This window comes from Nocardiopsis sp. NPDC007018, from assembly GCF_040635075.1.
GTDB lineage: Bacteria > Actinomycetota > Actinomycetes > Streptosporangiales > Streptosporangiaceae > Nocardiopsis.
On the sequence record NZ_JBEYHA010000004.1, the window covers coordinates 1 to 57,671 of the forward strand.

Genomic DNA, 57,671 nt, shown 5'->3' on the forward strand with positions numbered 1-57,671 from the left:
CCGGGGACCGTGTGAACGGCCCCGGGCACGGCCATCCCCGGGGCGGTTCCCCGCGCGGGGACCGAAGAACGACCGAAGGAAAGCACTGCTCATGCGACTCGTGGTGGGCCGGATCGGCCGCGCGCACGGTATCCGCGGCGACGTCGCCGTCGACGTGCGCACCGACGACCCCGAAGCCCGGTTCCGGGTCGGCTCCGTCCTCCAGACGGACCCGACCGCGACCGGCCCGCTGAAGGTGGCCGCCACGCGCCGCCACAGCGGCAGGCTGCTCGTGCGCTTCGAGGGCACCGCCGACCGCGACGCCGCCGAGACGCTGCGCGGCACGCTCCTCATGGTGGACTCCGAGGACATCGCCCCCCTGGACGACCCCGACGAGTTCCACGACCACGAACTGATCGGCCTCACCGCCGTCACCACCGAGGGCGTGACCGTGGGCGAGGTCGGGGACGTCCTCCACCACGCGCAGGACGTGCTGGTCATCACCGCCGAGACCGGCGGACACGAGATCCTGGTCCCGTTCGTCGCGCCCCTCGTTCCGGAGGTCGACGTCGCGGGCGGCCGTATCGTGCTCGATCCGCCGCCCGGCCTGCTCGACCTCCAGAACACCGACTGAACGAGTACGCAGTGCGCATCGACATCATCAGCATCTTCCCCGACTACTTCGCCCCCCTGGACCTGTCGCTGATCGGCAAGGCGCGTGAGGCGGGCCTGCTTGACGTACGCGTCCACGACCTGCGCGACTGGACCCACGACCGGCACAACACCGTCGACGACACCCCCTACGGCGGTGGCCCCGGCATGGTCATGAAGCCGGAGCCGTGGGGCGAGGCGCTCGACGCGGTCGTGGCGGAGCGGCCCGCCCGGTTGGTGCTGCCGACCCCGAGCGGACGTCCCTTCACCCAGGCCGACGCCGAACGCCTCGCGGGCGAGGAGCACCTGGTCTTCGGGTGCGGACGCTACGAGGGGATCGACTCCCGGGTCGCCGTCGACGCGGCGCGGCGGATGCCGGTCGAGGAGATCAGCATCGGCGACTACGTCCTCAACGGCGGCGAATCGGCCACGCTGGTGATGGTGGAGGCCATCACCCGTCTGCTCCCCGGGGTGCTCGGCAACCGCGAGTCCCACGTCCAGGACTCCTTCGCCTCCGGTGGTATGGAGCACCTGGTGGAGGGGCCGGTGTACACCAAGCCCGGAACCTGGCGGGACCAGGAGGTGCCCCCGGTCCTGTTGTCGGGCAACCACGGTGCCGTCGACCGCTGGCGCCGCGACCAGGCACTGCGCAAGACCGCCAGGAACCGGCCCGACCTGATCGCCGCCACCCCCGACGACGGCTTCGACCGGCGGGACCGGGAGGTCCTGGACGAGGTCCGGGGTCCGTCCGGGGGCGCCGAAGGTGGCGAACGACCGGTTCGGGACGGCCGGGATCATGTGGCAAACTAGGTGAGTTCCCCCCTGGTGATCCCCAGGCATCCGCATGCCGGCGGTACGACGTCGGCCTCTGTGTCGGTCACCGGGTGGTTCGACTGTTCAGACCCAACAGGGCCTCGCCCGCGCACCCCCTCTCCGGAACAGCCGGAGGGCAGGACGCGGCGCGCTATTGATGAGGATTCGCGAGATGCACACCGCCATTCAGGAGCTTGAGAAGGCTCAGCTTCGCACCGACGTTCCGGAGTTCCGCCCCGGTGACACCCTCAACGTGCACGTCCGCGTGACCGAGGGCAACCGCACCCGTGTCCAGGTCTTCAAGGGTGTCGTCATCCGCCGTCAGGGCTCGGGCAACCGCGAGACCTTCACCATCCGCAAGGTGAGCTACGGCGTGGGCGTGGAGCGTACGTTCCCCATCCACACCCCGGCCGTCGAGAAGTACGAGGTCGTCGCCCGCGGTCGCGTGCGTCGCGCCAAGCTGTACTACCTGCGCGACCTGCGCGGCAAGGCCGCCCGCATCCGCGAGCGCCGCGAGCCCGTCACCAAGTAGGTCCTGGCTGATCGGGCCGGAACCACGCCGCCCCAGCGGGCGGCAGGATAGGCTTTCGGCCGATGAGCAAAGACGAGAGGGACCTCGGCTCGGACGCGGTCCCGGACGAGGATTCCGCCCGGCCCGGCCCGGAGGAGCGCAGCTCCGCCACTGGCTCCCAGACGCATGAGCGCCTGGGGGCCAGTGGTGTATCCGACGCCGATGGCCAGGGGCCGGAGGAGAGAGCTGACGCCGACATGAGCCAGTCCCAGAGCAGTGCCAAGAAGGGGTCGTTCTGGAAGGAACTGCCCATCCTGATCGTGATCGCCCTCGTGCTGGCGTTCGTGATCAGGACCTGGGTGATGCAGGCGTTCTACATCCCCTCGTCGTCGATGGAGAACACCCTCCTCGTGGGTGACCGGGTCCTGGTCAACAAGGTCGTCTACCAGGTGCGCGACATCGAGCGCGGTGAGGTCATCGTGTTCAACGGCGACGGGTCGTGGGACGATCCCACCGTCGTCCAGCCCCCCGAGTCCACCAACCCGGTCAGCCGCGGCTTCACCTGGGTCCAGCAGCAGCTCGGCGCCGCCCCCACGGGCAAGGAGTACATCAAGCGGGTCATCGGCCTGCCCGGTGACACCGTGGAGTGCTGCGACGAGCAGAACCGCGTACTGGTCAACGGCGTCCCCCTGGAGGAGGGCGCGTACCTGTACCCGGGCAGCGTGGAGAGCCACACCGAGTTCGGTCCCATCGAGGTGCCGGAGGGGTACCTGTGGCTGATGGGCGATCACCGGGCCATCTCCTACGACTCCCGGATGAACCAGAACAACCCCGGTGGCGGTGCCGTTCCGATCGACCACGTCGTGGGCCGGGCCTTCGTCATCATCTGGCCCTTCGGCCAGGCCGGTTCCCTGGGCGTGCCGGAGGGCTTCGAGCGGCTGGACGGGTCCGACGGCTGAACCGGCGGACCGGGCGGTCCCGGGAGGCCCCCGGGCGCGGCGACGGGGCGCGCCGGTTCCGGCCGGGGTGACCGATCCGTCGAAGGAATTCCGCCCGACGGGGTACAGAAGTCCGTTCCGTGACGCATGATGGAACTCGGATCGTATCGGCGTCCCCCGATCGCGCGGTGCCTCCTCCGGCGGGAACGAGCCGACGGGGGTGTCCGTGTCAGGAGGACCGGCACATCGTGACCGGAGAGTGCTGACGAAAGCGAGCGCGCACATGAGTTCTGAGGACCTGGAGAAGTACGAGGCCGAGATGGAGCTCCAGCTCTATCGCGAGTACCGCGACGTCGTCGGCCTGTTCGGCTACGTGGTGGAGACCGAGCGCCGTTTCTACCTCACCAACCACGTCGACCTCCAGCCCCGCTCGACCGAGAACGGGGAGATGTACTTCGAGGTCGTGATGGAGGACGCCTGGGTCTGGGACATGTACCGCCCGGCCCGGTTCGTGCGCAACGTGCGCGTGGTGACGTTCAAGGACGTGAACGTCGAGGAGATCACCAAGTCCGACCTGGAGATGCCCCCGACGGACGGCGGCAGGGCCGCCGAGTAGCCCGGGCGGCGCCCGCCGCCGCTCCCCGCCTCCCCTCCACCCGTGGACCGGTTGTCCACAGGCGGCGCCGACCCCTGGCGCGCCCGCCCCCGATCACGCACCGTGGTGGGGGGAGGTGGTCGCCGGTGGATCGGTGGGCCGAGTACCGAAGGAACCTGGGACGCCGCGGCGAGGACCTCGCCGCGGTCTACCTCGAACGCGCCGGGATGCGGGTGGTGGCCCGCAACTGGCGGGCCCCGGGCGGTGCCGGGGAGATCGACATCGTGGCCCGTGACGGGCCCTTCCTGGTGATCGCCGAGGTCAAGACACGGGGGTCGCTGCGCCACGGTCACCCGGTGGAGGCCATCACCGCGGACAAACGGCGCCGACTGCGCGCGCTGGGGCGATCCTGGGCGCGGCTGCACCGGTGTCCGGGGCGGCCGCTGCGGGTGGACGGCGTGTGCCTGCTGGTCCGCAGCGGCCGGGTGTTCGTCTCCCACGAACGGGGGATGGGCTGATGTCACTAGCCCTCACCCACTGCGTCACCCTGCTCGGGGTCCAGGGACACATCGTCGAGGTGGAGGTGCACCTGGGTGGCGGTGAACCCGGGGTCACCCTGGTGGGGTTGCCCGACGCCGCCCTGCGGGAGGCCCGCGACCGTATCCGCGCGGCCGTGGCCAACAGCTCCGAGGCGTGGCCCAGCGGCCAGATCATCATCAGCCTCTCCCCGGCCAGCCTGCCCAAGTCCGGGAGCCTCTTCGACCTCGCGATCGCCGGTGCGGTGCTGGCCGCTGCGGGGGAGGTCCCGCCGGAGCGGCTGTCCGGGACCGTGCTCATCGCCGAACTCGGCCTGGATGGCCGGGCCCGCCCGGTACGCGGGGTGCTGCCCGCGCTGGTGGCCGCCGCCGACCAGGGGTTCACCAGGTTCGTGGTGGCAGCCGGGAACCTGGCCGAGGCGCGTCTGGTGCCCGACGTGGAGGTCACGGCCGTGGCCGACCTCGCGGAGCTGTGCGGGTGGCTGCGCGGGGAGGGCGAACCGGAGCCCCCGACGGAGGAGACCGCCGAACCGGAGCCCGTCGGCGAGGGCGGTCCCGACCTCGCCGACGTCCTGGGACAGCCGGTGGCCCGGCGGGCGGTGGAGATCGCGGCCGCGGGCGGGCACAACCTCATGATGTTGGGCAGTCCCGGAACAGGGAAGAGCCTCCTCGCCGAACGCCTGCCCACGGTCCTGCCCCGGCTCTCCGCCGCCGAGGCGCTGGAGGCCACCGCCATCCACTCGGTGGCCGGGCTGCTCCCGCCGGGCGCGCCCCTGGTCACCGTGCCGCCCTTCGCCGCACCGCACCACACCTCCAGTCGCGCGTCGATCATCGGCGGCGGACACGGCAACCCGCAGCCGGGCTGGGTGTCCAAGGCCCACCACGGCATCCTGTTCGTGGACGAGGCCCCGCAGTTCGGCCGGGGCGTGCTGGACTCGCTGCGCGAACCCCTGGAACGCGGGGAGGTGGTGATCGCCCGCTCCGCCTCGACGGTGGCCTTCCCGGCCCGCTTCCAACTGGTGCTGGCGGCCAACCCGTGCCCCTGTGCCAAACCGGGCAGCCTGTGCACCTGCCCGTCCGGTGAGAGGCGGCGCTACTTCTCCCGACTCTCAGGGCCGTTGCTGGACCGGGTCGACCTCAAGGTGGAGCTCCAGCCGGTGACACGGTCCGAGCTACTGGCCGACCGGGCCTTCGCGGAGTCCTCGGCGACCGTGGCGGAGCGGGTGGCACGGGCCCGGAACCGGGCACGGGAGCGGTTGGAGCACACCCCGTGGAGCACCAACGCGGCCATCCCCGGGGCGCGCCTGCGCCGCGACTTCCCGGTGGAGCCGGGGGCCCTGAGGGTGCTGGGCCGGGCCATGGACGCGGGGCAGATCAGTGCCCGGGGCGTGGACCGCGCCCTCCGGGTGGCCTGGACCCTGGCCGACCTCGCGGGCCGGGAGCGCCCCACCGAGGAGGAGACCGCCTACGCGTACGCGCTGTGGGCCGGAAGGGCGTGGTGAGCGTGACCGACGAGGCGCACGCGCGCGTGGGGCTCACCGCGGTGGCACCCCCCAGCCACCGCTGGCTGGGTCCCCTGGTGAACGCCCACGGGGCGGCCGGGGTGTGGGCGGCCCTGGTGTCCGGTGCGCCGCCCCCGGTGGAACCCCCGCCCTCCGACCAGGTGGCGCGGGCCTGGCGGCGGTGGTCGGAGCGGGCCCGTGGGGTGGACCCGGACCGCCTGCTGGAGGCCTCCGCGGAGGCCGGGGTGCGGTTCGTGGCTCCGGGCGATCCGGAGTGGCCGGGGCGGCTCGACGAGCTGCCGGTCTGCTACGGGCTGTGGGTGCGGGGCATGGGCGACCTGCGCAACCTGTGTCTGAGGTCGGTGTCGGTGGTGGGTGCGCGGGCCGCGACCGCCTACGGGCTCCACGTGGCGGCCGGGCTCTCCCACGAGCTGGCCGACCGCTCCTTCGCCGTGGTCTCCGGGGGTGCCTACGGCGTGGACGGAGCGGCGCACCGGGCCGCCCTCGCCGCGGGGAGCACCGTCGTGGTGCTGGCCTGCGGTCTGGACGCGGACTACCCGCGCGGGCACGCGGGGCTGTTCGCGGACGTGGCCCGCAACGGGGTCCTGGTCAGCGAGTGGCCGGTGGGCCGGACCCCGCGTACCCCCGACTTCCTGGTGCGCAACCGGCTGATCGCCGCGCTCACCCCCGGCACGGTGGTGGTCGAGGCGGGAGCCCGCAGCGGCGCGTTGAACACCGCCGCCCACGCCACCGACCTGAACCGGGTGCTGATGGCCGTACCGGGCCCGGTGACCTCCGCGCTGTCGGTGGGATGCCACCGGCTGCTGCGGGAGGGTCGGGCCAGCTGTGTGACGCGCGCGGACGACGTGGAGGAGCTGATCGTGCCCCTGGGGGAGGCCGTTCCGAGGGAGGCGGGCCCGCTGGTGGTCGAGGCCGAGCTCGACCGGGGGACCGCACGGGTGCTCGCGGCCGTCACCCGCAAGGGGGCGGGTACCGCGGTGGTGGCCTCGCGCGGCTCCGGGGACCTGGAGCACACGATTCGTTCTCTGGGGCTGCTCGCGGCGGCCGGGCTGGTGGAGCGGTGTGAGGCGGGGTGGCGCCTGCCCGACCGCCGACGGTCCCGACCGAGGGGTGAGGGGTGAGAGCCACGGAGGAGGATCGTACGCCCGTCATCGCCGAGTCGGAGTCGGGCCGGTAAAACGCCGTGTAGTCGAGGTGTAACTGCCTTCGTCCACAGTGGTATCCGTCGATGATTCGACGCGTTGTCCGCCTTTGGACGAAGAAAGGAGAGAACACATGTCTATCGATTCTGGTCACCTCTCGGCAAGTCTCGGAGACCTTCCGGTCGAGGAATTCAGTTCCAGCGGCGAGGGCGTGGTCGGCTTCGGCTCCAACCAGCCCGGTGGTATCGAGTCGCTCGGTTCCACGCTGGCCATGATGGAGATCGGCGCCTCCGGTGGTGGCGAGTGCTGCAGCTGCTGCAGCTGCTGCCCGTGCTGCTGCTGCAGCTGATCGGTTGACCTGGGAGGTCGCCCCCCGGTCCTCTGCGGGGCGGTGACCTGCTCGACGGTCTGGATGTGCGGCTGGCGGGCCGGTCGCGTCACGGTACGCGGTCGGCCCGTCGGCGTCGTCTCGGTAACCGGGACCGCCGTCCCCTCGCCTTCCCGGTGGAACGCGGTCCCCATTTCTCGGGGCGGACCCGGACGCGCTCGTATTCGGATGCAAACCCGCTGTAGGTGCGGTGTAAGCAGTGGCCGCGATGATGGTGCAGCGCCGACGCACAAGGGTTTCGGCGCTCCGTCGAATAACAGGGAGGAGGTTCCCATGTCGATGAAGGCTGACCAGATTTCCGCTGGTCTCGGAGACCTTCCGGTCGAGGAATTCAGCACCAGCAGTGAGGGTGTGCTCGGCTTCGGTTCGGACCAGCCCGGTGGTATCGAGTCGCTCGGTTCCACGCTGGCCATGATGGAGATCGGCGCGTCTGGTAGCGGCGGCGGTTGCTGCAGCTGCTGTAGCTGCTGCCCGTGCTGCTGCTGCAGCTGATCCGGTGGGGCGGGCCCGGCGCGTACCCCCGCGCCGGGGCCGTCCCCTCGCAACAGTGAGAGAGAAGAGAAGGGCGCGGATGCGACCGAAACTCCGGCCAGATGTCTACTACGTCCCGACCGCGGACGGGGCCTTCATCATCGACAGCGCGAGATCGGTGACACTGCGTGGCGCATCCATCTATCAGTGGGTGGAACTGCTCGCACCGAGTCTGGACGGTTCCGCGCCGCTCGACGAGCTGACCTCCGGGTTGTCGCCCGCCCACCAGAAGATGGCCCGTGACCTGGTGGGGCTACTCGAACGCAACGGGTTCGTGCGCGACGTCACCGACGATCTGCCGCACTCGCTCACCGAGGACGAGCTCCACCGCTACCAGGCCGAGATCGCCTACGTCGACTTCCGCTGCGACTCCGGCCCGGCCCGCTTCCAGACCTGGCGGGGCACGCGCCTGGTCATCGTGGGCGGTGCCCCGCTCGCCGACTCCGCCGCACGCGCTGCCTGGCACCTGGGCTGCGCCCGTGTGGAGGTCGTCGACCCCTCCGACGATGCCGACGCCCGCGCCGCGCGGGCCGCGGACGTCGCGGCGCTGAGGGAGGAGGACCCCGCCCTCGAACTCGTCGAGACCCCGGCGGCCGACCTCGCCGCGAGCGTCTCCTCCGCCGACTTCGTGGTGGTGCTCACCGAGGACCCGGCGTTGGTCGACACCGTCGCGGACGCCTGCACGGCCCCGCTCCTGCCGGTGCTGGTCACACGTGACACCGCCTGGGTGGGCCCGGTTCCGGGCGGCGAGGCCGGTTGGGCCGACGCGAGGGCGCGCCTGACCGACACCGGGACGCTGCCCGCCGGACCCTCCACCTGGCTGCGCGGCCCCGCCGTGGGGGTGCCCGCCAACACCGCGCTCTTCGCGGCCTTCCGCGCCGTGACCGGCGCCTACCCCGCGCCGGTCTCCGGCGAGGTGGAGCGGATCGACCTGGAGACGCTGGAGTCCCAGACCGGGCGTGTCCTGCCGGTCGGGACGGCGGCCGACGCCGCCACCGACGACCCGGGGACCGTCGTCGACAGCGAGGCCTTCTCCCTCGCCGCCGCCGAACTCTTCGACCCGCTCACCGGCCCGCTGCTCGACATCGAGGAGCACCCGGAGCAGTTGCCGCTGCGCGTGGCCGTGGCCCGCCTGGTCAAGGGCGGCCGGACCAGCGACGTCCTCGGTGTGGCCGACGCCTTCGTGGAGGCCCGGCACGACGCCACGCTGGCGGCGCTGGGCCGACTGGCCGCCGCCCACCCGGCGAGCGGTCCGGCCCGGGACCTCCTCAGCGGGGAGACCGGTCCCGAGGTCGTCCCCGTCGGCATCGCCGACGCTCGCGTCCCCGGTATCGGAGCCGCGCTGGACCGCGAGTCCGCGCTCTCCCAGGCGGTGCTGGACTACGCCGCCGAAAGAGTCGTGTCCGTTCCCGACCGGGCTCCGCTGATCGCCCGGGACGACCTCTCCGAAGCCGTCGGAGATCAGGTGCACCGTCTGGAACTGCTCACCAAGTCCGAGATCCGCCTCTTCCAACTGGACTCCGAGCTGCCCACGGTCCTGGCCGCCACCGACGAAGGGCCGCTGGCGCGGGCCTCCGGCCGGGACCTGGAATCCGCCGCCTCGCTGGCCGTGCTCCGGGCCACGACGACCGCGCAGTGCGGCGCCGACCCGGTGACGACCCCTCCGCCACCGGAACGCGTTCCCGAACCCGACGGCGCGGCCGCCGCGTTGACCGGATCGGCGCTGACGGCCCAGGACGCGGTCAAACTGCTGGCCGCACGCGGTACGCGGCTCGGCGTCGTGGAGCTGGACGGCGAGCCCGTCCTGCGCACGGCCACGCCGCACCTGGTGAGGGTGGTGGAGCTGTGACCGAGTCGATGACCCGCACGCCCACGGTGGTCGGTACCGGCGCCCTGGCCGACGCACTGCGCGCCGTCGTCCCGCCGGAGTACACGGTGGTGGTCGGGGAGGACGGGGTGCTGCCGGAGATCCCGGCCGGGAGCGGTCCGGTGCTGCCGGTGCTCGCCCGTCGCGACCGGCTCTTCGTCGGTCCGGTGGTGCGCGAGGACCTTCCCGGATGCCCCGAGTGCCTGGAGTCGCGGCTGCTGTTGGCCCGGGAGTTCCCAGAGCCGATGGCCGAGATCGACCGCCGCGACCCGGAGCGGCTCCGGCGGTGGGCGCCGCCCGCGCTCACCCGCCTGCACGCCGAGTTCGCGGCTGAGGCCGCGGGTCGGCTGGTCGAGCTCGACCGGGACCAGGACACCGCCGAACGGCGTTCGGTCATGGTGGTGCGCCTGATCGGTCTCGGTGTACGGCGGGCCGTGCTCCTACCGGACCCGCTGTGCGCCGTGTGCGGGGCCCTGCCCGAGGACAACCCGGAGGACACCGAGGACCTGCGGCCGAGCGCCTCCCTGTCGCACAAGCCCGGGTCGATGCGGACCAAGTCCCTCGTGGACGACCAGTCGTTCCTCCCGACCTACGTGGACCGGGACGTCGGTCTCGTCCGCACCCTCTTCAAGTACGGCGGCGGCGTGTTCCCGAACATGACCGCGCCCCTGGGTCTGCGGAACTCGACCGACATCGAGCAGGGCATCGGCCGCACCCCCTCCTACCGGGAGTCGGGCACGGCCGCCGTCGCGGAGGCGGTCGAGCGCTGGGGCGGGATGAGCCCGTCCGGTCACCGCAGTGTGGTGACGGGTGCCTACCGTGACCTGCCCGAGGCTCTCGACCTGCGGCGGCTCGGGCTGCACGACGAGCACCGCTACGACGAGGAGGGTTTTCCCTGGCGGCGGTGGAGCGAGGACGCCGAGCTGGACTGGGTCTGGGGTAGGTCCCTCACCCACGACCGGCCGGTCCTCGTGCCCGAGACCTACGCCTACTACCGCACACGGCTGGTGCGCCCGGACCGCCCCCGGTTCCTGTACGAGGTGTCCAACGGCTGTGCCGTGGGCGGTTCCATGCCGGAGACGATCCTGCACGGGCTGATGGAGGTCATCGAACGCGACGCGTTCCTGATGACCTGGTACTCGCGCCGTACCCCCGCCGAGATCGACCTCGGTACCGCGAGGGGCACCACGGTGCCGCTGCTGCTGGAGCGGATCGAGCGGCTGACCGGGTACACGGCGCACGCCTGGGACACCACGACCGAGCACGGGATTCCCAGCGTGTGGGTCGGGGTCGTCGACGAGCGGGAGAGGGACGGCTACGCCCGCTTCCTCTGCGCCGCGGCCTCGCACTTCGACATGGAGGACGCGGTGGCGGCGGGGCTCTTGGAACTCGCCCCGATCATCGCCCAGCACCAGGACGAGCCCGCCGACGTACAGGACCTCGCCAGGCGCATGGTCGACGACCCGGACCTGTGTACCTCGATGCTGCACCACAGCCAGCTCAACGGCAGGCCCGAGGCACAGGACCGGCTGGCGTTCCTGTTCGGCGGCCCGAAGCGGGAGATGGCCGAGCCCGACCCGAGGCTGCACACCGACGGTCCGACGGACATGGAGGCGCTGCTCAACGACACCGTCGAGCGGCTGCGCCGACACGGTCTGGAGGTGCTGGTGGTCGACCAGACCACTCCCGAGCACCGAGCGGGCGGCCTGTTCTGCGTGAAGGTGATCGTTCCAGGGATGCTGCCGATGACCTTCGGCCACCGGTTCCGTCGCGTGCGCGGTCTCGACCGGGTGTACGCGGCGGCGGCCAAGGAGGGCTTCGACGACGTGAACCCCGACCCGCACCCGTTCCCATGACCGACACCCATCCGAGCGCGGCGGCACCCGTGACCGACGGCGGGGACGCGGCCCTGGTACGGGACTACCTGTACGACGTGCACTACCGGTGGCAGGCGATCCACGCGGAGGGGCAGGGCGGACTCGACGATCCCGCCCGCCCCCCGTTGTTCACCCGCCCCGCCGAGCCGCGGCGCAGGTTCGCGCTCCCGGCCGGACCGCGTCACCGGATCGGCCCGCTCGGCGCCGCGCTCCGGGACGGGCACCGCCGTCCCGGAGCCGGTACCGGCGCGGGCTCGGATCTGGAACGGCTGGGCGAACTGCTGTTCTACGGCTACGGGTTCTCGCGCGTGGACGTCGGTCCGCAGGTGGAGTGGCCCTGGCACCGGACGGTGGCGTCGGCGCGCTGCTTCTACCCGGTCGAACTCGCGGTGTGGTCGGACGCCGCGCCCGGCGGGGTCCACCGCTACGACGCGGCCCACCACGAGCTGTCCGAGCTGCGCGACGACGTGCGACTGGCCGACCTGGCGGCGGCGACGGCGGCCGACCTCGACGGTGCTCGCACCGTGCTGATCGTCACGGCCCGGCTGGGCAAGACCGCCTTCCGGTACCGCAACTACGCCTACCGGCTGGTCACACAGGAGGCGGGGTTGGTCCTGGGCAACCTCCAGGTCGTGGCCTCCGCCCTGGGGCTGGGCGGTCACACCCGGCTGCGGTTCCTCGACGAGGCGGTGGCCCGGCTGCTCGCGCTGCCCGACGACGACTCCGAGTCGGTGCTGGCGCTGCTGCCCCTGTGGGACGGCGCGCGCACACCGAGCGAACCGGTACACCGTGCGGCCACCCCGGTCCCGCCGAGGCGGACCGTGGTTCCGGTGGCGGGCGGAAACGGCATCGAGCCGGCGCTCAGCCACCGCACCCTCGCCGTGGAGCGGGCCTCGCGGCTGCGCGACCCGGCCGATCTGGAACCGGTGAAGGCACCCGCCGGGCGACCGCTGGCCGGGGCCGAGACGGACCCGCCCACGGCCGGGGCCGACCTGCCGCTGGCTCCGCTGCGACGCGAGAGCGGCGCCGACACCGGTACCGCCGTGGTCCGGCGCGACTCCGGCCCGGACGTCTTCCTGCCCACCGCCAAGCCGGTCGCGTTGGGGGTCGTGGCCGACCTCCTGCTCGACGCGGCGCGTCCGGCCGCCGACGACCTCTGGTACGAGACCGCGCCACCCGAGGTGGGGGTGCACCTGCTCGCGGGCGCGGTCACCGACCTGCCGCAGGGCCACTACCGGCTCGTGGACGGCGCGCTGAGGACCGTGGGCCACGGCGACCCCCGCCCGCCCTTCCAGGCCATGGACGTGTGGCGCACGGAGATCAACGCGCGGACCGCGCCCCTGATGGTGGCCCTCACCGCGGACACCGAGCGCCTGCTCGAACACCACCCGAGGCGGGCCTTTCGCGCGACCCAGCTGCTCGCCGGTGTGGTGGCGCAGCGGATCTCCCTCGCCGCTGCCGCGCACGGACTGTCGGCCCGGGTGACCAACAGCTACGACGCCGACGCCTGTGCCCGACTGCTGGGTCTCGACGGCGAACGGGAGGTTCCGGTGTTCCTTCTGGTACTGGGCGAGCCCAACGCGCCCTGGCACCTGGGGACGAGGGTGCGGCCGTGATCATCGCACGCGTGGCGGGGCTGCCCAGCGGTGGAGCACGGGTCGGCGCCCTGCCCGACACCGCTCGGCGCCTCGCGGACCTCGACGCGCTCCGACACGACCTGGACCGAGGGGGCGCGGAGCTCGCGGACCTGATCCACACCGCGGTGGGCGGCTGCGAGGACCGAGCCGTCCGCCGCGCGCTGCTGGCCTGCCGCAGGGCCGTGCACAACGGTCGGCCACCGAGAGCGCTGTCGGAGGCGGCGACGGACCGCCTGTCGGCGCCCGCCCGGGAACTCCACGGGCGTCTGGTCTCGGGCCACGAGGACCTGGACCGGGGGTGGGAGGAGGCACGCGAGGCCTACCGCGCCGAGACGGCGCAAGCCGAGCGGCGACTGGCCGGGCTCGCCCGGGACGAGGACTTCCGGCGCGCCCTGGCGATGGCCAGCGACGCCCTCTTCCCCGACGTCGAGGCCTGGTTGTCCGGACCGGCGGGCGCCCCCGAACACCTCAACACCCGCCGACGGGTGGCCAACTACGTCCTGCGCACCGCTCTGAAGACCAGCCCCTTCTCCACCCTGACCACCGCCGGTCCACTCCCCGAGGGGACGACCGGCGCGGGGGCGGGGTACACGGTCCAGGTCCCGGCACCGGACGCGCTCTCCCGTCACCTCGAACTCAACGCGGAGGTCGAGTTCCAGCTGGAGCGCCTGCTGGTGACCGCGCACGGGCCCGTGGTCCTGCGGACCAACCCGACCCTGACCGTGATCGGCGAGCGCGCCGTGGTCGCCCGCGCGGACGGGCGCTGCGTCGGCGTGCCCGCCCGCCCGTGGCTGCTCGCGCTCGCCAGCAGGGCCCGGGACGGCGCCTCCCCGGGCGAGCTCGCCGTGTTCCTGACCTCCGGGTTCGGTGCGGCGGAGGCCGAGGCCGAGGCGATGCTCGGCCAGCTGGTCGGAGCCGGACTCCTCCAGGGCGACCTCGGGATTCCCGACCAGGCCCGGAACCGCCTGACAGAGGCGGCCGCACGGCTCGGGCTCGCGCAGGACACCCCCCTCAGACGGGTCGACGAGGCGGCACGCGAGGTCGAGGCCGCCGACGCTCCGGCCGAACGGTGGCTCTCCCTGGGCCGCCTGCGCTCGACCGTGGGGGAGGCGCTGACCGGGGCCGGGGGCGATCCGTCCCTCATCCCGGGCAAATACCTCTGCTACGAGGACGTCGTGCCCGGCTGGACCACGCCGCCCCGCACCCCGGACTGGCCGGGACTCGACCGCGACCTGCACCGGGTCCGGCGCCTGGTGTCGGTCTTCGACGGGGCCCTGCCCGGCCGCCTGGCCGTCGCGGAGCTGCTCGCCCGACGCTTCGGCGCCGACGCCCGGGTGGGACTGCTCGAGGCCTGGCTGGCCTGGACCGAGTCCCGTGAGACGGGGGCGCCCGGCACGGCGCGTCTCCACCGGCTGCGTGACGACCCCTTCCACCTGGAGGACTCCGGCGTGCCGCGGGTCGAGGAACTGCGCCGGTTCCAGGCCGGACTGCTCGGGCTCCTCACCCCGCCGGGCGGAGGCTCCGCCTTCGACGCCGACACCGGCGCCCTGGACCGGCTGTTGGAGGCGGCGCCCGCCTGGCTGCCCCGCGACCACCCCACCACCCTGTTCCTCCAGCCCCTGGCGGACGGGACCGTGGCCCTCAACGCGGCCTCACCGGGGTGCGGAACCGCGGGCTCCCGGGTCCGCCGCTGGTCCGGGCCGCCCGCCACCCACGAGGACGGCGACGGCGCCCTCCTGGTGGAGGTGGCGGGGCTGTTCCGCAGCTCCCTGAACCGGGTGGCGCCGTACGCCTCGCACGAGCTGACCTGGCCGGGGTGCGTTCCCTCCCTGCCGCCGGAGCGTCGGGTGCACCCGGCCGACCTGGAGATCCGGCTGGACCCGGCGGGCCGGCCGACCCTGTGGTGGCGGCCGGCCGACCGCCCGGTCGTCCTCGTCCACAGGGGAACCATGGGCCGGTACTGGTTGCCCCCAGTGCTGCGCTTCCTGCTCGACCTGACCACCCCCATGTCAGAGGCGTGGGCGCTGGTCGGGCGGGCCAGGGCGCTGTACACCGGGCCGAAGCCGACCGAGGTGTCGGTCCTGCCGCGCCTACGGGTCGGCCGGGTGCTCATGGAACGCAGGAGCTGGATCGTGCCCCGCGCCGAACTCGACCCGGGCGGCGGCGGGGACTTCGACCGGTTCGCCCGTGTGCGCCGCAGGGTCCGGGACCTCGGGCTCCCCGAGGTCGTCTTCGCGCGGGCCGCCGACGTCGTCGACTCCGACGAGCGGGTCATGGAGAAGGCCAAGGACCGTAAGCCGCGGCCGCTGGACCTGTGCTCCTGGTGGGGGGTCGAGGAACTGGCCCGGATGTCGAAGGGACGCGACCTGCTGCTGTTGCAGGAGGCCGAGCCCGACGTCTTCGGCCCCGACCGGGTCGTGGAGTACGCCGTCGAACTACCGGGGGATCGTCCATGAGCTGGATCTCGGCCCACTGCTACTACCACCAGGACCCCGCGGTGGTGGTCGGTTCCGTCGTGGCCCCGACCGTGGAGACATGGGGCGAACGGGCACCGGACTGGTTCTACGTCCGCTACTGGACGGGTGGACCCCACGTCAGGTTCCGCCTGTGGGTGCCCGACCCCGACGACCGCGCGGCCGTGCGTGAGGAGGTCCGCAGCCGGTTCGCCGACCTCGTGGATCGCGAACCGTCACTGGCCGTCGCCGACCCGGCCGACTACCAGCGGCTCGCCGACCTGATCGGGGACTCCGGGAGCGGGGCGGGCGGCGACCTGCTCCCCGACAACACCCTCGTCTGGGAGCCCTACCGGCCCGACACGGAACTGTATGGCGGACCCGCCGCCATGCCCCACGTCGAGCGGTTCTTCACCGCGTCCAGCCGCGACGCCCTGGCCTACGTCGGCACCCCGACCGACCCGGTGGCCCGCGCCGTGTGGTGCATGACCGGCGGCCTGGCGACGGTCGGCGACGCGGACTGGGTCAACCGGTTCGTGGACCACATGGTGGGCCGCTGGATCGGCGAACGGACCGGTGCCCAGTGGCAGCGGGTCGTCGAGCGGTCCTGGCAGCGCTCCGGGGAACGGGTCCGCCAGCTCGTCCGGCACGCCCTGACCGCGTCGCCCGGCGGCGGCGAGGGGGAGTGGCTCGGCGCGTGCCGTCGGCTCCAGGAGGGGCTCGCCGACGTGGAGGCCAGGGGCCTGCTGGAGCCGTCCGAGGGCACCGCGCCCGCCGACCTCCCCCACCTCGACCGGGGGATGGCGACCCTGTCCGCCCTGCACATGCACAACAACCGTCTCGGAGTCCACATGGAACGGGAGGCACTGGTGATGGAACTGCTCAGGCTGGCCCTGGCCGACACGGTGTCGGTGGGATCGTGACGGCCGCCCGGCGACTGCGCGTCGCCTACCACGACGCCGACCCCGCACCCCTGCTCAGGGCCGGGGTCCGGCCCCTGCTCGCGGAGCTGGCCGCCCGCGACCTGCCCGCCTTCTGGGCCCGTCACTGGCGCCGGGGCCCGCACCTGCGGATCGTCGTGGACGCAGACGACGCCGACTGGGAGCGGATCGTGCGCCCGGCCGCGGCTCGCCACCTCGGAGCGGCGCTGGCCGCCCACCCGTCCACCACGGTCATCGACCCGGAACCGCTCCGGCAGGCGTACCGGCAGCTCGCCGCACGCGAACGCGAGCACGGACCACTGGAGCCGCAACAGGCGGACAACACCGTCGAGGAGGAGGAGCACGACCCCCGGCTGCACGTGCTCGGGACCCCCGACGCCGTGGCCCTGTTCGAGGGGTTCCACCAGCGGACCAGTGGCGCGGCGCTCACCATGGCGGTGGGCGAGGGCCCCTCTCTGAGCACCCACGTCGTCGACCTCATGCTGCTCATGGCCCGGGAGGTGGGCGGCTACCTCGAACGCGGGTTCGTCTCCTACCGCTCGCACGCCGAGGCGCACATCATGGGCAGCCCCGACCCCGGCGGAGTCCGCGCGCTGTTCGACGAACGATCGGCCCGACTGCGCGACCCCCTCGTACGCAGGGTGCGCGCCCACGCCGAAGGGGACGCCGGGCACCTGGACGACCTCACCGCGGCCGTGGGCCGCGAACTCGTACGCTCCGCGGACGCGGCCCGCCCCCTGCTCGCCGACGGCCGACTCGACCTCGACGGGCCCATCGCCGGCGGAGGCGGGGGAGAGGGCGGCGACGCCACCGAGGAGCAGACCCGCCACAGCGCCTTCCACCGGACCCTGCGCGGCTCCGGCGACTTCGAACGGACCCTGCGCGGGGCTCCATGGTTCCTGCGCTACCGGGTGGCTCTGAACCTCCTGTACCTGCACCTGGCGCGGATCGGCGTCCGCCCGGTGGACCGATTCCTGTACTGCCACGTCGTCGCCGACGCGGTGGAACAGGCCTGTGGGGTCGACGCCGTGGCGATGGTCGCCGCGGGCGCGACCGAACTCGTAGAAGGGCACTCATGAGCACGGCCGAGCGCACCACCGCGACCGACGCCGCCCGGGACACCGTCCTGGCGTACCTGGCCGACCGCGAACTGCCCCAGGTGTCGGGGGCCTACCAGCTGTACCCGACGCGAGCGGGGCGCCCCGGCGTCGCCGAGCACGCCCTGCCCCGCCCCGGGAGCGGACCGGACGGGCCGGTCGACCGCATCTCGCGCATGCTGGCCACCGGCAACGGGCTCGCCCGCCACCGGTTCCTGACCGTCTCCGGGGCGAGGGCCTTCCTGCCCACCGGCGCGCCCGGGTGGGGGTTCGACGAACAGCACGTGATGACCACGCTGTTGCGCCTGGTCGCCAGCGGCGGCGCCGCCTACCCCGTGGACCTGTGGCTGCTCTCCGGCGGGGAGTCGGGGCTGCCGGTCGGCGCGCACCGCTACAACCCCGTCCACCACGGTCTCACCCAGGTCACCACCGAGGACCCCCGGCCGCGCCTGGCCCGGGCGCTGGGCGGCGCGGTCTCCGACCTGACCATCGTGCTCACCACCCGGCTGGAGCGCACCACCGGCCGGTACGGGAAGTTCGCGCACCGGCTGCACCTGCTCGACACCGGCCACACCCTGGCGCAGCTGCTGATCGCCGGACGCAGCCTGGACTGGGAGTGCGCGCCCCGGCTCGCCTTCGTCGACGACGAGGTCGAGCACATCCTGGAGCTGGGCGACGAGACCGAGATCGCCTTCGCCGTGGTGACGGTCGGACCGACCCGCACGGTGATCCCGGCCAGTGACCCGGCCCCGGTCCGGGTGCCCCCGGTCCCGGACCGCTACCCGCAGGACGTCCTGTGCGCGGCCCGCCGCTCCGAACCGGGTCCGGAGCTGGAGTTCGGCGAGATCACCATGCCGCGCGACCCGGAACGGGCCATGCTGCGCCGCCGCAGCCCGGTCGGCGGGTTCGTGGCGCCCCCGCCCACCGCCGACGACCTCGCACCGGTGGCCGAGGCGGTCGACTCCGTGCTGGCGCCCCTGGGCGGTCACGGAAGGCTGGTTCCGCCCAAGGACCCGAGGGTGGCCACCCGGATCGGCGCTCCGGGCCACCGGCTCAACCTCTCGTTGGCGGGTGTCGTGGTCCCGGTCCTGGAACTCCCCGAACTGGTGCGCGCGCACGGACCCGGCGCCCTGCGGGCGGGGGCCGTGGCGATCGGGGTGTCCCTCCAGGCGGCGGCCCTGGTCGCCGCTGACCGGGGCCTGGGTACCTTCCCGCTGTGCGCCTACGACGGGCCCGGGATCGAGGCCAACCTGGAACTGCCCGGCGCCTCCACGATGTGTGTCGCGCCGATCGGTGTGGCCGCACACGTCGGGGCCTCACTGGAGGTCCCGCTGTAGGCGCCGCGGGAGGGCCCGGCTCCGGTGGTGGGGGATGCTGACGGAGCCGGGCTCACCAGAGGGGCCGTCCCCGACCGGGAGTGATCCGGTCGGGGACGGCCCCTCGTCATGACGCCGCGGGTGCCGGTCAGGCGCCCTCGAAGAGGGAACGCACCTGGTCCCGGGTCCTCGGGTCGAGCGGCACCGACCACGCCCGCCAGGTCTGCTCGGTCAACTCCTCGGCGGAGGCGTCCAGGTCCAGCTCCCCGAACGTGGTGGGGAAGCCCCAGCGTCGTAGGAGGCCCTCCAACGCGTCCGCGACCTCCGCCGGTGACGGCCCGGTCAGCCCCAGTGCCCGGCCGCCCAGTTCCGCGAGCCGGTCGGCGTGTCCGGCCAGCTTGTCGCCGTCGACCACCATCCGCGCCCAGCGGGTCAGCAGCACACCGAGCGCCGGTCCCTTGCGCAGGCCGCGCGCGGTCAGGGTGTTGGTCGGGTACCAGACCCAGAACGAGTGCAGGTGGCGGCCGATCTGGTGCAGTGTGAACGTACTGACGCTGGCGGCCAGCGCCACCGTGCCGCGCGCCTCCAGGTCGTCGCCGTCGGCGAGGGCCCGGTCGGCCGCGGGGACCACCGCCCGGATCTGACCGATCGCGACCTCGTCGGGCAGCGCCGTCGTGGGCGGGTCCGACACCATCGGGACCAGCAGCCGGGCCACCGTCTCCAGCGCGCCCTCGGCGGTCAGGGCCTGCGGAAGCGACGTGTGCAGCACCGGGTCGATCACCGCGACCCGTGGGAACAGGGACCAGTGGACCAGGAAGCGGCGGTCGGCGCCCTCCGCCAGGCTCGCCTTCGCGTTGACCTCGCTGCCGGTCGCCGCCGTGGTCGGTACCGCCACCACGGGCAGACCTCCCCGCGTCACCGGCTCCGGCATGACGAACCCGCCACCGGGCCGCCAACCGGTGAGCAGGCCCGGCAGGACCACCGCGGCGGCCGCCGCCTTGGCCAGGTCCATCACCGTGCCGCCGCCGATCGCGCACACCGAGCGCGTCCCCGCCGCGCGCAGGCGGTCGGCCAGTTCGGCCGCTTCCCGCCGGGTGGGGGTGGAGGCCGCGCGGCGCACGACCAACTCGGGGGCGAGCCGTCGCAGCACCTCCGCGACGCCCGGCACCACGGCCTCGGCGTGCTCGTCGACCACCACCGCCACCGGTCGACCCGCCCGTTCCACCTCCAGCGGAACGTCGCGCAGGCGGCCCGCGCCGAAGTCGACCCTCGTGGGGACCCACCAGTGCGGGTTGATCCCGGAGTCCGTGCCGGTCATCGCGGCCTCACCGCCTTCAGCGCCCCGGTCAGCCGGGCCGCGATCTCGTCGACGTCGTCGTCGGTGACGACGAGCGGGGGGAACAGGAGCAGGCAACGGCGGCTCAGGTGCACCAGGAGTCCGTTGCGCTGGCAGAGGTGGCTGATCATCGCCATCTCCATGGGGGAGAACGGGGCCCGGCTCACCGGGTCCCGGACCAGTTCGACGGCGAGCGCCAGGCCCTCGCCGCGCACCTCGCCGACGATGTCCAGTTCCAGCAGCGCGTCGAGATGCCCGCGCAGCCGGGACCCGGCCGAGGCCGAGCGCTTGACCAGGGCCTCCTCCTCCATCACCTCCAGCGTGGCGAGAGCGGCGGCACATGCGGCGGGGTTGCCGGACTGGGTCTCCCCGTGCGTGAGGTAGGTCCCGGCGGCCTCGTAGGCCTCGTACACCTCTGCGGGGAACAGCGTGGCGGCCAGCGGCAGGTAGCCGCTGTTGATGCCCTTGGACAGGGTGAGCACGTCGGGGCGCAGGCCGGTGTGCTCGCTGGCGAACATCAGCCCCGTGCGCCCGAACCCGGTGGCCACCTCGTCCACGATCAGGTGGGCGCCCATGCGCGCGGTGGCGGCGGCGACCTCCTCCAGGAAGCCCGGGGGCGGCATGAGTACACCGCCGGAACAGAGGATCGGCTCCACGATGACCGCCGCGACCCGTTCGCCCTCGGTGTGCTCCAGCTCCGCCAGGGCCCTCAGACAGGTCCGTTCGTCCGGGCCCAGCCCGCGTTCGGCGGCGAAGGGGTCGGGGAAGGGGAGCAGCCGGTTCCAGCGGCGGTCCGCCCCGTAGGCGTCCTGGTCGAGGTCCTCACCGGTCAGGGCCATGGCACCGATCCCGGTTCCGTGCCAGGAGTGGGAGTCGAAGGAGACCACCAGGCGGCGCTCGGGCTGCCCGATCAGGCTCCGGTACCGGCGCAGCACCTTCACGGCCGCCTCGTTGGCGGAGGAGCCGGAGGAGGAGAAGTAGACGCGGCCGAAGTCGCCGGGGGCGATCTCCAGCAGCCGCGCCGCGAGGTCGCGGGCGGTGTCGTGCCCGTAACGGAACAGCGTTCCGTAGGAGAGACGGCGCAGCTGTTCGGTGACGGCGTCCACGATCCGGGGGTGGTTCCAACCGCAGGTCACGTTCCACAGGCCGGACGTGGCGGAGAGGTAGCTGTTACCGGCCTCGTCGCGGACCCGGACACCGTCGCCCGCCACGAGGGTGGTCCCGCCCCGCTCGAACATGGACATCGAGGTCATGGGCAGCCACAGGGGGGACGGCTCCGGGGAGCGGGGTGCGGCGGGGGTCCGCCCGTCAGCGTTCATGTCGCTCTTTCCGGCAGGCTTCGGTCGACGCACGACCCAGCATGAGTGAGGGCACTTACACCTCGATTACTGCCTGGTTGCGCCGAACAGGTCCTTCGACCTACTTTCATCACGTGCTGAAGGTGACCGCTGGCAATGACTGGCCACGTAAAGTAGTGATAGAGCTGGCCCGTTCCGGACGCACGGAGATGGGTACGGCACTTCCCGAACAGGAGGCGACGTGATTGAGTTCGGGATTCTGGGGCCGCTGGTCATTTATCGGGACGGAGTTCCGGTCGTGCTCAGGGCCCCCATGTTGCGCCGTCTGTTGGCCGTACTGCTCAGCCAGGGAGGGCACCGGCTCTCCCTGGACGAACTGGCTGATGCCCTCTGGGAGGGAACGCCCCCGGACGGGGCCCGCAGTACCTTGCAGGTGTACGTCCACCGGCTGCGGAAAGTGTTGGACGACGGTGGCCGCCTGGTGCGCGACGGGCCGGGTTACCGCCTGGAGTTGTGTAGCGCCGAGGTGGACGCGCGAAGATTCGAGACGACCGTTGTTCACGCCCGCCGGGCACGCGGTCGGAGAGAACTCCGGCAGGCCTCGGAAACGTACTGCCACGCCTTGGCGCTGTGGAGGGGAAGACCCTATTCGGACATTCCCAACAGCGGGGTGGTCGCGAACGAGATTCGGCGACTGGAGGAACTCAGGCTGTTGACGGACCAGGAACGCATCGAAACCGACCTGGACCGGGGACACCACGCCCGGATGGTGCCCGAACTGACCGAACTGGCCGCCGCGCACCCGTACCGGGAGCGGCTGCTCGCCCTGCTGATGCTCGCGTTGTACCGGTCGGGGCGCCAGGCCGAGGCGCTGGGCATCTACCGGGGGGCCCGGCTCCGGCTGTCCAGCGAACTGGGGGTGGAGCCCACCGTGCCGCTCAGACGGCTCCACGAGGCGATCCTGCGGGCCGACGGCCAGCTGCTCAGGATCACCTCCGAGGACCTCGACACCCAGTGGGAACCGAGCGCCGCCTAGCGGCCCACGGGGGAGAGGCGTCCACGGGCCCGCCGTACCCGACCAGCCACACGATCCCGCCACGGGGGCACGGGGCCGACTCCGCGACCGGCCCCGCGTCCCCGGGTGCGGACCGTACGGGCCCGGTCGGCTACGAGAGCCGCGACCGAACCGGTGGCCCGCGGGACCCGCGACCAGGGGTACCGGCGGTCGGGCCGGGGTACGGTTCGACCATGGCCAGAACCTACAGCGACGCCCTGGTGGCGGACGGACCGCTCCTGTTCGTCTCCGGGCAGGTCCCGGTCGCCCCCGACGGCGACGTCGCGGGCGACGCGGGCGGGCAGACCCGCCAGATCTTCCGCAACCTGGAGGCCGTTCTGGCCCGGCACGGGGCCGACCTCACCCACGTGGTCAAACTGACCTACTACCTCCGGCACATCACCGACCTCGACGAGTTCCGCATCGCGCTCCTGGACTCCCTGCCCGAGGACCACCTCCCTGCGGCCAGCCTGGTGGAGGTCAGCGGCCTGGTGGACCCGCGCTTCCTCGTGGAGATCGACGCCGTCGCCAGCCTGCCCCGGGAGGGCGCTTGACCACGCCCGCACCCGGGCCGGGCGACGAGTACGGGCCGGGTGACGAGCCCGCCCCCGCCACCGGACGCGCCGGCCCCGGCGCCGAGGTCCTCCTGGAGCGCTTCTCCGCGCACCTGTCCGGCGAACTCGGCCGCTCCCCGCACACCGTGCGCGGCTACCTCGCCGATCTCACCTCCCTCCTAGCCGATCTCGACGCACGCGGTCGGACCGCGTCCGACCTCGACGTCCCCCTGGTCCGCGCCTGGTTGGCCCGGGCACGGGCCGCCGGGGCCAGCCGGTCCACCATCGCGAGACGGGTGGCGGCGGTCCGCGCCCTCACCCGCTACCTGCACCGCGAGGGAATCCTGGCCACCGACCCGGGTCCCCGTCTGGCCACCCCCCGCCAGCGGCGGGCCCTGCCCACCGTCCTGGACGAGGACCAGGCGGCCCGCGCACTGGAGGCCGCGGACCCCACGACCCCCACGGAGCTGCGCCGTCACGCGGTGGTGGAACTCCTCTACGCCACCGGTATCCGGGTCGCCGAACTCTGCGCCCTGGACCTGAGCGACCTCGACCGCTCCCGCGACACCGTGCGGGTGCTGGGCAAGGGCGACAAGGAGCGCACGGTCCCGGTGGGCGCCCCCGCCCTGGAGGCCGTGGACGCCTGGACCGCCCGGGGGCGGCCGGAGATGGTCGCCCCGACTCCGACCCGGGCCCTCTTCCTGGGCGCCCGGGGCGGTCGCCTGGGCGTTCGTCAGGCCCGCGAGGACGTCCACGCCCACCTGGGCGCCGTCGGCGCGGACTCCGCCCCGCACGGGTTGCGGCACAGCGCCGCGACCCACCTGCTCAACGGCGGCGCGGACCTGCGCAGCGTCCAGGAGTTCCTCGGCCACTCCAGCCCCCGCAGCACGCAGATCTACACCCACGTCTCCGTGGAGCGCCTGCGCACCGCCTACCAGCAGGCGCATCCCCGGGCCTGACCCGCTCCTCGGCAGACGGGGCCCCGTGGGGGAGGAGACCGCGCAGGGGCAGGAGGCGGACCCGGCCCCGGCCCAACAGGTGCAGGGGGTCGAGGTACTCGGTGCCCCGGAGCAGGCCCCAGTGCAGGCAGTGCCGGTCGGGGCAGTGCCGGGGCTCGTCCGAGAGCCTGCCCAGCGGGGCGTCGCCCACCGGGTCGCCCCGTGCGACGGAGGCGTCCACGGGCAGGTAGGTGGTGCGCAGGTCCCCGTGCGAGACGCTCACCACCCCCACACCCGCGACCCGGCCGGCGAAGTGGACCCGCCCCGGACCCGCCGCCCGGACGTCCTGGCCCGGTACGGCGGCCAGGTCCACCCCCCGGTGCCCGGGTAGCCAGGGCCGCGCGGGCGGGTCGAAACCGCGCAGGACCTCGGCCGGGGGGTCCACCGGCCAGCGCCAGGGCGCCCCGCCCTGGGCCGCGTACGCGGTGCGGTGCGCGAGGACGGGCAGGAGCAGGAGCGAGAGCGACAACAGGAAGTGCCAGACACGGCGAGGGCTCATGTTCCCAGCGTGCGCTCCGCGCCCCGGTTCCGCCACCGGAGGGACCGGACCTGTGGACAACCGCCGCCGAGGGCCCGCCCCGGGGCGCCGTCCCCCGGAGCGATCTGCCTGGGCACGGACCTGTTCCGGGGTGTGCCGCGCGGAGGATAGAATCATCTGTGGTCCGCTGGACCAACCACAATACGCACGCCCACCCGCCTCCTCAGGGAGGGGCCGCACCCACGGTCCACACCGCTTCGGCGGCGTGGCGGTACGGCCGGGGCGTCAGGATCAACCGACGGCGGAGCACCCCTTCGCCACCGCAAGGAGGACCAGGTCATGGCCACAGTCGTGACGATTCGCCAGCTCCTGGAGAGCGGCGTCCACTTCGGGCACCAGACCCGTCGCTGGAACCCCAAGATGAAGCGCTTCATCTTCACCGAGCGCAACGGCATCTACATCATCGACCTCCAGAAGTCGCTGGCGTACATCGACCGCGCCTACGAGTTCGTCAAGCAGACGGTCGCCCACGGCGGCACCATCCTGTTCGTCGGTACCAAGAAGCAGGCGCAGGAGGCCATCGACGAGCAGGCCCGCCGCGTCGGCATGCCCTTCGTCAACCAGCGCTGGCTGGGCGGCATGCTCACCAACTTCTCCACCGTGCACAAGCGGCTCCAGCGCCTCAAGGAGCTGGAGGAGATCGACTTCGACGACGTCGCCGGCTCCGCGCTCACCAAGAAGGAGCTGCTGAACCTTCGCCGTGAGAAGGACAAGCTCGAGCGCACCCTCGGCGGTATCCGCGACATGTCCCGCGTCCCCAGCGCGGTGTGGATCGTGGACACCAAGAAGGAGCACATCGCGATCAGCGAGGCTCGCAAGCTGAACATCCCGGTCGTCGCCATCCTCGACACCAACTGCGACCCGGACGAGGTCGACTACCCGATCCCGGGTAACGACGACGCCATCCGCAGCGTCAGCCTCCTCACCCGCGTCGTCGCCGACGCCGTCGCCGACGGCCTCATGGTCCGCTCCGGTGCCTCCGGCGCGACCGAGGAGAAGGCCGCCGAGGAGCCCCTGGCCGAGTGGGAGCGCGAGCTCCTGGAGGGCAAGTCCGAGACGGCTGCCGCCGAGGCCGCCGCCGAGCAGGCCCCGGCCGAGACCGCCACCGTGGCCCCGGCCGACGAGGTCGCCGCCGAGGCTCCGGCCGAGGTCACCTCCGAGGACTCCCCGGTGGACGCCCCCGAGCAGGCCCCCGCCGAGGACAAGACCGCCGAGTAGTCAGCGGTCCCTTCCGGGGACACCGTTTCCCGTGCGCCGCCCCGCCCCTCGTGGGCGGGGCGGCCCGTGCGGTGCTCATCCCGGGGCGCTTCACTTCCAGTACAGACTTCACTCCAAGGGAATCGCGAGAACAGGCATGGCGAACTTCACCGCCGCGGACGTCAAGAAGCTGCGCGACGCCACCGGCGCCGGCATGATGGACTGCAAGAAGGCCCTGACCGAGGCCGACGGCGACTACGACAAGGCCGTCGAGGCCCTGCGCATCAAGGGCGCCAAGTCCGTCGACAAGCGCGCCGACCGCACCGCCGCCCAGGGCATGGTCGTCCTCAAGCAGGAGAGCGAGGGTAAGGCCACCCTCATCGAGCTCAACTGCGAGACCGACTTCGTCGCCAAGAACGCCGGTTTCATCGAGCTGGCCAACCAGGTCGCGGACTTCGTCGCCGCCCAGGACGGCGACGACATCGCCGCCATCGCCGCCGCCGAGATCGAGCCGGGCAAGAGCCTCCAGGCCTACATCGAGGGCAAGAGCGCGATCATCGGCGAGAAGCTCGAGTTCCGCCGCATCGCCAAGTTCGACGGTGCCTACGTCGCGAGCTACCTGCACAAGTCCGACCCGGACCTGCCCCCGAGCATGGGCGTCCTCGTCGAGCTGGACAAGAAGGACGAAGAGGTCGGCAAGGACCTCGCCCAGCAGATCGCCGCGCTGGCTCCGCAGTACGTCAGCAAGGACGAGGTCCCGGCCGAGGTCGTCGCCAACGAGCGCCGCATCGCCGAGGAGACCACCCGCGAGGAGGGCAAGCCCGAGCAGGCGATCCCGAAGATCGTGGAGGGCCGCCTCAACGGTTACTTCAAGGACGTGACGCTGCTCGGCCAGCCGTTCGTCAAGGAGAGCAAGAAGACGGTCCAGAAGGTCGTCGACGAGGCCGGTGTGACCGTCAAGCGCTTCGTTCGCTTCAAGGTCGGCCAGGCCTAGGGACGAGGTCCGGTGGCGTGTTCCGTGAGGGCACCCACCGCACACACCCTGGGGTTTTGACATGATGGAGGTGCCGGGGAGACGTCTCTCCCCGGCACCTTCTGGTGGATATGGGCGGATGCGGGGCGTCGTGCCCCCACCGCCCGCAGCAGGAGCACTCGGGGGACCCTGTGCCACTCGGGGAGAACAAGGGAGGCCGCAGGCCGTGTCGGAGAACGAAGCGATGACCACCGAACCCGCCATGCACGATTCCGGTTGGAAACGCGTGATGCTCAAGCTCTCGGGGGAGGCTTTCGCGGGCGGGGGCGGTCTCGGCATCGAACCCGACGTCGTCCAGTACGTGGCCGAGTCGATCGCCGAGGCGGTCTCCGAGGGCATCCAGGTCGCCGTCGTCGTCGGCGGCGGCAACATGTTCCGCGGCGCCCAGCTCACCGAGGGCGGCATCGAGCGCGGCCGCGCCGACTACATGGGGATGCTCGGCACCGTCATCAACTGCCTCGCCCTCCAGGACTTCCTGGAGCGCCTGGGCGTGGACACCCGCGTGCAGACCGCGATCCACATGAGCCAGGTCGCCGAGGCCTACATCCCGCGCCGCGCCATCCGCCACCTGGAGAAGGGCCGCGTGGTCATCTTCGGTGCCGGTCTGGGAGCGCCGTTCTTCTCCACCGACACCACCGCCGCCCAGCGCGCGCTGGAGATCGGCGCCCAGGCGGTTCTCAAGGGCACGCAGGTCGACGGGGTCTACGACGCCGACCCGCAGCGCAACCCGGACGCGGTCAAGTTCGACAAGCTCAACTACAACGAGGTCCTCACCCGCGGCCTCAAGGTCATGGACGCCACTGCCGTCAGCCTGTGCATGGACAACGGGCTGCCCATCGTGGTCTTCGACCTCATGAGCCAGGGCAACATCCTGCGCGCCGTCCGCGGTGAGAAGATCGGCACCATCGTCGGCCCCGTCCCCGCCTAACGGCGGACGGTCGGCCCGCGACCCCCAAGCCACGAACACCCAGCCGAGAACCCGGGAGCGCCACAATGATCGAAGAAACCCTCCTTGAGGCCGAGGAGAAGATGGAGAAGGCCGTGGTCGTCGCGAAGGAGGACTTCGCCACGATCCGCACCGGCCGGCCCACCCCGGCCACCTTCAACAAGATCACCGTCGACTACTACGGCGCCCGCACGCCCATCAACCAGCTGGCGTCCTTCTCGGTCCCGGAGCCGCGGATGGTCGTCATCTCGCCGTTCGACGTCAACTCGCGCACCGAGATCATCAACGCGATCCGCAACAGTGACCTCGGCGTCAACCCCTCCGACGACGGCCAGGTCATCCGCGTGGTGTTCCCGGACCTGTCCGAGGAGCGCCGCAAGGAGTACGTGAAGGTCGCGCGCACCAAGGCCGAGGACAGCAAGGTCTCGATCCGCAACGTGCGCCGTCGCGCCAAGGACAGCTTCGAGAAGGCCGTCAAGGCCGGTGACCTCGGTGAGGACGAGGCGCACCGCGCCCAGGCCGATCTCGACGAGCTCTCCCAGAAGTACGTCGCCTCCGTCGACGAGCTGTTGAAGCACAAGGAAGCGGAACTTCTCGAGGTTTAGCCGGTGACCACACCTTCCAAGGGCTCCGGAGGCGATGACCACTCGCCGGAGCACAGACCCGACGACACTCCCCCGTCCGGGGCGGAGACCCCCTCCCCGGACACGGCCGCCGGGCAGCGCTTCGTGCTGCACAAGCCGGGAGGTGAGCCGGTCAGGACCGGCCGCAACCTCCCGGTGGCCATCGCCAGCGGGTGCGCCCTGGGCGCGCTCGTCTTCTTCTCGATCTTCCCCTGGCCGCAGCTGTTCACCATCATCACCTCGCTGGGGGTGCTGATCGGGCTGCGCGAGCTCAACCGGGCCTTCGGAGGCAAGGGCACGACCCTCGCCGTGGTCCCGTTGGCGGTGGGCGGCGTGGCCATGCAGGCCGGAGCCTACTTCGGCGGGGCGGACTGGTTGGCGGGCATCGCCGCCCTCACGGCCGTCTCCTGCCTGGTCTGGAGGTTGAGGGGCGGGGCAGAGGGGTTCGTCGCCGACGTGTCGGCGAACCTGTTCGTCCTGATGTACCTGCCGTTCCTGCTGGCCACGTGGATGCTGCTCATCGCGCACCCCGAGGACGGCCAGTACCGGCTCGTGGTGTTCATCCTCGTGACGATCTCCAGCGACATCGGCGGGTACTTCGCCGGAATCCTGCTGGGGCGGCACAAGATGGCTCCGGTGATCAGCCCGAACAAGACCTGGGAGGGCTTCGGCGGCTCCGTGGTGGGTTGCGCGGTGGCGGGCGCGCTGTGCGTGACCCTGCTGCTGGGCGGCCCCTGGTGGGTCGGCGTGGTGCTGGGCCTGTCCGTGGTCCTGGCGGCCACGGTCGGCGACCTCATCGAGTCGCTCTTCAAGCGTGACCTCGGCGTCAAGGACATGGGCCGCTTCATGCCGGGCCACGGTGGTCTCATGGACCGCATCGACTCGCTGCTCATCGCGGGTCCCGTGGTCTGGATCGTACTGAGCCTCCTCCTGCCGTGACGGCCGGGTCGGGCCCCCGACCTCGTGGCACCCCCTGACGAACCGGGTGTGACGAGGTCGGGGGCCTTCGCCGTGCCCAAGGGTGCCGCGGAGGAACGGGGTGGATACGCTCGACGGGTGGAAGAACCTCTGATCGAACGCATGCGCCAGTACGGTGAGACCATCTTCGCCGAGATGACGCGCCTGGCCGTCGAGACCGACTCCGTCAACCTCGGGCAGGGATTCCCCGACACCGACGGACCGCGCTCCCTCCTGGAGGGCGCCTCCCGCAACATCATGGCGGGGGTGAACCAGTACCCGCCGGGGCCGGGCCGCCCGGAGCTGCGCGACGCCGTGAGCCGCTACCGTGCCCGTCACTACGGCCTGGAGTTCGACCCCGAGGCCGAGGTGTACGTGACGGTCGGCGCGACGGCCGGGATCGCCGCCTCGATGCTGGCGCTGGTGGAGGCCGGTGACGAGGTGATCGTCTTCGAGCCGATGTACGACTCCTACGCCGCGACGATCTCCCTCGCCGGAGGGGTGCGGCGCCCGGTGACGCTGCGCCGGGAACCGGAGAGCGGACGCTTCACCTTCGACCCCGCCGAGCTGCGCGCGGCGGTGACCCCGCGCACCCGGCTGATCATGGTCAACAGCCCGCACAACCCCACCGGCACGGTGTTCACCCCCGCCGAGCTGGAGGAGATCGCCGCGGTCTGCCGTGAGCACGACCTCATCGCGGTCACCGACGAGGTGTACGAGTTCCTCACCTTCGACGACCGCCGTCACGTGCCGCTGGCCACGCTGCCGGGCATGCGTGAGCGGACCCTGTCCATCTCCTCGGTGGGCAAGACGTTCGCCGTCACCGCGTGGAAGACCGGCTGGGTCACCGGCCCCGAACCGCTCGTCCGCGCCGTGCGCACGGTCAACCAGTTCCTCACCTTCTCCGCCAACGGCGCGCTCCAGCTGGCCATCGCCGATGCCCTCGACCACGAGGGGGAGTGGATCGAACGGCAGCGGCTCGCGCTCCAGGGCAAGCGGGACCGGCTCGCCGAGGGCCTGACCCGGGCCGGGTTCGAGGTGAACGTCTGCGAGGGTACCTACTTTCTGATGACGGACATCCGCCCGCTGGGGTACACGGACGGCGTGGACGTCGCCCGGGCGCTGCCCCGTCAGGCGGGGGTGGCGGCGGTCCCCGCCAAGGTGTTCTACGACCGGCAGGACGAGGGGCGGCACCTGCTGCGCTTCGCCTTCTGCAAGAAGGACGAGGTGTTGGACGAGGCGGTCCGGCGCCTGGCCTCCTGGCACGGCTGGGTGAACTGACCCCGACGCACGCCGCCCCTCCGGTCCGCGTCGACGGGGCCGGAGGGCGCGGGAAGGTCCCGGGCCGGGCGGTTCAGAGGGCGGGGGATCTCCTTCCGTCCCGGGCGTCCATGATCTCGATGAGGCGTTCCTCGGCGTCCGGGCCCGGAGTGACTCGGGGAAGCCGCCACATGAGGACGGCGCCGCCGATCCACCAGGCCAGGACCATGACCCACTCGTGGGGCCAGCCCAGGGCGGCGGGCATGCCGGGCAGGTAGAGCAGGAAGAGGCCGAAGGCCAGCACGAAGGCGGTGACGCCCACGGGGGTCCCCGCACGGACCCGGAACGGGCGCTCCATCTCCGGTTCGCGACGGCGCAGCACCAGGAAGCACACGACCACCGTCAGGTAGGCGATGACGATGTTCAGACCGCCGGCGTTGACCAGCCACACGAGCATCGGGCGGCCGAAGAGCGGGGCCAGGACCGAGAGCGCCCCGATGAACAGCACCGCGTTGGCGGGGGTGCGAAAGCGCGGGTGCAGCTCCCCGAACCAGGAGGGGAGCATCCGCGACCGGGCCATGGCGTAGATGAGGCGGCTGCCGCCGATGAGGAAGGCGTTCCAGCTGGTGAGCAGCCCGGCCACGCCGCCCAGGACCAGGAGGTTGCCCATGGCGGCGCTGTTCCACATGGCGGCCATCGCGTCGGCCGAGGCGAGCTCGGAGCCCAGGAGGTCGGCGGCGGGCATCCCGGCGCCGGCGGTCAGCATCACCATCACGTACCAGGCGGTCGCGCAGAAGACCGAGACCACCAGGAGCGAGCCCACCAGGCGGTGGGGCAGCCTGATCTCCGAGGCGGACTGGGGGATGACGTCGAAGCCCACGAACAGGAACGGGACGGCGACCAGCACCACGAACATCCCGGACACCCCGCCGGTGAAGAGGGGTTCCATGTTCGCGGTGGAGCCGCCCACGAAGGCGCCGGTGAGCATCGCCGCGCCCGCCGCGAGCAGGAACAGGACGGTGACGCCCTGGAAGACGCTGGCCGGTCTGATCCCGACGTAGTTGAGGGCCGTCATGGCCACGGCGCTCAGCACCCCGATGGCGACGAGGCTGGCGTGCACGTCGTACCCGGCGATCGTCCACAGGTACCCGGCCTCGATGTCCGGGAACAGGTAGACGAGCGTCTGCGGGACGGCGACCGCCTCGAAGGCGACCACCGAGACGTATCCCAGGACCATCGCCCAGGAGGCCACGAAGGCGCCCTTGGGGCCGATGGCGCGCATGGCGTAGTGGTGTTCTCCGCCCGCGTGCGGCATGGCGGAGACCAGTTCGGCGTAGGTGAGGCCGACGAAGGCCATCACCACGCCGCCGATGACGAAGGCCAGGGCGGCGCCGCCGCTGCCCGCGGCGTCGACGAAGTCGCCGGTGAGGACGATCCAGCCGAAGCCGATCATCGCGCCGAAGGCCAGGGCTAGGACGTCGGTCCTGCCCAGGACCCTGACGAAACCCGGACTTGTGTCGGACATGGGGGGCTCCCAACGGGTGGGACCCGTGTCGGGGACACGGGTGCGGGGGGAAGGAGACCACGTGGCTGCCCCGGGGAAGCGTCGCTCTGGCCGGTGGCGCCCGCGGGGGTCGTACGGAGTGGCCGGTGGTGGGGTGACGGGTTCTGTGTGACACGCGGGCCGGGGGAGGGCCCGCGGTTCCAGTAGACCCCGAACCCCCGGGCGCGCGAAAGCCCCGGGCCGCCGCCTGTGGACGGCGCCCCGGGGCACGTTCCCGCCTCCCCTACGGAGGGGTCAGCGCTCGGGCTCGAACCAGACCGCCCCCAGCGGGGGCAGGGTGATCTCGGCGGAGAACGGCTGACCGTGCCACTCCTGGGCGGAGGCCTCCACGGAGGCCGGTGCCGGGTGGCCGGAGCCCCCGAAGCGCGCGTCGTCGGAGTTGAGCACCGACGTCCACCGGCCCTCGGAGGGCAGCCCCACGCGCCAGTTCGGACGGGGGACGGGGGAGAAGTTCACCGCGCAGGCCAGTACCGATCCGTCCTCGCCGTGGCGCAGGTAGCTGAGCGTGTTGCCCTGCCGGTCGCCCCCGTCCAGCCAGCGGAACCCCGCCGGATCGGTGTCCAGCGACCACAGCGCCGGGCGCGGCCGGTAGGCGTGGTTCAGGGCTCGTACCAGCCTTTGCGCCCCCGCGTGGTGCTCGAACTGGAGCAGCCACCACGGCACCCCCTGCTCGTGCGACCACTCGTCCCCCTGGGCGATCTCCCCGCCCATGAACAGCAACTGCTTCCCCGGGTGCGACCACATGAACGACAGCAGCGCCCGCAGGGTCGCCGCGCGCTGCCACTCGTCACCGGGAGCCTTGTTCAACAGCGACTGCTTGCCGTGTACCACCTCGTCGTGCGACAGCGGCAGCACGTAGTTCTCGCTGTACGCGTAGACCATCGAGAAGGTGATGTCGTCGTGGTGGTACTCGCGGTGGACCGGTTCCTTCTTCACGTACTCCAGGGAGTCGTGCATCCAGCCCATGTTCCACTTCATCCCGAAGCCGAGGCCGCCCTGGTCGACCGGCCGGGTCACGCCCGTGTAGGCGGTGGACTCCTCCGCGATCATCGCGACGTTCGGGTTGCGCCGGTAGACCGTGCTGTTGAGCTCCTTGAGGAAGTCGACGGCCTCCAGGTTCTCCCGACCGCCGAACGCGTTCGGCTCCCACTGCCCGGAGTCCCGCGAGTAGTCCAGGTAGATCATCGACGCGACGGCGTCCACCCTCAGGCCGTCGATGTGGAACTCCTCCAGCCAGTACAGGGCGTTGGCCACGAGGAAGTTGCGCACCTCGGTGCGTCCGTAGTTGAAGATCAGCGTCCCCCAGTCGGGGTGTTCGCCTCGCCGGGGGTCCGGGTGCTCGTACAGGGCCGTCCCGTCGAAGCGCGCCAGCGCCCACTCGTCCTTGGGGAAGTGGGCCGGCACCCAGTCCAGGAACACCCCGATCCCGGCCCGGTGCAGGGAGTCCACCAGGTGGCGGAACTCGTCCGGGGAACCGAAGCGCGGAGTCGGGGCGTAGTACGACGTGACCTGGTATCCCCACGACCCGTCGAACGGGTGGCCCGCCACCGGCAGGAACTCGACGTGGGTGAATCCGAGGTCGACGACGTAGGCCACCAGCTGCTCGGCCAGCTCCCGGTAGTCGAGGCCGGGTCGCCAGGAGCCGAGGTGCACCTCGTACACGCTCATCGGGGCGCGGTGCGGTTCCACGCCCTTGCGCTCGGCCATCCACTGTTCGTCGGTCCACACGTGCTCGGAGGTGGTGACCACCGACGCCGTCGCCGGGGGCACCTGGGTGCGCCGCGCCATGGGGTCGGCCTTGTCCCGCCAGTGCCCGTCGGCGCCCAGGACCTGGAACTTGTAGAGGTCGCCGTCGCCCAGGCCGGGCACGAACAGCTCCCACACGCCGGTGGCGCCCAGGCTGCGCATGGGGTGCGCGGTCCCGCTCCAGTAGTTGAAGTCGCCGATCACCCGCACGCCGCGCGCGTCCGGAGCCCAGACGGCGAAGCCGGTGCCCGCGACCTCGCCCATGGGCCCGTCGACGGTGGTGGTGTGCGCGCCCAGCGCCCGCCACAGCTCCTCGTGGCGGCCCTCACCGATGAGGTGGAGGTCGAGTTCCCCCAGGGTGGGCGCCGCACGGTAGGGGTCGGCCTCGACCCGTTCCGGGCCGTCCTCCTCGTAGCGCACCGCGATCCGGTAGTCGGCGGTGCGGGCGGGGAGCTTGGCGGTGAAGACGCCACGGTGGCGGTGGGTCAGCGCGACCCGCGTGTCGTCGGGCAGGACGGCGTCCACCCCGACGGCGCCCGGGCGCAGGACCCGCAGGTCGCGGCCGTGCAGACCGAGGACGGAGTGGGGATCGTGGTGCCAGCCGTCCACGATCCGGTCGATGTCGGCGACCAGTTCGGCGGAGATCCCGGCGGTGGCGCGCGTGCGCTTGGCGGTCGGTTTCGGCGGGGTGCCTCCCGCCCTCTTCGCGGTACCGCCGGCGGCGGCTCCCTTCGGGTGCTTCTCCTTCGCCGCGACCCGCTTCGGCGCGGCCTCCTTGGCCGCTGCCGTCTTCGCCGTGCCCGCCTTCGGGGCCGCCCTCTTCGCGGCGGGTGCCTTGGCCTGCGTGCTCCTCGACTCCGTGCCCTTCGCCTGCGATCCCTTGGTGGCGGCCTTCCTCGGCGCCTTCGGCGGCTGATCGTCGGGTGTCGAGGACTTCCTGGTCGTACGCGGTGACAATGCGACTCCGTGGTGACTCGTCGTGGTCGGATGGCGTGAGGTCGTGACCGAGGGACGGCGGGAAGGGGACGGGGCGGCCGCCGCGGGTGAACGGCGGCCGCCCCGGTGGTCAGCCGGGAACGCGGGGCGCTCCGGCGGCGGTGGCGATGGACTCCAACGGAACCCGGAGCCAGTGGGGCCGGTTACGGGCCTCGTAGAGGACCTCGTAGACGGCCTTGTCGAACTCGAAGGCCCGCAGGACCGTCAGGTGCTTGTCGGGATCGGCTCCGCCCCCCTCGGCGTAGCCCCGGCAGAAGGCCTCCCGGTTGCGCCGGGCCCAGTCCCGGGCGGCCCACGCGAGCCCGGGATCGTCGTCCCGGTCGACCAGCAGGTACCCGGCCGCGTAGTCGAAGGAGCGCAGCATCCCGGCCACGTCCCGCAGCGGACTGGACAGCCGCTGGCGCTCGCGCACCGGAACGGTCGGTTCGCCCTCGAAGTCCAACAGCACCCACCCGGAGGCGGGCCGTATGACCTGCCCCAGGTGGTAGTCGCCGTGGATGCGCTGAATCGGCAGGGGCTCGTCCAGCCGGGCGAAGTCGGCGTAGGCCTCCATCACCCGTGGGGCGTGCTCGGCCAGTTCGGGGACCTCGGCGCTGGCCATGGCCAGGCGTTCCACCATGGCGTCGGCGAGCTCGCTCGCGGCGCTCGCCGACAGCACGTCGGTGGGCAGCGCCCGGGCCAGGGAGCTGTGCACCTCGGCGGTGGTCCGCCCCAGCCGGGCGGCCTCCTCGCTGAAGTCGGCCTCCACCCCGTCCAGCAGGGTGCGGACGTCGGCCGTGGCCATCACCCACCCGTCAGTGGCGTCCGGGACGAACGTCTGGAGCAGGGCGAGCGTGGTCGGGGTCGAGTGTCCGGACAGGTCCGCCTCGATCCACCCGCAGGGCCGCGCCACGAACGGAGAGCCCGACAGCGCCACGTTGAGCTCCAGGTCGGGGTTGTGCCCCGGCCAGAGCCTGCGGAAGGTCTTGAGGACGTACTCCCGGCCGTACACGAGCGAGGTGTTCGACTGCTCGCCCGTGAGCAGGCGCCCCGGACCGACGGCGTCCACGGTGGTCCCCGGCAGGGTGCGGAACCGCACCCTGCCGCGCCGTTCGGCGTCACCGCCGGAGGCGAACCTCTCCAGCAGCAGGGCCGTCAGCTGAGGGTCGTGGGCGGCGTCGTACACCACCCTGGGGCGGCTGCCCGAGACCTGGCACACGCCGATCGCCGCACGCGCCAGGTCGGGTGGCAGGGACCGGGGCGGGCGGGAACCGAGCAGCACCTGGTAACGGGAGCTGAGGCCGCGCTGCCCCGCCTGGACGACGAGGACGTTCAGGTCGGGTCCGCCCGGGCCGGCCGAGACCAGGGTGTACCGGCTCTCGACCCGCACCTGCTGGAGCGGTATCCCCTTGCCGGAGAACCACCGCTGCCGGGGGAGCCAGACCGCCAGGAGTTCTTCTAGCTGTGACATCTCAGTACCGCCCGTCTCCCTTCCCGCCGCCGTCCCCCTGCCGGGCACCGGACGCCGGGCCGGGCACGGAACGCCGGCCGGCGTCGAGGGCGTCCCGGGCACGGACCCCCGCCGAGGGCAGCCCGTAGGTGGGGGCGCCTCCGTGGTCGTCCGCCTCGGGCGCGCCGGTGCGCGCGGCGGCCGGGAGCTGGAACCAGTAGAAGCCGTGCCCGGGCAGGGTCAGCAGGTACGGCAGTTCGCCGATCTCGGGGAACGCCGTCCCGCCCACGCACTCGACCGGGCTGACCCCCGCGTAACGGGACAGGTCGAGCTCCACGGGCTGCGGGTGGCGGGACAGGTTGTTCACGCACAGCATGCGGTCGTCACCGTGCTCGCGGATGAACGCCAGCACGCTCGGGTTGGTGGCGTCGAGTTCGGTGAACGCGCCGGTGCCGAACACCGGGTGGCGCTTGCGGATCTGGATCATCCGGCGGGTCCAGTTCAGCAGCGAACCCGGGTTCTCGCGCTGGGACTCCACGTTGACCGCCTGGTACCCGTACACCGGGTCCATGATCAGGGGCAGGTACAGACGGGCCGGGTCACCCTTGGAGAAGCCCGCGTTGCGGTCGGAGCTCCACTGCATGGGGGTGCGGACCGCGTCGCGGTCGCCCAGCCAGATGTTGTCTCCCATCCCGATCTCGTCGCCGTAGTACAGGACCGGCGACCCGGGAAGGGACAGCAACAGCGCGGTGAAGAGCTGGATCTGGTTCCGGTCGTTGTCCAGGAGGGGCGCGAGCCGCCGCCTGATCCCCACGTTCGCGCGCATGCGGGGTTCCTTGGCGTACTCGGAGTACATGTAGTCGCGCTCCTCGTCGGTGACCATCTCCAGGGTCAGCTCGTCGTGGTTGCGCAGGAAGATCGCCCACTGGCAGTTGCGGGGGATCTCCGGGGTCTGGGCGAGGATCTCCGAGATCGGGAACCGCTGTTCCTGCCGCACCGCCATGAACATGCGCGGCATCAGCGGGAAGTGGAAGTTCATGTGGCACTCGTCGCCGCCGGACGCGAAGTCCCCGAAGTAGTCGACGACCTCCGACGGCCACTGGTTGGCCTCGCTCAGCAGCACCCGGTCCGGGTAGAGGCGGTCCACCTCGGCGCGCACCCGCTTGAGGAACTCGTGGGTCTCCTTGAGGTTCTCGCAGTTGGTGCCCTCGCGCTCGTACAGGTACGGCACGGCGTCCAGGCGGAACCCGTCGATGCCGAGGTCCAACCAGTAGCGCAGCACCTCCAGGATCGCCTCCTGAACCGCCGGGTTCTCGAAGTTGAGGTCCGGCTGGTGGGAGAAGAAGCGGTGCCAGTAGTACTGGCCGCGCGCCTCGTCGTAGGTCCAGTTGGAGGTCTCGGTGTCGACGAAGATGACGCGCGCCTCGTCGTAGGGCTCGTCGGTGTCCGACCACACGTAGAAGTCGCCGAAGGGGCCGTCGGGGTCCTCACGGGAGGCCTTGAACCAGGGGTGCTGGTCGCTGGTGTGGTTCATGACCAGGTCGGTGATGACCCGGATGCCCCGGCGGTGGGCCTCGTCCAGGAGCTCCACGAAGTCGGCGGTGGTGCCGAACTCGGGGAGGATCTTGAAGTAGTCGGAGATGTCGTAGCCGCCGTCGCGCAGGGGCGACTCGTACATGGGCAGCAGCCACATGCAGTCGATGCCCAGCCACTGGAGGTAGTCCAGCTTCCGTACGAGGCCCGTGAGGTCGCCGGTGCCGTCGCCGTTGGAGTCGAAGAACCCGCGCGCGAGCACCTCGTAGAAGACGGCGTGCTTGAACCAGTGGGGATCACTGGCGCCGCCCGTGGACATGAGCGGGCCGGTGGCGGCCCCGGTGGCCGGGGCGAGCGGACCGTGTTCGGTGTGCTCGTGGACGACGGGTCCGGGCTCGTCGTTGCTCATCTACTGCTCCCCACCAAGAAAGTTCGACGTCGGATCAACACGCGTTGCGCACGTGGGAGGGGAGGCCACCCGGCCCGGGTGGCGGCCCCGCCCGTCTGGGGCCGTCATCTGCCGTGGACGGTGAAGACGTGCGCGGGTCCGGTCGCCGGGTCGAGGCGGACGTAGTTGTCCGCCCGCCAGGTGTAGGCGCGTCCGGTCAGTTCGTCGGTCACCCTGAACTCCTCCTCTCGTGTGCGGCCGATCGACGGCGGGTCCAGGTGCACCGTGGCTTCGCGGGCGTGGTGCGGGTCGAGGTTGACGACGGCGATGACGACGTCGTCGGGCTCACCGGGGCCACCCGGTCGGCGCTTGGAGAAACACACCAGTTCGGGCCGGTCCACGTGGTGGAACCGCAGGTTGCGCAGTTCGCGCAGGGCGGGGTGGGCGCGGCGCAGCTCGTTCAACCGGGTGAGCAGCGGGGCGATGGTGGTTCCGGCGGCGTCGGCGGCGGCCCAGTCGCGGGGGCGGTACTGGAACTTCTCGGAGTCGAGGTACTCCTCGCTCCCGGGCGCGGCGGGGGTGTTCTCGCACAGCTCGAAGCCCGAGTAGACGCCCCAGGTGGGCGAGAGCAGCGCGGCGAGTACCGCGCGCGCCTCGAAGGCGGGGCGGCCGCCCTCCTGGAGGTAGGCGTTGAGGATGTCCGGGGTGTTGGTGAAGAGGTTGGGCCGCAGGTAGTGCGCGGTCTCCTGGCTGAGTTCGGTCAGGTACTCGGTGAGCTCGTCCTTGCCGTTGCGCCAGGTGAAGTAGGTGTACGACTGGTGGAAGCCGACCTTGGCGAGGGTGCGCATCATGGCCGGGCGGGTGAACGCCTCGGCGAGGAAGAGCACGTCCGGGTCGCTCTTGGCGACGTCGCCGAGCAGCCGCTCCCAGAAGGCGACGGGTTTGGTGTGCGGGTTGTCGACACGGAAGATCCGCACGCCGTGGCCGATCCAGTGCCGGACCACCCGGAGGCACTCCTTGTAGAGGCCCTCGAAGTCGTGGTCGAAGCAGAGCGGGTAGATGTCCTGGTACTTCTTGGGAGGGTTCTCGGCGTAGGCGATGGACCCGTCCGCGCGCGTGCTGAACCACTCGGGGTGCTCGGTCACCCAGGGGTGGTCGGGGGAGCACTGGAGGGCGAGGTCGAGGGCGATCTCCAGGCCGTGCTCGTCGGCCTCGGCGACGAAGGCGTCGAAGTCGGCGAGGGTGCCCAGGTCGGGGTGGACGGCGTCGTGGCCGCCGTCGGCGGAGCCGATCGCCCACACGGAGCCGGGGTCGCCCGGCCCGGCCTGGAGGGTGTTGTTGCGCCCCTTGCGGTGTGCGTGCCCGACCGGGTGGATCGGCGGGAGGTAGACGACGTCGAAGCCCATGTCGGCGATGGCGGGCAGCCGCTTGGCCGCGGTGGCCAGCGTGCCGGAGGCCTCCTGGCCGGGGGCGGTGTCGACCTGCGCGCCCTCGGAGCGGGGGAAGAACTCGTACCAGGAGCCGAAGAGCGCGCGCTCGCGGTGGACGACCACCCTGGTGCGCGGGGACCGGGTGACGAGTTCGCGCAGGGGGCGGCGTTCCATCTCCTCGACGACCTCGTCGGTGACGGCCGTCCCGAAGCGTTCCATCGGAGGGAGGGAGGTGTCGCGCAGCACCTTGGCGGCAGCGTTCAGCGCGGGTGTACGGGGGGTGCGGCGCGCGGCCCGAGCGAGGAGGAGCGCGCCCTCCTCCAGGACCAGGGCGGTGTCGGTGTCCAGGGGGAGCTTCACGCGCGCGACGTGCAGCCATGTGGTGAAGGGGTCGGTCCACGACTCCACCGAGAACGACCAGTCGCCCTCGCCGGGGAGGCTGATCTGCGCCTCGTACCGGTCGGTTCCCGGGGCGCGTTCCCGCATGGGGACCAGCGCCTCGCGGCGGCCCCGGGGCGAGTGGACGACGACACCGGCCGCGAGGGAGTCGTGTCCCTCTCGGATCACGGTGGCTCCCACGGTGAAGCGTTCTCCGGGAACGGCTTTCACCGGGCCGAGGTCGTTGTCGGGAGTGATGTCGAGGATGGGCAGGCGTCCGATCACTGGCTACACCGTAATTGTCGTGGTTCGGGCGTTGTGGCACAGCGCGGAAAGGGCCCGCGCCGGGAAAGAGGAAAGCAGGAGTGTGTTTCAAGGAATGGCGGGATCAACGAAGGTCCGGATCGAGAACTGTCCGGATTGCGGCTTGGGTGCCCGCCGCTGTCCATCGTCCGTCCTCACGTGGGGTTTGTCTGAGTGCCAGGGCCGCAGGCCAACAGTGATCCTCGTCACATCTCGCGCCGGGGGCAAGGTCCGGTAATTGCCGCGTTTCCCCTCGTGGGTATCGGCATTGCGGACAAAATATGGCAAGCGATTCCGGCGTCTCTGTGGTTGTTTTCGTATTCCCCATCACGAAAATTCGTAGCATTCGGGGCTCATGTTGGAGGTGTGTTCGGCCCGGGTAGGGATGTTGGAATGCGCCGACCAGTCGTGGGGCGGTGTTCCGGTCGTCCGGGTGTCGTGATCCCCTGTCATGGTTTGTGAACAATGAGGCATCTGTCAGCTTTGCCATGCATTTGAGAAGTTTTTCGCTAACTCTCCTGCTTTGGCGGACTTCCCTTTGCGCGACGGCTGAGAGTCTGGGCCACGCAGAGTTCGTGCCGTGTGACGCACGGGCAGCACACGGCCGGAGGGGGGCGACGTGGCGGAGTCGAACCGGGGAGACGCGTTCCTGGAGGCGTTCCGGGGGTTCCTCAAGCACGACCAGCCGAGGGACCGGCGGGAGGCGCTGCTCAGGCTGTCCGGGCTCGGGATCATCGCGGGGGTCCTGTCCGCGGCCCTGGTCATGCCCTGGGTGGGCGGCGTCGGGCTGGTCGCCCGGGACGCCGCGGCCGGTTTCATGTCCCTGCCCGGAGACCTGGAGGTCCCCAGTCTGTCCTCCCAGGTACTGCTCACCGCCGACGACGGCACCCCCTTCGCGGAGGTCGCCGAACGCGAACGCCGGGTGGTCGGCCTCGACCAGATCAGCCCGTGGGTCGGCGCGGCCCTCATCGCCGTGGAGGACGACCGTTTCTACGAACACCAGGGCCTCGACCTGCGCGGTGTCCTCCGCGCGGCCACACGCACCGCCCAGGGCGACATGCAGGGCGGATCGACCCTCACCCAGCAGTACGTGAAGAACCTCCTCATCGAGACCGCGGACACCGAGGACGAGGTGGACGGCGCCAGCGCGCGCACCCTGACCCGCAAACTCTCGGAACTGCGCTACGCCATCGACGTCGAGGACCGCCTCACCAAGGACGAGATCCTGGAGGGGTACCTCAACCTGTCCTACTTCGGCGCGGGCGCGCACGGCATCGAGGTCGCCGCACAGCGGTACTTCAGCGTCCCCGCGGCCGACCTCGACCCCGGACAGTCGGCCACGCTGGCCGGGCTGGTGCGCGCCCCCTCCTTCTACGACCCGCTCAACAACCCCGAGGACGCCCGGGAACGCCGCGACCTCGTGCTCGACCGCATGGTCGACACCGACGCGCTCGACGCGCGGGAGGCCGAGGCCCACAAGGCGAAGGACCTGGGCATCGACCCCACCCCGCGCGGGGGCAGCTGCGCGGAGAGCGACTACCCCTTCTTCTGCGACTACACGATGCGCTGGCTGCGCGGTTCGGAACTGATCGGGGACACCGCCGAGGAACGCGAACAGCGGATCGTCCAGGGCGGTCTGACCGTGCGGACCACGCTCGACACCGCCGCGCAGGACGCCGCGCAGGAGGCCGTCGACGCGCGGGTGCCGAGCGAGGACTCCACCAAGTTCGCCGCCCAGGCCATGGTCGAGCCGGGTTCCGGGCGCGTGCGCGGCCTCGTGCAGAACCTGCGGTACGGACTCGACGACGAGGCGGTCGGGACCACGTCACTCAACCTCGCGGTGGACCAGGCGGACGGCGGGACCTCCGGCTACCAGGCCGGGTCCACCTTCAAGACGTACACGCTGGCCGCGGCCCTGGAGAAGGGGATGGGGTACGGCACCAGCTTCTCCTCGCCGAGGAACATGTCCGTCAGCGGGATGAGCGACTGCGACGGGGACGACAAGGCCGCGTGGAGCGTGCGCAACGCGGGGGAGAGCGACGACGGCGACCACAACATGATCAGCGCGACCAAGGGGTCGGTGAACACCTACTTCGCCCAGCTCCAGAAGCGGGTGGGGCTGTGTGAGACCTCGGAGATGGCGGAGCGGGCCGGAGTGCACCGCGCGGACGGCGGCGATCTCGGGGTGTGGAACTCCTTCACCCTCGGGGACCAGGAGGTGTCGCCGTTGAACGTGGCCGCCTCCTACGCGACCTTCGCCGCGCGGGGTGTGTACTGCGAGCCCCGGCCGGTGCGTTCGGTGGCCGTCGACGGGACCGACGAGGAGCTCAAGACCGCGTCGGAGTGTGATCGCAGGGTCGAGCGGGACGCCGCCGACGGGGTCAACCACCTCCTCCAGCAAACCTTCGACGGGGGGACCGCGAACGGCCTGGACCTGGGGCGGCCGGCGGCGGGCAAGACCGGCACGACGGACGGCGCCGCCTACGCCTGGTTCGCCGGGTACACCCCGAACCTCGCCTCCGCCGTGGTCGTGGGCGACGTGCGGGGCGGTGAGCAGAACCCGCTCCAGAACGTGACGATCGGCGGGCGCCACTACGGGATCGTCTACGGCGGCACGCTGCCCGGGCCGATCTGGCAGGAGAGTATGCGGGGCGCCACCGCGCACCTGCCCGAGGACGCGTTCGCGAGGTCGCCGAAGTCCTTTGGCGACCCGAAGACCGAGCCGCCGGAGCAGCGGGGCGGCGACGACGCCGGGGACGGACCGGGCGGCGGGGGTGACGAGGACGACGACGGTGGCGGCACCGGAGGGACGGGCGGTACCGAGGGCGGCGCCGGTGAGACGGACGGAACCGGCGCGACGGGTGACATGGGGGGCACCGACGGCGCGGGTGAGACCGACGGTTCGGACGGTGTGGGTGGGACCAGCGGTACGGGTAGCACCGGGGAGACGAGTGGTACTGAAGGGGCGGGAGAGACAAGTGGTACGGGCGAGACGGGTGGAACGGGGGACACCGGCGCGACGAGCGGTACGGAAGGCTCGGGCGGTACCGACGGCACCGGGGGCACGAGCGGTACCGGTGGCGAAGGGGACATGAGCGGTACCGGAGGTGACGACGGTACGTAGGGCCTGAAACGAAGGCGCTCCGCTCCGCCCGTCGCCCAGTGTCCTCCGAGGCATCCGGGGCCTTCGCGGGGCCGCTCCCCCCTGAGCCCTCCTGGCCGCCTGACTCGGGCCGCCAGCCCCCGGACACCGCGTCACTGCGCGGAGTTCGCCTGACGGGCGCCGGTGGGGCGGCCCGCTGACGAGAGGGCGTCCGGTGGCCGCTCGCGGAGGTGCCCCCGTGCCGCCGCGGCTCCGGACGGCTGTCCCGCACGGCTGTCCCGGGGCGGGCATCCCCGCCGGGGTCCGCGCGGGAGAGCGCGGGCGGGCCGCCGTCCCTGTCCGTACCGTCACCCGGTTCTCACATTCCGTGGCGGAAGGCCTTGACAGGTCTAGACCACTCTTGCTTAGGTGACGTCACCCCCCGCGGCGCGCGGTCGGACGCCGCGCCGCACCCTAGGAGTGTGATCACGTGATCCGACGTCTCCTGAGCCAGTTGGCCGCGCTCGGCGCGCTCGCGGCTGTGCTCGTCGTCCTTCCCGCCACCGTCGCGCAGGCCGCGGCCGTCTGCGCGACCGGCTGGAGCCCGACCGCCGTCTACAACGGCGGCGGCCAGGTCTCCTACGAGGGCCGCAACTACACCGCCAAGTGGTGGACACAGAACGAGCGACCCGGAACGTCGGACGTCTGGGCCGACCAGGGGCCCTGCGGCGACGGCGGGGGCGGCGAGCAGCCCGCCCCCAGTGACTTCGTCGTCAGCGAGGCCCAGTTCAACCAGATGTTCCCGAACCGGAACCCCTTCTACACCTACGCCGGGCTCACCGACGCCCTGAGCTCCTACCCGGGCTTCACCAACACCGGCAGCGTCGAGGTGCAGCGGCGCGAGGCCGCAGCCTTCCTGGCCAACGTCAGCCACGAGACCGGCGGGCTGGTGTACATCAAGGAGATCAACGAGGACAACTACCCGCACTACTGTGACTGGAACCAGCCCTTCGGCTGCCCGGCCGGACAGGACGCCTACTACGGCAAGGGTCCGATCCAGCTGAGTTGGAACTACAACTACAAGGCCGCCGGTGACGCCCTCGGCATCGACCTGCTGAACAACCCGTACCTGGTGGAGCAGGACGCGGCCATCGCGTGGCGGACCGGCCTCTGGTTCTGGAACACCCAGTCCGGCGCCGGGACGATGTCGGGGCACACCGCCATCGTCGACGGTCACGGCTTCGGTGAGTCGATCCGCTCCATCAACGGCTCCATCGAGTGCAACGGCGGCAACCCCGAACAGGTCCAGAGCCGCATCAACACGTTCACGCACTTCACCCAGATCCTCGGGACCACCACGGGGTCGAACCTGAGCTGCTGACCTCGGGGCGCCCCCGGCGCCCGAGGAGGCCCTCGTCGGGGGCGCGGTCGGCGGTCACCGTCGCACGCGCCCCCGCTGGTGTGCCGGGAAGGACTTCATTGTTCGTCCTGTTTGCCCCATAATGGAGGCAATCCGACAGGGGAGCGCGTGAGCGCTGAGAGTGCGGCACCAGGCCGCAGACCCTTACACACCTGATCTGGGTCATGCCAGCGAAGGAAGTCGTAGGAAACCGTCACCGCGTGTGCGCCTTCCGCGCGCGCCCGGTCGGCGCTCTTGGCCACACGGCCCCTCGTCACACCGACGAAGGGACGTCAACCACCTATGAGTACAGCAAGCGACCGCGAGACCGGGCCCGGAACCGCCGACGAGCCGGGCGGCTTCGTCCAGGGGGTCCTGGCCGGGCTCAGGAGCTGGCGCACCGTCGACATCGTCGTGGCCTCCGTCATCGGCGTGGCGGTCGGCGTCGTCTTCTGGCTGTGGAACATCGTCTGGTCGGTCACCACGCCGCTGTTCGTCGCCTTCCCGCCCGGGCAGGCCGTCGTCTACGGCATGTGGATGATCTCCGGCGTGCTCGGCGGCCTCATCATCAGGAAGCCCGGCGCGGCCCTGCTCACCTCGATCGCCGCGGCCTCGGTCTCGGCGGTGCTGGGCACCCAGTGGGGGGTCATGGTGATCCTCGACGGAACCCTCCAGGGGCTGCTGCCCGAACTGGTCTTCCTCGCCTTCGCCTACCGGCGCTGGAACACGGGTGTGGCCGTGCTGGCCGCCGCGGTCGCCGGGATCTCCCCGGCCGTGCGCGACAACATCGCCTACAACGTGACCTGGCCGATCGAGTACCAGATCACCTACGGCGTGATCGTCGTGCTGAGTTCGGCCGTCATCGCGGGGGTGGGCGCGCGCCTGCTCACCACCGCGCTGGCCAGGGCGGGCGCGCTCGCCCCCTTCCCCTCGGCCCGGGGCTGACCCCGTGACCCGACCCGACACGCGCGGGGCCCGCGTCGAACTGTCCGGCTGGGGCTGGAGGCACTCCGGCCGCGGCACCCACGCCCTGCGCGGGGTGGACCTGATCATCGAACCGGGGGAGCGGGTCCTGCTGCTCGGCGCCTCCGGCGCGGGCAAGTCCACCCTGCTGCACTCCCTGGCCGGACTCACCGGCGAGGACGGTGCCATCAGCGGGGAGCGGGAGGGCTCGCTACTGGTGGACGGCGTTCCGGCCGACCGTGGTCGCGGCGGCACCGGGCTGGTCAGCCAGGACCCCGAGACCCAGCTGGTGATGGCCCGGGCCGGGGACGACGTCGCCTTCGGCCTGGAGAACCTCGGGGTGGAACGGGACCTCATCTGGCCGAGGGTCGAGCGCGCCCTGGGGGAGGTCGGTTTCCCCTACGGACTCCGCCACTCCACCGGCGCCCTGTCCGGAGGCGAGAAACAGCGTCTCGTGATCGCGGGCGCGCTGGCCATGCGGCCGCGCCTGCTGCTGCTGGACGAACCCACCGCCAACCTCGACCCGGCCGGGGCCGCGCTCGTCCGCGACCTGCTGTCGCGCCTGCTCGCCGAGACCGAGGCCACCCTCGTCCTGGTCGAACACCGGGTGGCCGACGTCGTCGACCTGGTGGACCGGGTCGTGGTGGTCGAACCCGGCGGCGGCGTGATCGCCGACGGCGCCCCGCACCTCGTGTTCGCCGAACACGGCCGGTCGTTGGCCGACCAGGGGGTGTGGATTCCGGGGAACGAGCCCGTGCCCGAGCTCACCCCCGGCCCCGGGGGAGCACCCCTGCTGGAGACCGTCGACGTCGCCGCGCGCACGCCCTTCCAGGTGGGAGTGCGCGCGGCCCCCCGGCGCACGGTACTCGACCACGTGAACGTCGCCCTGGCCGCCGGGACCGCCACCGCTCTGACCGGACCCAACGGCGCGGGCAAGTCCACGCTCCTCACCATGCTGGCCGGGCTCTCGCGCCCGCACCGGGGACAGGTCCTGCCGCGCGGCCCGCTGGCCGCCGCCGACCGCCGTCCGCTCGTACGCTGGCCCGCCCGGCGCCTGGCCCGCCACGTGGGCACGGTGTTCCAGCACGCCGAGGACCAGTTCGTCACGGCCACGGTCCGCGACGAACTCCGGTTCGCGCCCCTGCGCGCGGGGATGGGCGAGGCGGAGACGGACGCCTGGGTGGGCGAGCTGATGGAACGGCTGCGTCTGACCCGTCTGGCCGAGGTGCACCCGTACACGCTCTCGGGGGGAGAGAAGCGCCGGTTGTCGGTGGCGACCGCCCTGAGTTCCGGCCCCTCGCACGCCCCGGACGTGCTGGTGCTGGACGAACCCACCTTCGGGCAGGACACCCGCACCTGGACGGAACTGGTGGAGCTGCTCGGCGTCCTGCGCGCCGAGGGGCGGGCCGTGGCCATGGCCACCCACGACACGCTCCTCCTGCGGCACCTGACGGACGTGGAGGTACGGGTGGCCGGAGGGCGCGCGACCCGCGTCGGGACGGTCGCGTCCACCACGGCACGAGAGGGGGACGCGTGAGCGCCCGCGACGACACCGCGCCGAACGGGGCGGGCGGGGACACCCTGACCCTGGACGTCCCCGAGGTGGGCGGCGCCCGCTACTGGCTGACCGGCCTCAACCCGGCCGCCAAACTGCTGGCCGCCCTGATCATTGGGATCGGGCTGATTCCCGCCGTGGACGCCGTCACCGGCGGCGTCGTGCTGCTCGCCGTGCTCCTCACCGTCCCGTTCAGCGGCGTGGACCGGCGCACCCTCCTGGTTCTGGGCGGCCCCTTCGTGCTCATGGGGCTCAGCAGCGGGGCGGTCAACTACCTCTACGGAGAACAGGGGCTGGAGGGCGCGGCGGGCGCGGCGGTGCGCCTGCTCGCCATCGCCCTGCCCGGTCTGCTCGCGGCGGTCAGCAGCGATCCCACGGAGATGGCGGACGGTCTCGTCCAGCGGCTCCGGGTCCCCGAACGCCCCGCCATGGGAGTACTCGCGGCGCTGCGGCTCATCCCGCTCCTCGCCGACCAGTGGCGGACCATCACGCTGGCGCGCAGGGCGCGCGGTCTGGAGGCCGGGCGCAACCCCCTGCGCATCGTGTCGCTCTTCTTCGGGCGGCTCTTCGCGCTCCTGGTGCGGTCGATCCGTACCGGGACCCTGCTGGCCACCGCGATGGACGCGCGCGCCTTCGGTACCGGGGCGCGCACCCGCGCCAGGCACAGCCGTTGGCGGACGGCCGACACCCTGCTGTTGGCCGGGACCGTCCTGCTGTTGGTCTGCGCCTACGCCCTGTCGGCCCGCCTGGGGACCCTGGTGCTCCTGTTCCGCTGACGCGGGTGGTTAGGTATGCAGCGGACACTGACGTCGAAGCGAAGAAGGTGGAGAACGTGGGCGAGTTCGTGCGCGTCGAGGCCGACCCGGAGAACCCCGGCGTGGCCGTCATCCGGATCGACCGTCCCAAGGCGCTGAACGCGTTGAACGGCACGGTGACCCGGGAGATCGCGGAGGCGGCGGCCGCCGTGTCCGCGGACACCTCCGTGCGTGCGGTGGTGCTCTACGGCGGTGAGCGGGCGTTCGTGGCCGGGGCCGACATCAAGGAGATGGCCGACCTCACCCACGCGGGCATGTTGGAGTACTCGCGGGCCCTCCAGAACGCGTTGACGGCCGTGGCGCGCATTCCCAAGCCGGTGGTCGCGGCGATCAGCGGCTACGCGCTGGGCGGCGGCTGCGAGCTGGCGCTGTGCGCCGACTTCCGGGTCGCGGGCACCAAGGCGAAACTGGGTCAGCCCGAGATCCAGCTGGGTGTCATCCCCGGCGCGGGCGGTACGCAGCGGCTGCCCCGTCTGATCGGCCCGGCCAGGGCCAAGGACCTCGTGTTCAGCGGCCGTCACGTGCGTGCCGACGAGGCCCGGGAGATCGGCCTGGTGGACGAGGTCGTGCCCGACGAGGAGGTCTACGCCGCCGCGGTCGCCCTGGTCGCGAGGTACGTGGACGGTCCCGCGGTGGCGCTGGCCGCCGCGAAGGAGTCGATCGACCGGGGGTTGGAGACGGACCTGGACACCGGTCTGGAGATCGAGCGCCTGCACTTCTCGGGTCTGTTCTCCACCGAGGACCAGAAGGCCGGGATGCGGAGCTTCGTCGAGCAGGGGCCGGGCAAGGCCACCTTCGTCGGACGCTGAACCGGCCGGGGGTCGTCCGCGCAGTTCGGGGCGGGTAGTGTCAGGGCGTCCCTCCCGGTGCCCCGCCCCGGACTCGCGTCAGGCTTTGTATAACTTTGTCGTTGCTTCGACTTTTTGCCACGTTATGTGGCGATACGGGACCCTGGGAAGACGTCCGGAACCGGCCAGCCCGGACGGTGGGCGCGGAACCGCTCGCGTGGTTTTTCCGTCATACTCGTCAATGGTCGTCCGAAGACGGGCGGTCCGCTCGGAGTCCCCGGTGGCGCCTGTGGCGCCCGCACCTCCAGCGGGACCGAACCGACCGCAGGGTCCCTCGGAGGGGCCGCACAAGCCAATGGTGACCCATCCCCCCGGCCGATAAGCTGGACGTGGTGGTATGTGGTCTTTTGAGGGGATGAGTTCTCGATGGCAATGTCGGCAGGTTTCCCCACGGGTGAGGAGCTGCCGGAGCGCATCGGCCACTACGTCATCCGTCGCCGCATCGGCGCCGGCGGCATGGGCGTGGTGTACCAGGCCGAGGACCCCCGGACCGACCAGTTCGTCGCGGTGAAGGTCCTCAAGCCCGAGGTCGCCGGTGACCACATCGCGCGCGCCCGGCTCGCCCGTGAGGTCGAGACGATGCGCCGCGTGCAGAGCCCCAACGTGGCCGAGGTCATCGACGCGGACACCCAGGCCGAACTGCCCTGGGTGGTCACCGAGTACATCCCCGGGCCGACCCTGGACGCCACGGTCACCGACCACGGCCCCCTGCGCGGCCGCGCTCTGACCCGCTTCGTCACCGGTATGGCCCGGGCGATCAAGGACATCCACGCGGTGGACGTGATCCACCGCGACCTCAAGCCCGGCAACGTGATCATCTCCAACGGCGAGCCGATCGTCATCGACTTCGGCATCGCGCACGCCGTGGACGGCGCCAAGCTGACCCAGACCGGTACGTTCGTCGGCACCCCCAGCTACCTGTCCCCGGAGGTCATCGAGGGGACCGACCTGGGCCCCGCCACCGACGTGCACGCATGGGGCGGCACCGTCGCCTTCGCCTCGACCGGCCGTCCGCCCTACGGCGCCGGGTCGTTCGAGGTCATCTTCTTCCGCATCCTCAACGGCGAGATCGACATGGACGGGATGCACGAGGCGCTGCGCCCGCTCGTCAACCGCGCGGTCTCCCGCGACATGTCGGCGCGCCCGACGGCCGCCGAACTGGTCGAGGAGACCGGGCGCCTCAACCTGGACCTTCCCTGGACCGAGCCCTCCGGAGGCCTGCCGCCCACCGGTCAGACCGGCAGCCACACCCTGCACGCTCCCCACCCCGGGACCGGCCCCGCCGCCTCGGGCGGCCACGCCGGCGGTTCGGGCGCGGGCGGCGGTGTCGGGGGCGCGGCCGCCGCCGGTGCCGCCGGTGCCGTGGCCGGAGGAGCGGCCGGGTACCTCGCGAGCCGGGCCACCGACGGCTGGGGCCCCGCGCACACCCGGGGCGGCAACCCGACCAACACCGCGAGCGCGTGGGCCAGCCCCTCCGCTCCGAAGACCCACCACGCGGGCTCCGGCGGCTGGGGCTCCGACGACGAGGCGACCAACGACCTCGGCGGCGGTCGGCCCGCCTTCACCGGCTCGGGCTGGAACGCCGACGACGAGGCGACCAACGACCTCGGCGGCGCTCGTTCCTCCGGTTGGGGTGAGGACGCGGAGGCCACGGACGACCTCAGCGGCGGCAGGGCCGCCGCCACCTCGTGGGGCGAGCCGGACGAGGCCACCGACGACCTGTCCCACCTGCCCGGCACCCAGCGCATCACGCCGGTCTCGTCCAACGAGTTCAACGACCCGCAGGGCACCGAGCGCATCCGTCCCGGCCAGGACGACGTGCTCGGTACCCAGCGCTTCGACCCGGGTGAGCTGGCCCGCAGCGACGACCCGGCCGGAACCATGATGATGGGCCAGGCCGAGATCGCCCGCCACCAGGAGGAGGCCGACCGCCGCCCGCAGGTGGCCGAGGACTCCCCGCACACCCAGTTCTTCAACTCGCCGCTGGACCCGAACGCCTTCCAGGACATCCTCACCCCGGTCGGCCAGGAGGGGCGCGCCAAGAACACGCAGGAGTTCGACGAGGACGACTTCGACGAGGGGCGGGGCGGTCTGCTCGGCCGGTTCCGGCGCGGCCGGGGCGACCGGGTCGGCGACTACTTCCGCGGCGACGGCCAGGGCGACGAGTACTACGACGAGGACGAGGACGACGAGTACTACGACGACCACTGGCGGATGCACCCGCTCGTGCTCGTGCCGATCATGGTGTCGCTGGCCGGTGTGGCCCTGTGGTTCCCGTGGATCGGCATCTTCCTGGGCATCGTGGTCATCGCCGGCCTGGGTGCGTTGGACGTGGTCAAGGCCGAGCACGCCCGGCGCCTCCAGACGCGGGGCCCGCGCAGCTCCGACAGCATGGTGGTGGCGCTCAGCTTCCCGTGGGCCTTCGGGCGGATGGCGTTGCGCACGGTCGGGTTCGGCTTGATCTACCTGCTGGGCGGCATCCTGGTCGGGATGGTCTACGCGCGGATCATGGACGTGCCGGGGGAGGGGGCCAACTACACGGGCGCCTTCGCCGTCTTCGTCATGATCCTGCTGAGCTACATCATGCCCAGCGGTCGTGAGGCTCGTCACCAGGCGGTCTGGCTGGTGGAGCGGGCCCGGTTCTCGAACCTGTACGTGTACGTGGGCGTGGTGGTCGCGGTCGTGCTGCTCACCATGCTCATCCTGTCCATCGGGTTGAGCGCGGCACCGATCTGGACCACGGGTCCGCTCAGCGGTCCGTCGGACTGGTTCAGCTAGGACGCGGCCCGTCGTGGACGCTCTCCCTCCCCTGCGGGAGGGGGAGCGTTCGCCGTTTCGCGGTGGTGTGCCCGCCGAGGGCCGGGGGCCGGTCACTAAGGTGGGTGCGGGGGGTTCCGTGTCCCGCCCGGTCGGCACTGGCCGCCTGCCTCTGACGGGCCCGGCGACGGTGGTCGGGCGCATCCAGGTGAGGGTTGCCTCAGTTGTGTGCGGGGGGCGGGTTGGCCTTCAAGCTACTAGCGAGTAACATCTCTGTTATGAGCACACGCGGGTCGGATGTAGACGTGTACACCGGACCCGCCGTCGAATGACCGAACGGCATTCGGCATTGTTGGCAGTATCGGGGCGCGCCAGCGCCCACCCGCCTGACGGCGGATATGGGAGTGCAGGGAGGTCGGCCACCGGCCATGAATATTGTCGTTTTGGTCAAGCAGGTCCCGGACACGGCGACCGAACGGAAGCTCAACGCCGACGACAGGACGCTCGACCGCGCAGCGTCCGACGGCGTCATCAACGAGCTCGACGAATACGCCATCGAAGAGGCGCTCCTCCTCAAGGAGAAGCACGGCGGCGAGGTCACCATCCTCACGATGGGCCCGGACCAGGCCACGGACTCGATCCGCAAGGCCCTGTCCATGGGCGCCGACAAGGCCGTCTTCGTCAACGACGACGCGCTGCACGGCTCCGACTCCATCCAGACCGCCTACGCGCTCGCGCAGGCCCTGGGCACCCTGGAGTTCGACCTGGTCGTCCTCGGTTCGGAGTCCACCGACGCCCGCACCGGTGTCGTCGGCGCCGCGCTCGCCGAGTACCTCGGCCTGCCCCAGCTCACGCTGGCCGGCAAGGTCGACGTCGACGGCGGCGCGATCAAGATCCAGCGTCAGACCGACTACGGCTACGACGTCGTCGAAGCTCAGCTCCCGGCGGTCGTCTCCGTCGTGGAGAAGATCAACGAGCCCCGCTACCCGTCCTTCAAGCTGATCATGCAGGCGAAGAAGAAGCCGGTCGACAAGAAGTCCGCGGCTGACGCGGGCATCGACACCGGCAAGGTCGGCCTGGCCAACGCCACCACCGAGACCGTCGACTTCGCCGCCGCGCCGCCGCGCGCCGCGGGCACGATCGTCAAGGACGAGGGCGACGGCGGCACCAAGGCCGCCGACTTCCTCGCCGAGAAGAAGTTCGTGTAGGTCAGGCGAGAGACTCAGGAAGGTTCAAGGATTATGGCTGAGGTCCTCGTCCTCGTCGACCACGTCGACGGACAGGTCAAGAAGGTCACCACCGAGCTGCTGACCGCTGCGCGCCGCATCGGCGAGCCCGCCGCGGTGTGGGTCGGCGAAGGTGTGGAGTCGGGCCGGGCCGCGCTGGCCGAGTTCGGCGCCGAGAAGGTCTACGTGGCCCCGGCCGAGGTGAACGACTACGTCGTCGCGCCCAAGGCCGAGCTGCTCGCCAAGCTCGCGCAGGAGAAGGGCGCCGCCGCCATCCTCGTCTCGGCCACCGCCGAGAACAAGGAGATCGCCGGTCGCACCGCCGTGAAGCTCGGCTCCGGTGTGCTCACCGACGTCGTCGACGTCACCGCCGAGGTCGTCACCGAGCACAGCGTCTTCGGTGGCGCCACCGTCACCCACGCCCGCGTCACCACCGGTGTCCCGGTCGTCGCGGTCCGCCCGAACTCCGTCGTGCCGGAGGCCGCCGCGGGCGCCGCCGCCGAGGAGGCCGTGGCGGTCGAGATCTCCGACGCCGCCAAGACCGCCAAGGTCGTCGAGCGCGTCGTCCAGGAGAAGGGCGCTCGCCCCGAGCTCACCGAGGCCGCCATCGTGGTCTCCGGCGGACGCGGCGTGGGTTCGGACGACTTCAGCGTCGTCGAGAACCTGGCCGACTCCCTCGGCGCCGCCGTCGGTGCTTCGCGCGCCGTCGTCGACTCCGGCTGGTACCCGAACCAGTTCCAGGTCGGTCAGACCGGTAAGACGGTCAGCCCGAACCTGTACGTCGCGCTCGGCATCTCCGGCGCGATCCAGCACCGGGCGGGTATGCAGACCTCGAAGAACATCGTCGCGGTCAACAAGGACCCCGAGGCGCCGATCTTCGAGCTCGCCGACTTCGGTGTCGTGGGTGACCTGCACACGGTCGCTCCGCAGCTGACCGAGGAGATCAACAAGCGCAAGTAGCTTCGCCGCGCCGATCCCCGCCGACGCCCGACCGGAGACCCCTCCGGTCGGGCGTCGGTGTTTCCCGGGAAATCCGCAGGTGGTTTGCGCTATGTGAAAGGTTTGGTGTGGTTTTCAGGGGTTTTGTGCGGGTAGATCCCGCGCACGACACCCCTGACCTGAGAAGAGGCCTTCATGCGGACGACGGTGCGGGCGGGACGGCGCAAGGTGGAGGTCCGCCACGCCGACAAGCCGCTCTTCGGGCCCGACGGGGCGACCAAGGCCGACCTGGCCGACTACTACGCGCGGATCGCACCGCTCATGCTGCCGCTGGTCAGGGGGCGGCCGGTGGCCCTGGAGCGGTACGTGGAGGGGATCGAGTCCCCGGGGTTCCTCGTCCAGCACCCGGCGCACCCCAGGTGGGTCCGCACCCTGTGGACCTCCTCCGGGCGCATGATGGAGTGCCACGAGGCCGCCACTCTCGTGTGGTGCGCCGACCAGGACGCCATCACCCTGCACTCGTGGTCCTCGCGCACGCCCCGGCTGGGACTGCCCGACCGGATGGTCGTCGACCTCGACCCGGCGGACGGCGACGAGGCCGCCTTCGACGCGTGCCGTGACGCCGCGTGGAACGTGCGCGAGGTGCTGTCCGAGCTCGGCCTCGCCGCGTACGTGATGACGACCGGTTCCCGGGGGCTGCACGTCCACTCGCCGCTGCGGCCGGAGGTGGACGACCAGGAGGTCCGCAGACTGGCCAAGGCCGTGGCCGACCGGGTGGCGGCACGGGCGCCCGACCAGTGGACCACCCGGGTGCGCAAGGCCGCCCGGCACGGGCGGATGTTCGTGGACTACCTGCGCAACGGCCCCTCCCAGCTCGCGGTGGTGCCCTACGCGGTCCGGGCCAGGCCCGGCGCCCCGGTTGCGGCTCCGGTGACCTGGGAGGAACTGGACCAGCTCAGGACGTCGCGGGACTTCACCATCGACCTGGAACGCGACGAGTGCCCCTTCGCCGGGATACGCAGGCACGCCAGGTCGCCCAAGCGCGCGCTGGCCAGGTTGGAGCGGGACGAGGGGCGGTCGGTCCCCCGGCCCCGCGCCGGGCAGGGGCGAGGGTAGCGGAGCGGGACAGGAGTCCGCTCCTGTCGCATTCGTGGGGAAAAAGCTAGATGCGGCTGAATGCACAATGGCCGGAAAGGGCCATTTCTTCCTCGCCGCGCGTCCGTTGTCCTAGGATTGTCCCACTCTAGGAAAGCGGGTTGCATGAAGAGGATCATCGCGGCGCTCATCGCCTTACCCCTGGCGTTCTCCCTGGTGTCCGCCTCGCCCTCCTCGGTCAGTGCCAAGCCCTTGACCAAGGCGGAGATGGAATGCCGGGAATACCTGTCCCAAAAGGGCTACGTGGTCGGCGAAAAAAGCAGGACGGCGTGTTCGTTCGCAAAGACGAACGTCGGATTGTGTCGGTATCAACTCGAGGTGCTCGGCGTGAGCGAGGCCCACTACAAGGGCGCCTGTGGTGCCCGAGACGCGTCTGGCCCGAAGCCCGACCCCTGGGCGGGCTGACCGGCCTGCCCGAGGCTCGTCCGGTGGATTCCTGTCGGTTCGACCCGCTCTGACCTGGCCGGAGCCGGGCGTGTATTCAGGACGTTAGCCTCTGATTTCGGAGGGTGATGATGGGCAGGAGTACGCGTGTGTACCGCGTACCATCCCCCAGCGAAAGGCCCTGACATGCGCCTTGCCCTCGCAGAGCCCGTGTTCCGCAAGTCGTCCTACAGCACCACCGGCAAGGAGTGCGTCGAAGTGGCCGACCTGCGCTTCGGCGTGGTGGTCCGGGACACGAGGAACCCGGGGCTCTGCGCCCTGGCCTTCCGCCACTCGGAGTGGGCCGCCCTGCTGGGAGGGGTACGGGGAGCCAGAGCCGGGGCGGTCAGCGCCGACGCAGGACGATCAGCAGGTTCCAGGTGACGAACTCGCGCAGCACCGGCACGTGGACGACCGGTTTCGTCCACGTGGGCAGGTAGCGGGGCCGCAGGTCCACCACGTCCACGTCGGGGCGCCGCCGCACCCAGCGGATCATCTCCTTGGCGTGCGCGGCGTACATCGTGTGGCCGAAGTCGTTCTTGGGCCTGCGCCCGTTCCGGCGGGCGAACCGCTCGGCGGCGTAGGACCCGCCGAGGTAGTGCCAGGGGGAGGTCTCGTGCCCGCCCCACGGTGACAGCCAGAGCGTGTACGACAGGTACACGAGTCCGCCCGGCCGGGTGACGCGCACCATCTCGTCGGCCATCCTCGTGCGGTCGGGCACGTGCTCCAGCACGTTCGAGGAGAAGCACACGTCCACGCTTCCCGTGCGCAGGGGGAGGTCGAGCGCGCTGCCCTGGACGGCGTGCGTGTCGGCCTCCCGCCCGTGCAGGGTCATCTCGTGCGCGTCCGAGTCCACGCACAGGCACCGCGCCCCCTCGGAGCGCAGGGCGTCCGCGAAGTAGCCGGGACCACCGCCCACGTCGACCACGAGCCGGTCGCGCAGGGGTGTGTAGGAGCGCAGCTGGTCCACGGTGTCGCGGGCCAGCTTGCCGTAGAAGAACGCCGGGTCGGTCTGCTCCCTGCGGAACGCGGCGAACAGGCCCACCGATCGGGCCAGGGTCGCCCGGAAGGGCACGGTGTCGGTCACGGGCCCACCTCGACGTAGTGCCGCAGGTGCCGCCAGTGGTCCCCGCCCCAGTACTCGTCCGAGGCGGCGATCCGGCAGTGGGGGAGGAGCTCGCGGACGCGTTCGGTGCGCAGCGTGTGCATCCGCATGGGTGCCGGGTAGCGCAGGATCACCCGCTGGGCCAGGGCCACGAGGGGCCAGGGCGCGTACCGGAACACCAGCCCCTTGAAGGTGCGCCGTTCGGACTCGGGGACGCCCACGACCAGGGCTCCGCCGGGCCGCACCACACGGGCGAACTCGCGGAGGTACCCCTCGGCCAGGTCGGTCGGCAGGTGCTGGAGCACGAGGTCGGTGTAGACCAGGTCGAAGGAGTCGTCCTCGAACCGGGAGAGGTCGGGCCGGTCGTTCAGCACGAAGTCGATCCGGCCCCCGGAGCGGTCCAGGCGGCGGGCCTCGTCGAGCATGGGCGCGGAGATGTCGACCCCGACGACCTCGGGGAAGTGCGCTGCCAGGGCGTTGGAGAGCCGCCCGGCGCCGCACCCGAAGTCGAGGACGCGTCCGCGCCCGGGCAGCAGCCCGAGCTCGTCCAGGCGGCGCACGGACGGGTCGATCTCGGCACGGCCGGAGGCGAGGAACTCGTCGTCGTCCCACCCTCCGTCCCGCTTGTCCGGGTCGACGCACACCGCCCACAGCGGTTCGGTGGAACCCAGTCGGGTCCAGTCACGGCGGACCTGTTCGAGCCCCACCGGCATCACCTCCACGGCACGGGTGACCACCCACGGAACCGGCGAACTGGAGCCTGTTCCTGTTGCGGGTTCGCGGGCCATCAGGACCTGCGAGAACGGTCAGGGAAGAAAGTGGAACGTGTTGTATTCTGGCACCCATTTTCCGGGTTGGCCAACCTACGGCGGGGAGAGTACCCATGTCGCCTGATTCCCCCATGGGGCGCAGCGGGGCGGAGCCCAGCGTACGCAGGGCGGTGGAGCGGCCGGACGGGTACCCCGCCTACGGCGACGTCCTGGGGGAGACACTGGCCGGGCTGCGGGGACTGGGACGCGACCGGATCGTCCGGGCCGGACTGCTGGTC

The 57,671-nt window shown here is 71.8% G+C and carries 49 protein-coding genes, 1 pseudogene and 1 riboswitch (1 of these 51 running past the window's edge); of the genes and pseudogenes, 40 read left to right on the forward strand and 10 right to left on the reverse strand.

Annotated features, from left to right (window positions below):
• Window positions 1-91 precede the first annotated feature (91 nt).
• The 17 genes from rimM (at window position 92) to ABZ635_RS02980 (ending at window position 18,816) form a co-directional block, all read left to right on the forward strand.
• Entirely contained in the window at window positions 92-613 is a 522-nt protein-coding gene (gene rimM / locus ABZ635_RS02900; protein ID WP_357757928.1) for a ribosome maturation factor RimM, read from the forward strand.
• Between the two features lie 11 nt (window positions 614-624).
• Entirely contained in the window at window positions 625-1,440 is an 816-nt protein-coding gene (gene trmD / locus ABZ635_RS02905; RefSeq protein WP_357757930.1) for a tRNA (guanosine(37)-N1)-methyltransferase TrmD, read from the forward strand.
• Window positions 1,441-1,615: 175 nt separating this feature from the next.
• Window positions 1,616-1,975, forward strand: coding sequence for a 50S ribosomal protein L19 (rplS, locus tag ABZ635_RS02910; protein WP_357757933.1), 360 nt, complete (start codon window positions 1,616-1,618; stop codon window positions 1,973-1,975).
• Between the two features lie 62 nt (window positions 1,976-2,037).
• A complete protein-coding gene (lepB, locus tag ABZ635_RS02915; protein ID WP_357757936.1) occupies window positions 2,038-2,913 on the forward strand; it encodes a signal peptidase I in 876 nt (291 codons plus the stop codon).
• 262 nt (window positions 2,914-3,175) lie between these two features.
• Complete coding sequence (locus ABZ635_RS02920) at window positions 3,176-3,508, forward strand: DUF2469 domain-containing protein (protein ID WP_357757939.1); 333 nt, start codon at window positions 3,176-3,178, stop codon at window positions 3,506-3,508.
• Window positions 3,509-3,633: 125 nt separating this feature from the next.
• Entirely contained in the window at window positions 3,634-4,005 is a 372-nt protein-coding gene (locus tag ABZ635_RS02925) for a YraN family protein (protein WP_357757942.1), read from the forward strand.
• A complete protein-coding gene (locus ABZ635_RS02930) occupies window positions 4,005-5,525 on the forward strand; it encodes a YifB family Mg chelatase-like AAA ATPase (RefSeq protein ID WP_357757943.1) in 1,521 nt (506 codons plus the stop codon). The genes ABZ635_RS02925 and ABZ635_RS02930 overlap by 1 nt, the downstream gene beginning before the upstream one ends.
• Entirely contained in the window at window positions 5,519-6,667 is a 1,149-nt protein-coding gene (gene dprA / locus ABZ635_RS02935) for a DNA-processing protein DprA (RefSeq protein WP_357757945.1), read from the forward strand. The genes ABZ635_RS02930 and dprA overlap by 7 nt, the downstream gene beginning before the upstream one ends.
• 154 nt (window positions 6,668-6,821) lie before the next feature.
• Complete coding sequence (locus tag ABZ635_RS02940; RefSeq protein ID WP_357757947.1) at window positions 6,822-7,037, forward strand: hypothetical protein; 216 nt, start codon at window positions 6,822-6,824, stop codon at window positions 7,035-7,037.
• A gap of 312 nt (window positions 7,038-7,349) precedes the next feature.
• Window positions 7,350-7,568 carry a hypothetical protein gene (locus ABZ635_RS02945; RefSeq protein ID WP_017545978.1) on the forward strand — a complete coding sequence of 73 codons (219 nt, stop codon included), beginning with the start codon at window positions 7,350-7,352 and terminating at the stop codon, window positions 7,566-7,568.
• 79 nt (window positions 7,569-7,647) lie between these two features.
• Window positions 7,648-9,456, forward strand: a complete 1,809-nt coding sequence (locus ABZ635_RS02950; RefSeq protein WP_357757951.1) for an NAD(P)-dependent oxidoreductase — start codon at window positions 7,648-7,650, stop codon at window positions 9,454-9,456.
• Entirely contained in the window at window positions 9,453-11,330 is a 1,878-nt protein-coding gene (locus ABZ635_RS02955) for a TOMM precursor leader peptide-binding protein (protein ID WP_357757953.1), read from the forward strand. The genes ABZ635_RS02950 and ABZ635_RS02955 overlap by 4 nt, the downstream gene beginning before the upstream one ends.
• Window positions 11,327-12,967 carry a SagB family peptide dehydrogenase gene (locus ABZ635_RS02960; protein WP_357757956.1) on the forward strand — a complete coding sequence of 547 codons (1,641 nt, stop codon included), beginning with the start codon at window positions 11,327-11,329 and terminating at the stop codon, window positions 12,965-12,967. Before ABZ635_RS02955 ends, ABZ635_RS02960 begins: the two co-directional genes overlap by 4 nt.
• A complete protein-coding gene (locus tag ABZ635_RS02965) occupies window positions 12,964-15,444 on the forward strand; it encodes a lantibiotic dehydratase (protein WP_357757959.1) in 2,481 nt (826 codons plus the stop codon). Before ABZ635_RS02960 ends, ABZ635_RS02965 begins: the two co-directional genes overlap by 4 nt.
• Complete coding sequence (locus ABZ635_RS02970) at window positions 15,441-16,364, forward strand: lantibiotic dehydratase C-terminal domain-containing protein (protein ID WP_357757962.1); 924 nt, start codon at window positions 15,441-15,443, stop codon at window positions 16,362-16,364. The genes ABZ635_RS02965 and ABZ635_RS02970 overlap by 4 nt, the downstream gene beginning before the upstream one ends.
• On the forward strand, window positions 16,361-17,461 hold the full coding sequence (locus ABZ635_RS02975) for a thiopeptide maturation pyridine synthase (protein ID WP_357757965.1): 1,101 nt from the start codon (window positions 16,361-16,363) through the stop codon (window positions 17,459-17,461). The genes ABZ635_RS02970 and ABZ635_RS02975 overlap by 4 nt, the downstream gene beginning before the upstream one ends.
• The gene (locus tag ABZ635_RS02980; protein ID WP_357757968.1) at window positions 17,458-18,816 is read left to right on the forward strand and encodes a SagB/ThcOx family dehydrogenase; all 1,359 of its coding nucleotides are present in this window, start codon (window positions 17,458-17,460) and stop codon (window positions 18,814-18,816) included. The genes ABZ635_RS02975 and ABZ635_RS02980 overlap by 4 nt, the downstream gene beginning before the upstream one ends.
• A 127-nt stretch (window positions 18,817-18,943) precedes the next feature.
• Here ABZ635_RS02980 and ABZ635_RS02985 read toward each other — a convergent pair whose 3' ends face one another.
• Both ABZ635_RS02985 and ABZ635_RS02990 read right to left on the reverse strand, forming a co-directional pair.
• Entirely contained in the window at window positions 18,944-20,113 is a 1,170-nt protein-coding gene (locus tag ABZ635_RS02985) for an iron-containing alcohol dehydrogenase (RefSeq protein ID WP_357757971.1), read from the reverse strand.
• Window positions 20,110-21,450: an aminotransferase class III-fold pyridoxal phosphate-dependent enzyme gene (locus ABZ635_RS02990; RefSeq protein WP_357757974.1), complete on the reverse strand. Its 1,341-nt coding sequence runs from the start codon at window positions 21,448-21,450 to the stop codon at window positions 20,110-20,112. The genes ABZ635_RS02985 and ABZ635_RS02990 overlap by 4 nt, the downstream gene beginning before the upstream one ends.
• A gap of 220 nt (window positions 21,451-21,670) precedes the next feature.
• Here ABZ635_RS02990 and ABZ635_RS02995 point away from each other — a divergent pair, with 220 nt between their 5' ends.
• From ABZ635_RS02995 to ABZ635_RS03005, 3 genes are all read left to right on the forward strand, one after another.
• On the forward strand, window positions 21,671-22,465 hold the full coding sequence (locus ABZ635_RS02995; RefSeq protein ID WP_357757977.1) for an AfsR/SARP family transcriptional regulator: 795 nt from the start codon (window positions 21,671-21,673) through the stop codon (window positions 22,463-22,465).
• Window positions 22,466-22,677: 212 nt separating this feature from the next.
• A complete protein-coding gene (locus ABZ635_RS03000) occupies window positions 22,678-23,037 on the forward strand; it encodes a RidA family protein (protein ID WP_357757980.1) in 360 nt (119 codons plus the stop codon).
• Between the two features lie 92 nt (window positions 23,038-23,129).
• Entirely contained in the window at window positions 23,130-23,996 is an 867-nt protein-coding gene (locus ABZ635_RS03005; protein ID WP_357758365.1) for a tyrosine recombinase XerC, read from the forward strand.
• Between the two features lie 97 nt (window positions 23,997-24,093).
• Here ABZ635_RS03005 and ABZ635_RS03010 read toward each other — a convergent pair.
• A pseudogene (locus ABZ635_RS03010) lies at window positions 24,094-24,690 on the reverse strand (peptidoglycan DD-metalloendopeptidase family protein); the annotation flags it as partial.
• Window positions 24,691-24,852: 162 nt separating this feature from the next.
• Here ABZ635_RS03010 and rpsB point away from each other — a divergent pair.
• The 6 genes from rpsB to ABZ635_RS03040 all read left to right on the forward strand — a co-directional run bounded on the left by rpsB (window position 24,853) and on the right by ABZ635_RS03040 (window position 30,610).
• Window positions 24,853-25,791, forward strand: a complete 939-nt coding sequence (gene rpsB, locus ABZ635_RS03015; protein WP_357757983.1) for a 30S ribosomal protein S2 — start codon at window positions 24,853-24,855, stop codon at window positions 25,789-25,791.
• Window positions 25,792-25,927: 136 nt separating this feature from the next.
• Complete coding sequence (tsf, locus tag ABZ635_RS03020) at window positions 25,928-26,764, forward strand: translation elongation factor Ts (RefSeq protein ID WP_357757986.1); 837 nt, start codon at window positions 25,928-25,930, stop codon at window positions 26,762-26,764.
• Window positions 26,765-26,987: 223 nt separating this feature from the next.
• Window positions 26,988-27,731 carry a UMP kinase gene (gene pyrH, locus ABZ635_RS03025; protein ID WP_357758368.1) on the forward strand — a complete coding sequence of 248 codons (744 nt, stop codon included), beginning with the start codon at window positions 26,988-26,990 and terminating at the stop codon, window positions 27,729-27,731.
• 65 nt (window positions 27,732-27,796) lie between these two features.
• Window positions 27,797-28,354, forward strand: a complete 558-nt coding sequence (gene frr, locus ABZ635_RS03030) for a ribosome recycling factor (RefSeq protein WP_357757989.1) — start codon at window positions 27,797-27,799, stop codon at window positions 28,352-28,354.
• A 3-nt stretch (window positions 28,355-28,357) separates the two neighbouring features.
• Complete coding sequence (locus tag ABZ635_RS03035; protein ID WP_357757993.1) at window positions 28,358-29,311, forward strand: phosphatidate cytidylyltransferase; 954 nt, start codon at window positions 28,358-28,360, stop codon at window positions 29,309-29,311.
• A 117-nt stretch (window positions 29,312-29,428) separates the two neighbouring features.
• Window positions 29,429-30,610 (forward strand): pyridoxal phosphate-dependent aminotransferase, encoded by a 1,182-nt coding sequence (locus ABZ635_RS03040; RefSeq protein ID WP_357757995.1) that lies wholly within the window; start codon window positions 29,429-29,431, stop codon window positions 30,608-30,610.
• 73 nt (window positions 30,611-30,683) lie between these two features.
• Here the strand turns inward: ABZ635_RS03040 and ABZ635_RS03045 are convergent, their stop codons facing one another.
• Together ABZ635_RS03045 and glgB are read right to left on the reverse strand one after the other, a co-directional pair.
• Window positions 30,684-32,114 carry an APC family permease gene (locus tag ABZ635_RS03045; protein ID WP_357757998.1) on the reverse strand — a complete coding sequence of 477 codons (1,431 nt, stop codon included), beginning with the start codon at window positions 32,112-32,114 and terminating at the stop codon, window positions 30,684-30,686.
• Window positions 32,115-32,387: 273 nt separating this feature from the next.
• A complete protein-coding gene (gene glgB / locus ABZ635_RS03050; RefSeq protein WP_357758001.1) occupies window positions 32,388-34,508 on the reverse strand; it encodes a 1,4-alpha-glucan branching protein GlgB in 2,121 nt (706 codons plus the stop codon).
• A gap of 10 nt (window positions 34,509-34,518) precedes the next feature.
• Here glgB and ABZ635_RS03055 point away from each other — a divergent pair, with 10 nt between their 5' ends.
• On the forward strand, window positions 34,519-34,815 hold the full coding sequence (locus tag ABZ635_RS03055; RefSeq protein ID WP_357758003.1) for a hypothetical protein: 297 nt from the start codon (window positions 34,519-34,521) through the stop codon (window positions 34,813-34,815).
• Window positions 34,816-34,965: 150 nt separating this feature from the next.
• Here ABZ635_RS03055 and ABZ635_RS03060 read toward each other — a convergent pair whose 3' ends face one another.
• From ABZ635_RS03060 to ABZ635_RS03070, 3 genes are all read right to left on the reverse strand, one after another.
• On the reverse strand, window positions 34,966-36,345 hold the full coding sequence (locus ABZ635_RS03060) for a phosphotransferase (RefSeq protein WP_357758006.1): 1,380 nt from the start codon (window positions 36,343-36,345) through the stop codon (window positions 34,966-34,968).
• Between the two features lies 1 nt (window position 36,346).
• Entirely contained in the window at window positions 36,347-38,266 is a 1,920-nt protein-coding gene (treS, locus tag ABZ635_RS03065) for a maltose alpha-D-glucosyltransferase (RefSeq protein ID WP_357758009.1), read from the reverse strand.
• A gap of 104 nt (window positions 38,267-38,370) precedes the next feature.
• Window positions 38,371-40,338 (reverse strand): alpha-1,4-glucan--maltose-1-phosphate maltosyltransferase, encoded by a 1,968-nt coding sequence (locus ABZ635_RS03070; RefSeq protein ID WP_357758012.1) that lies wholly within the window; start codon window positions 40,336-40,338, stop codon window positions 38,371-38,373.
• Window positions 40,339-41,005: 667 nt separating this feature from the next.
• Between ABZ635_RS03070 and ABZ635_RS03075 the strand changes: the two genes are divergently transcribed.
• The 12 genes from ABZ635_RS03075 to ABZ635_RS03130 all read left to right on the forward strand — a co-directional run bounded on the left by ABZ635_RS03075 (window position 41,006) and on the right by ABZ635_RS03130 (window position 55,902).
• Window positions 41,006-43,480 (forward strand): transglycosylase domain-containing protein, encoded by a 2,475-nt coding sequence (locus ABZ635_RS03075; protein WP_357758370.1) that lies wholly within the window; start codon window positions 41,006-41,008, stop codon window positions 43,478-43,480.
• A 448-nt stretch (window positions 43,481-43,928) separates the two neighbouring features.
• Window positions 43,929-44,819 (forward strand): glycoside hydrolase family 19 protein, encoded by an 891-nt coding sequence (locus ABZ635_RS03080; RefSeq protein WP_357758015.1) that lies wholly within the window; start codon window positions 43,929-43,931, stop codon window positions 44,817-44,819.
• A gap of 127 nt (window positions 44,820-44,946) precedes the next feature.
• A riboswitch (TPP riboswitch) is annotated at window positions 44,947-45,054 on the forward strand.
• Between the two features lie 86 nt (window positions 45,055-45,140).
• Window positions 45,141-45,782: an ECF transporter S component gene (locus tag ABZ635_RS03085; RefSeq protein WP_357758018.1), complete on the forward strand. Its 642-nt coding sequence runs from the start codon at window positions 45,141-45,143 to the stop codon at window positions 45,780-45,782.
• Window positions 45,783-45,786: 4 nt separating this feature from the next.
• A complete protein-coding gene (locus ABZ635_RS03090) occupies window positions 45,787-47,337 on the forward strand; it encodes an ABC transporter ATP-binding protein (RefSeq protein WP_357758021.1) in 1,551 nt (516 codons plus the stop codon).
• Window positions 47,334-48,131: an energy-coupling factor transporter transmembrane component T gene (locus tag ABZ635_RS03095; RefSeq protein ID WP_357758024.1), complete on the forward strand. Its 798-nt coding sequence runs from the start codon at window positions 47,334-47,336 to the stop codon at window positions 48,129-48,131. The genes ABZ635_RS03090 and ABZ635_RS03095 overlap by 4 nt, the downstream gene beginning before the upstream one ends.
• Before the next feature lie 47 nt (window positions 48,132-48,178).
• Window positions 48,179-48,979: an enoyl-CoA hydratase-related protein gene (locus tag ABZ635_RS03100; protein ID WP_357758373.1), complete on the forward strand. Its 801-nt coding sequence runs from the start codon at window positions 48,179-48,181 to the stop codon at window positions 48,977-48,979.
• 405 nt (window positions 48,980-49,384) lie between these two features.
• On the forward strand, window positions 49,385-51,796 hold the full coding sequence (locus ABZ635_RS03105) for a protein kinase (RefSeq protein ID WP_357758027.1): 2,412 nt from the start codon (window positions 49,385-49,387) through the stop codon (window positions 51,794-51,796).
• A gap of 407 nt (window positions 51,797-52,203) precedes the next feature.
• Window positions 52,204-52,983 carry an electron transfer flavoprotein subunit beta/FixA family protein gene (locus ABZ635_RS03110; protein WP_357758030.1) on the forward strand — a complete coding sequence of 260 codons (780 nt, stop codon included), beginning with the start codon at window positions 52,204-52,206 and terminating at the stop codon, window positions 52,981-52,983.
• Between the two features lie 33 nt (window positions 52,984-53,016).
• On the forward strand, window positions 53,017-53,961 hold the full coding sequence (locus tag ABZ635_RS03115; protein ID WP_357758033.1) for an electron transfer flavoprotein subunit alpha/FixB family protein: 945 nt from the start codon (window positions 53,017-53,019) through the stop codon (window positions 53,959-53,961).
• Between the two features lie 174 nt (window positions 53,962-54,135).
• Entirely contained in the window at window positions 54,136-55,056 is a 921-nt protein-coding gene (gene ligD / locus ABZ635_RS03120; protein ID WP_357758036.1) for a non-homologous end-joining DNA ligase, read from the forward strand.
• Window positions 55,057-55,200: 144 nt separating this feature from the next.
• Entirely contained in the window at window positions 55,201-55,500 is a 300-nt protein-coding gene (locus ABZ635_RS03125) for a hypothetical protein (protein ID WP_357758039.1), read from the forward strand.
• A gap of 165 nt (window positions 55,501-55,665) precedes the next feature.
• On the forward strand, window positions 55,666-55,902 hold the full coding sequence (locus tag ABZ635_RS03130) for a DUF397 domain-containing protein (protein WP_357758042.1): 237 nt from the start codon (window positions 55,666-55,668) through the stop codon (window positions 55,900-55,902).
• Here ABZ635_RS03130 and ABZ635_RS03135 read toward each other — a convergent pair.
• A complete protein-coding gene (locus ABZ635_RS03135; protein WP_357758045.1) occupies window positions 55,865-56,605 on the reverse strand; it encodes a class I SAM-dependent methyltransferase in 741 nt (246 codons plus the stop codon). The two genes, ABZ635_RS03130 and ABZ635_RS03135, sit on opposite strands and share 38 nt — an antisense overlap.
• Complete coding sequence (locus ABZ635_RS03140) at window positions 56,602-57,330, reverse strand: class I SAM-dependent methyltransferase (RefSeq protein ID WP_357758048.1); 729 nt, start codon at window positions 57,328-57,330, stop codon at window positions 56,602-56,604. Before ABZ635_RS03140 ends, ABZ635_RS03135 begins: the two co-directional genes overlap by 4 nt.
• A 176-nt stretch (window positions 57,331-57,506) precedes the next feature.
• Here ABZ635_RS03140 and ABZ635_RS03145 point away from each other — a divergent pair, with 176 nt between their 5' ends.
• Window positions 57,507-57,671, forward strand: the 5' end (the start) of a protein-coding gene (locus ABZ635_RS03145) for a hypothetical protein (protein WP_357758051.1). 1,890 nt of this gene lie beyond the right edge of the window; 165 of the gene's 2,055 nt are visible here — the first part of the coding sequence; the start codon lies at window positions 57,507-57,509; its stop codon lies off the right edge, out of view.

Excerpts from the sequence above, each read along its gene's own strand:
- rimM (WP_357757928.1), top strand. The coding sequence starts at position 92 with ATGCGACTCGTGGTGGGCCGGATCGGCCGCGCGCACGGTATCCGCGGC.
- rplS (WP_357757933.1), top strand. The coding sequence starts at position 1,616 with ATGCACACCGCCATTCAGGAGCTTGAGAAGGCTCAGCTTCGCACCGAC.
- lepB (WP_357757936.1), top strand. The coding sequence starts at position 2,038 with ATGAGCAAAGACGAGAGGGACCTCGGCTCGGACGCGGTCCCGGACGAG.
- ABZ635_RS02920 (WP_357757939.1), top strand. The coding sequence starts at position 3,176 with ATGAGTTCTGAGGACCTGGAGAAGTACGAGGCCGAGATGGAGCTCCAG.
- ABZ635_RS02930 (WP_357757943.1), top strand. The coding sequence starts at position 4,005 with ATGTCACTAGCCCTCACCCACTGCGTCACCCTGCTCGGGGTCCAGGGA.
- ABZ635_RS02940 (WP_357757947.1), top strand. The coding sequence starts at position 6,822 with ATGTCTATCGATTCTGGTCACCTCTCGGCAAGTCTCGGAGACCTTCCG.
- ABZ635_RS02945 (WP_017545978.1), top strand. The coding sequence starts at position 7,350 with ATGTCGATGAAGGCTGACCAGATTTCCGCTGGTCTCGGAGACCTTCCG.
- ABZ635_RS02950 (WP_357757951.1), top strand. The coding sequence starts at position 7,648 with ATGCGACCGAAACTCCGGCCAGATGTCTACTACGTCCCGACCGCGGAC.
- ABZ635_RS02960 (WP_357757956.1), top strand. The coding sequence starts at position 11,327 with ATGACCGACACCCATCCGAGCGCGGCGGCACCCGTGACCGACGGCGGG.
- ABZ635_RS02970 (WP_357757962.1), top strand. The coding sequence starts at position 15,441 with ATGAGCTGGATCTCGGCCCACTGCTACTACCACCAGGACCCCGCGGTG.
- ABZ635_RS02980 (WP_357757968.1), top strand. The coding sequence starts at position 17,458 with ATGAGCACGGCCGAGCGCACCACCGCGACCGACGCCGCCCGGGACACC.
- ABZ635_RS02985 (WP_357757971.1), bottom strand. The coding sequence starts at position 20,113 with ATGACCGGCACGGACTCCGGGATCAACCCGCACTGGTGGGTCCCCACG.
- ABZ635_RS02990 (WP_357757974.1), bottom strand. The coding sequence starts at position 21,450 with ATGAACGCTGACGGGCGGACCCCCGCCGCACCCCGCTCCCCGGAGCCG.
- ABZ635_RS03000 (WP_357757980.1), top strand. The coding sequence starts at position 22,678 with ATGGCCAGAACCTACAGCGACGCCCTGGTGGCGGACGGACCGCTCCTG.
- rpsB (WP_357757983.1), top strand. The coding sequence starts at position 24,853 with ATGGCCACAGTCGTGACGATTCGCCAGCTCCTGGAGAGCGGCGTCCAC.
- tsf (WP_357757986.1), top strand. The coding sequence starts at position 25,928 with ATGGCGAACTTCACCGCCGCGGACGTCAAGAAGCTGCGCGACGCCACC.
- pyrH (WP_357758368.1), top strand. The coding sequence starts at position 26,988 with ATGACCACCGAACCCGCCATGCACGATTCCGGTTGGAAACGCGTGATG.
- frr (WP_357757989.1), top strand. The coding sequence starts at position 27,797 with ATGATCGAAGAAACCCTCCTTGAGGCCGAGGAGAAGATGGAGAAGGCC.
- ABZ635_RS03045 (WP_357757998.1), bottom strand. The coding sequence starts at position 32,114 with ATGTCCGACACAAGTCCGGGTTTCGTCAGGGTCCTGGGCAGGACCGAC.
- ABZ635_RS03055 (WP_357758003.1), top strand. The coding sequence starts at position 34,519 with ATGTCGGCGACCAGTTCGGCGGAGATCCCGGCGGTGGCGCGCGTGCGC.
- ABZ635_RS03060 (WP_357758006.1), bottom strand. The coding sequence starts at position 36,345 with ATGTCACAGCTAGAAGAACTCCTGGCGGTCTGGCTCCCCCGGCAGCGG.
- treS (WP_357758009.1), bottom strand. The coding sequence starts at position 38,266 with ATGAGCAACGACGAGCCCGGACCCGTCGTCCACGAGCACACCGAACAC.
- ABZ635_RS03085 (WP_357758018.1), top strand. The coding sequence starts at position 45,141 with ATGAGTACAGCAAGCGACCGCGAGACCGGGCCCGGAACCGCCGACGAG.
- ABZ635_RS03105 (WP_357758027.1), top strand. The coding sequence starts at position 49,385 with ATGGCAATGTCGGCAGGTTTCCCCACGGGTGAGGAGCTGCCGGAGCGC.
- ABZ635_RS03110 (WP_357758030.1), top strand. The coding sequence starts at position 52,204 with ATGAATATTGTCGTTTTGGTCAAGCAGGTCCCGGACACGGCGACCGAA.
- ABZ635_RS03115 (WP_357758033.1), top strand. The coding sequence starts at position 53,017 with ATGGCTGAGGTCCTCGTCCTCGTCGACCACGTCGACGGACAGGTCAAG.
- ligD (WP_357758036.1), top strand. The coding sequence starts at position 54,136 with ATGCGGACGACGGTGCGGGCGGGACGGCGCAAGGTGGAGGTCCGCCAC.
- ABZ635_RS03125 (WP_357758039.1), top strand. The coding sequence starts at position 55,201 with ATGAAGAGGATCATCGCGGCGCTCATCGCCTTACCCCTGGCGTTCTCC.
- ABZ635_RS03130 (WP_357758042.1), top strand. The coding sequence starts at position 55,666 with ATGCGCCTTGCCCTCGCAGAGCCCGTGTTCCGCAAGTCGTCCTACAGC.